Source organism: Nonomuraea sp. B208 (assembly GCF_057536035.1).
Genome location: NZ_BAAJOU010000035.1, coordinates 1 through 42,753 on the forward strand (window position 1 = coordinate 1; position 42,753 = coordinate 42,753).

Here is a 42,753-nt window from a genome sequence, read left to right on the forward strand (position 1 = left end):
CGGGGGCGCGGGGGCCGGGGGCGCGGAGATCAGGCCCGCGGAGGTCAGGCCGGGGGTCAGGCCCGCAGAAGTCAGGCCCGCGGAGGTCAGGCCGGAGGTCAGGTCCGCGGAGGTCAGGTCCGTGGGGGCCGGGTCCGTTGGGGGTGGGTCGTCGGGGGCGGGCTCGCCGCCGGGGTCCTGCCGGCCCGGACGCGGCGCTGGTGGGGTTTCGGACACGGGGAAAGTGTCGCGGCGGCGGCACGGAAGGGGGAATGGGGAGCCCTATGGGGAAAAATCCCCATTTGGAGAGCGGCATGGGAACCCCATGGGGGATCAGGGAAACCACGCGAGGGTGGGGAACCAGCCCTGGAAACGGTGTCGGGAGCTTCGCCGGTCAGGGAGGTTCCGCGCGGGCCTCAGTCGAGGAGGCGGGCGAGCTCCGTCCGTGACCGGGCGCCGACCTTGCGCATCGCCGCGCTCACATGCTTGTCCACCGTCTTCGGCGACAGGAACAGCTCCCTGGCGATCTCCTGGTTGGTCAGCCCCTCCGCCGCCAGCCGGGCCACCTGCTCCTGGCGGGCCGACAGCACGTGGTCGTCCCCGCCGCGCGCGGGCGCGACCGGCGACGGGCGGAGCCCCCACCGGCGGCCCAGCCCGGCCGCGCGGTCCAGGTCCCAGCGGGCGCCGAGCTCCCCGTACAGGGTGACGGCCCGGCCGAGCCGGGTGGCGGCGGCGGGGTCGTCCAGGGTGAACAGGCAGGCGGCGGCCTGCTCGTGGGCCTGCGCGGCCTCGTACCTGGCGGGGACCGCCTCGAAGGCGTCCGCCGCCGCGGCGAACTCGGCGGCTGCCTCCGCCTGCCGCTCGCCGGCGGCGGCGAGCAGGCCCCGGGCGTACGCGAGCGACGGCCCGGCCAGCGGGGCGTCGAGCCCGTCGAGGCGGGCGGCGTACGTGGCGACCGTGTCCGCGGCGTCCCCGGCCCGGCCCGCCGCGAGCAGCGCCTGGGTGAGCGCGGGCAGCGTGCGGACGGCCACCGGCCACAGGCGCGCCGCCTCCCAGTGGACGGCCGCCTCGGCCGCCACGGCGAGCGCCGCCTCCGGCTCGCCCCGGAGCGCGGCCAGGCGCAGCAGCACGGTCAGGGGCAGGACGAGATCGTCGACCTGCCCCCGCGTCTGGGCCATGGCGACCACGTCGAACAGGAACGGCGGCGCCGACTCCGGCCGCCCCTGGATCGCGGCCAGGCAGGCGCCCACCGCGTCCACGATGATCCGCTCGTGCGGCTCGTCGCCGAAGTGCTCGCGCAGCTCCTCCAGGCGCGCCGCGAGGCCGTCCCACGAGCCCTCGACGTAGTCGGCCACGGCGATGATCACCAGGGAGCGCAGTTCGAGCCGTCCCCGCAGGTCGGGTTCGGCGCCGTCCTCGATCGCGGTCGTCACCAGGCGGCGGCCGGCGCGGTGGTGGCCGGGGAACAGGCTGGCCCCGCCGATGGAGCGGTAGGCGTTCACCTCGCGGCGCAGCAGCCTGCGCCCGCCGGTCTCGCGCAGCAGGTCCTCGGCCAGCCCGGCCCAGCGGGGGTCGCCGATCACCACGAAGATCATCGCGATCTTGCCGAGGACCAGCATCCGCATGGCGGGGTCGGCCACGGCGGGCAGCGTCGCGAGCGCCCGCTCCAGCCAGGCCATGGCCTCGTCCTGCGGCACGGGGCTCGGCGGGCGGCCCACGCCGACCATGGCCCAGGCGGCGAGGCCGGGCTGGCCGGGCTCCCCCGGGCGGCCGGTCAGGTCCTCGGCGGCCGCGGCGAAGGCCTCGCCGATGCGGGCCTCGTCGGTCCGCGTACGTTCCAGGTGCAGCGCGAGCAGCAGGCGCAGCGTGCCGCGGAGCGGGCGGGGCACGTCCTGCTCCAGCGCGGCGGCGATGAGGCCGGCGACGGGCGGGGGGCGCAGCAGCTCCAGTGCGGCCCAGCCGAGCCTGACCGTCAGCTCCGCCCGGCGCGCCGCCGGCGGGTCGGTCTCGCTCAGCATGTCCGCCAGCAGCCGCGCGGCCTCGGCGTCGTCGCCCAGCCTGGACGCCTGCTCGGCGGCCTCGGCGGCGGTCTCGGCCCACTGCTCCGTACGTCCGGCGTGCCGCAGGTGGTGCGCCAGCCGTCCGAGCGGCACCGGCCGCAGCCCGCGTACGGCGTCGGCGGCCTCGGCGTGCAGCGCCCGGCGGCGGCCGGCCGGGATGGCCTCGTACACCGCCTGCGCCGCCAGCACGTGCCGGAACCCGACCAGGCCGCCGGCGTCCGTGAGCAGCCCGGAGCCGAGCACCTCGTCGATCGCCCCGGCCTCGCCGGTGGCCAGCAGGCCGATGGGCACCGGCGTCTGGAGCACGGCGACCCGCTCGGCCACCTCCTTGGCCCCGGCGGACAGCCGGGCGACGCGCTCCTGCACCGAGGCGCGTACGCCGCTCGGCACGTCCAGCTCCTCCAGGGCGCGGCGCGCCCAGCCGCCCTCCCACCTGATGAGCGTGCCCCGGGTGCGCAGCAGCGCCAGCAGCTCCTGGACGGCGAGCGGCAGCCCGGACGCCCGCGCGCACAGGTGCTCGGCGAACTCGGCCGTCACCTCCTCCGCCCCGAGGATGGCCGAGGCCATGACCCGGGTCTGGGCGGCGTCGAGCGGCGGCAGCACCAGGTGCTCGCGCCGGATCGCGTCGGGGAGGCGGGCGGTGATCCCCCGGACCGCGGCGGGCGCCTCCTCCCCCCGGTAGGTCAGGACGACCCGGAGCGTGCCGGGCGGCGTCCCCGGCAGCACGGACATCAGGTAGGTCAGGAACTCGACCGTCTGATCGTCCGCCCAGTGCAGGTCCTCCACGACCAGGACGGCCGGGCCGAGCGCGGTCAGCACCTCGGCGAGCCCGCGGAAGACCCGGTGCCGCTCGGCCGCGCGGTCGTCCAGCGGGGGCGGCGCGGGCGGCAGCGCCGCGGCCAGCTCGGGCAGCAGCTCGCGCAGGGCTCCGGCGACCGGCGACAGGGCGGACTCCCCGAGGTCGGCGGCCCGGCCGCGCAGCGCCTCCACCAGCGCGCCCAGCGGGAACGGCTCCCTGATCTGCAGGCAGGCGCCGCGCAGCACCCGCAGGCCGGTCACGGCGGGGCCGTCCAGCAGCTCGGCGACCAGCCTGGACTTCCCGATCCCGGCCTCGCCCTCGACCACGGCCAGGACGGGAGAGGCGACGGAGATCAGCTCGACGAGCCGGGCGAGCTCCTTCTCCCGCCCCACGAGTATCGGGGAGACCATCCGCCCAGCTTGCATCGGATCATTCAACTGCACCCGGAGTCATCGGGCAATGTCATCTCTCGTACTGGTCGTCCAGGTAAAGTCGCGCATGTGACGATCGGCAGCTCCTTGTGGTCATTCGCGCTCGTCGTCGGGTTGCTCACCCTCACGCCGGGGCTCGACACCGCCCTGATCCTGCGGACCGCGGCACTCGGACGCCGCCGGGGCGCGTGGGGCGTGGTCCTGGGGATCCAGGCGGGCACGCTGATGTGGGGCGCGCTCACCTCGCTGGGCGTGACGGCCGTGCTCACCGCCTCGCACCTCGCGTACGAGGCGCTGCGGTGGGCGGGGGCGGCGTACCTGGTGTGGATGGGCGCGCGGATGCTGATCGGCACCTTCCGTGGGGAGGCACCCGGCGACCAGGGCGAACCCGAGGCCACCGCCGTGCTGGACAGCATGAAGCGCGGCTTCCGGCAGGGCCTCACGACGAACCTGCTCAACCCGAAGGTGGGCGCGTTCTACGTCGCCGTGCTGCCGCAGTTCATCCCGGCGGGGGCCGCCCCGCTGGCGATGGGGGTGCTGCTCGCCTCGGTCCACGCCGCGCTCGGGCTGATCTGGTCGACGGTGCTGGTCGCCTTCGCCCGCGTCCTGCGCGAACGGCTGAGGACGACCCGCGCGAGGCGGCTCCTGGACCGGATCACCGGGACGGTGATCGCGGCCTTCGGCGTCCGGCTCGCGCTCGGCGACTGAGCCGCCCCGGGCAGGCTTACCAGCCGATCTCGTCGCAGCCGGTGTGGTCGTGCGGCTCCACCTGGAGGGTGGCGTGGGCCACGCCGTGACGCCGGCGGAGCAGGTCGCGGGCCTGGTCGAGCACCGCGTGGTGGTCGTCCTGGTCGGCCGTGACGAGGTGGGCGGTGGCGACGTTCATGCCGGAGGTGAGCGTCCACAGGTGCAGGTCGTGGACGTCGCGCACGCCCTCGATGGCCGCGAGGTCGGCGGCGACGGCGGCGGCGTCGAGCCCTTCCGGCACGTGCTGCCCGAGCACGGCGAAGACCTCCCGGCCGAGCGAGACGGCCCGTACGGCGACGAACACGCCGATGGCCAGGGCGATCAGCGTGTCCCAGAACACCTGCCCGGTCGCCGCGATGAGCCAGCCCGCGACGACGACGCCGACCGAGCCGGCCGTGTCGGCGACGACCTCCAGGTAGGCGCCCTTGACGTTGAGGCTCTCGCGCGCGCCGGCGCGCAGCAGGACCAGCGCGACCAGGTTGACCGCCAGGCCGATCGCGCCGACGACGAGCATCGGCCCGGCGGAGACCTCGGCGGGCCCGCCGATCCGGCCGATCGCCTCGGCGACCACGTAGACCGCGACGCCCAGCATGAGCACCACGGCCAGCAGCGAGGCGAACACCTCGGCCCGGTAGGAGCCGTAGCTGCGCCGGCCGGTGGTGTCGGGGCGGGTGGCGATCCGGGTGGCGACCAGCGCCGCGCCGAGCGTGACCACGTCGGCGGCCATGTGCCCGGCGTCCGACATGAGGGCCAGCGAGCCGGAGAGCAGCCCGTAGACCAGCTCGACCACGAAGAAGCAGCCGATCAGGGCGAACGCGAGCGCCAGCCGCCAGCGGTGCCGTCCGGCCGCGTGCCCGTGCCCGTGTCCCGCGCCCATCACCGGTCTCCGGAGCGTTCGGGGTGGATGGCGTCGGTGTGCTCGGTGTGGGCGAGCGCCAGGTCGAGCAGCATCCGTACGTGCGGGTCGGCCAGCCGGTAGTAGGCCATCCGGCCGGCCCGGCGGGCGGCGACGATGCGGTGCGCGCGCAGCAGCCGCAGGGCGTGGGAGACGGCGGACTCGCTCTGGCCGGTGACGGCGGCGAGGTCGCACACGCACAGCTCGCCCTCCAGGAGGGCGACGAGCAGCTTCAGCCGGTTCGTGTCCGACAGCAGGCCGAAGACGTCGGCCGTGTCGGCGAGGTCGTCGCCGGGCGGCATCCGCTCGCGCACGGCGGCGACCCGGTCGGCGTCCACGACCTTGAGTGCGCAGCCGTCCACGGCGGTCACGCTCACATCTGAAGAGTTGTTCATATGTCTATTGTGTCGCTGGGACAGAGGTTGTCAACAGACCCCAGAGACGGCCAACTTTCGTTTGACGGAACGATGGTCTAATGTTCGGAACGTGTCGCGAGCCACTCCTGACGATCCCGCCGCCGAGACCCGGCTCGTCGGGGCCGACCGCGTGCTCGCGGTGCTCGCCGAGCTGGCCCGTCACCCCGACGGCATCGGGCTGGAGGAGATGGCGCGGGCCGTGTCGAGCCCCAAGCCGACCGTGCACCGCGCGCTGGCGGCGCTGCGCAGGGCCGGGTTCGCTGCGCAGCACGGCCACGGCCGCTACGTGCTGGGCGACGAGTTCCTGCGGATGGCCTTCGCGCACCACGAGGAGCGTCCCGACCACGTCCGCGTCACGCCGATGCTGAAGGCGCTCTGCGACCGGCACGGCGAGACCGTCCACTACGCGGTGCTGGACGGGGCCTCGGTGGTCTACCGCTCCAAGCTGGATCCCCCGATGGGGGCGGTGCGGCTGACGTCCGTCGTGGGCGGGCGCAACCCGGCGCACTGCACCGCCGTCGGCAAGGTGCTGCTGGCCCACGCCTTACCCGACGAGGACGCGGTCCGCGCCTGGGTGGGCGGCCGGACGCTGGAACGCCGCACCGAGCGCTCCATCGGCACGGCCGGCGAGCTGCACGCCGAGCTGACCCGGGTCCGCGAGCAGGGCTACGCGGCCGACGACCAGGAGAACGAGCCGGGCGTCAACTGCGTCGCGGTCCCCGCCTACCTGACCTCGCCCACCTCGCCCAGCGGCGCGATCAGCGTCAGCGGCCTGGCCTACCGCACCCCGCTGCGCGCCCTGATCGACGACCTGCCCGCCATCCGCGCCATCGTCTCCGGAGAGGACCTCTCGTGAACGGCCACCGTGGAGAGCGGCGCCTGCCCACGCCCTACTGGAACCCTTTCTGAAAGAGATCCCCGTGCACCTCATGCGCATCGGCGCGCCCGGCGCCGAGAAGCCCGTCGTCCGCATCGACGAGCATCACTACATCGACGTCTCCGACGTCACCCCCGACTTCGACGAACGCTTCTTCGCCGCCGGCGGCGCCGCGCTGCTCGCCGACAAGGTCGCCACCGGCCGGCCGCAGGAGTTCGCGGGCGAACGGATCGGCGCGCCGATCGCCCGCCCGCACCAGATCCTGTGCATCGGGCTCAACTACAGCGACCACGCCGCCGAGACCGGCCAGGCCGTGCCCGACGAGCCGATCCTGTTCACCAAGTCGCCCAACACGCTGGTCGGGCCGTACGACGACGTCCGCATCCCGCGCGGCTCCACCAAGACCGACTGGGAGGTGGAGCTGGGCATCGTCATCGGCAGGCGCACCTCCTACCTCGACTCGGCCGAGGAGGCGAAGGACGCGATCGCCGGCTACTGCGTGGTCAACGACGTCAGCGAGCGGGCGTTCCAGATGGAGCGCGGCGGGCAGTGGAGCAAGGGCAAGTCAGCCGAGACCTTCAACCCGGCCGGCCCGTGGCTGGTCACCCCCGACGAGATCGCCGACGTCAGGAACCTCGGCATGTGGCTCGACGTCAACGGGGTGCGCCGGCAGACCGGCACCACCAAGAACATGATCTTCGACCCGTACGTCATCGTGCACCACCTGAGCCAGTTCATGGTGCTGGAGCCGGGCGACCTGATCAACACCGGCACCCCGCCGGGCGTCGGCATGGGCCACGACCCGCAGATCTGGCTCCAGCCCGGCGACGTGATGGAGCTCGGCATCGAAGGACTCGGCAGCCAGCGCCAGAACGTCGCCGGACCGCGCTAGCGCCCGGCCCCCGCACCATCGCAAGTCCCCAGTGAAGAGAGCACGACTGTGATTCACGCCCGACCGTCCCGTCTGACCGCCCCCGACCCCGCCGTCCTGTCCCGCGTGGAGGCGGCGGTGCCGGGCATCGCCAGGACCAGGGCGAGCGACCGGCTCGGCATGGCCCACGACGCCTCGCACTACCTGCTCACCCCGGAGGCGGTGCTGGTGCCGGAGAGCGCCGGGCAGGTGGCGGCGCTGCTGCGGACCGGGCTGCCGGTGACGTTCCGCTCCGGCGGCACCAGCCTCAGCGGTCAGGGCGTGAGCGAGCACCTGCTGGTGGACACGCGCCGGCACTTCAGGGACATCAAGGTGCTGGACGGCGGCGCGCGGGTGCGGGTGCAGCCGGGCGCGGTGCTGCGCCAGGTCAACGCCCGCCTCGCGCCCTACGGCCGCAAGCTCGGCCCCGACCCGGCGAGCGAGTCGGCGTGCACGATCGGCGGCGTGGTCGCCAACAACTCCAGCGGCATGACCTGCGGCACCCACGCGAACACGTACCGGACGCTGGAGTCGATGACGCTCGTGCTGGCGAGCGGCACGCTCGTCGACACCGGCGCGCCGGACGCCGACGAGCGGCTGCGCGCGCTCGAACCCGAGCTGGCCGAGGGCCTGCTGCGGCTGCGCGACCGGGTGCGGGGCAACCCCGACTCGGTGCGGCGGGTCGAGGCGCAGTTCTCGCTGAAGAACACCATGGGCTACGGCCTCAACAGCTTCCTCGACCACGACTCCCCCGCGCAGATCCTCGCCCACCTGGTCATCGGCAGCGAGGGCACGCTCGGCTTCGTCGCCGAGGCGGTGCTGCGCACCGTGCCCGCGCATCCGCTGGCCGCCACGGGGCTGCTCGTCTTCCCCTCCCTGGGGCGGGCGATGGCCGCCATGCCGGAGCTGGTGGCCGCGGAGCCGGCCGCGGTCGAGCTGCTGGACGCCGAGTCGCTGCGGGTCGCCCAGGCCGACCCGAAGGCCGACGACGTGCTGCGCTCGATGGAGGTCGCCGGGCACGCGGCGCTGCTGATCGAGTGGCAGGAGTCCGACGCCGACGTGCTGGCCGGGCGCGAGCGGGCGGCCGAGGAGGTGTTCGGCGCGCTGGAGCTGGCCGCGCCGGCCCGGCTGAGCCGCGACGCCGGCGGCCGGGCCGCGCTGTGGCACATCCGCAAGGGCCTGTACGCCGCCGTCGCCGGTGCCCGCCCCTCCGGCACCACGGCCCTGCTGGAGGACGTCGCCGTCCCGGTGCCCGCCCTGGCGGGCCTGTGCGAGGAGCTGAACGCGCTGTTCGCCAAGCACCGTTACGAGCGCAGCGTCGTCTTCGGCCACGCCAAGGACGGCAACCTGCACTTCATGCTGAACGAGCGCTTCGCCACCGACCTGGAGCGCTACGCCGACTTCACCGAGGACCTGGTGACCGCCGTGCTGGAGCGGGGCGGCACGCTGAAGGCCGAGCACGGCACCGGCCGGGTCATGGCGCCGTTCGTCCGCCGCCAGTACGGCGACGAGCTGTACGAGGTGATGCGCGAGGTCAAGCGCCTGTGCGATCCGGCGGGCACGCTCAACCCCGGCGTCGTGCTCACCGACGCCGACGACGCGCACCTGCGCGACCTCAAGAACGTGGTCACCGTCGAGCCCGAGGTCGACCGGTGCGTCGAGTGCGGCTACTGCGAGCCGGTCTGCCCCAGCCGCGACCTGACCACCACGCCCCGCCAGCGCATCGTGCTGCGCCGCGAGCTGGCCGCCGCCCGCGAGGCGGGCGACCGCGCGCTCGCCCGCGCGCTGGAGGCCGACTACGGCTACGACGCCGTGGACACCTGCGCCGTGGACGGCATGTGCGCGACCGCCTGCCCCGTCGGCATCAACACCGGCGACCTGACCAAGCGGCTGCGCGCCGAACGCCACGGCCGGGCGGCCCGCGCCGGCTGGAACGGAGCCGCCAGGCACTGGGACGGCGTCACCCGGGCGATGAACCTGGCCCTGGACACCGCGGCGGCGGTCCCGCCCGCGCTGGCCGAGGGCGCGAGCCGGGCGGCCCGCGCCGTCATGAGCGCCGAGGCGGTGCCCCAGTGGAGCCGTGACCTGCCCCGGGGCGGAAAGCCCCGCCTCCCGGTCCCGGCCGCCGCGCCCGACGCCGTCTACCTGCCGTCCTGCCTGAACACGATGTTCGCCCCCGCCGACGGCGGGCCCGGCGTGATGGCCGCGGTGCGGCGCCTGGCCGAGCGGGCCGGGGTCACGCTGCGCGTCCCCGAGGGCGTCGCCGGCCTGTGCTGCGGCACCCCCTGGTCGTCCAAGGGTTACACCGACGGACAGCGGACGATGGGCGAGCGCGTCCGCGAGGCGCTGCGGGAGGCCACGGACGGCGGGCGGCTCCCGGTGATCACCGACGCCGCCTCCTGCACCGAGGGCTTCCACCGCCTGGGCCTGGAGTCGGCGGGCGTGCGGGTCGTGGACGCGGTCGCGTACGCCGCCGAGCACCTGCTGCCCCGCCTGACCGTCACCCGCCGCCTGCCCTCGCTGGCGCTGCACCCCACCTGCTCCTCCACGCAGCTCGGCCTGGACGCGGCGATCAAGCAGATCGCCGAGGCCATCGCCGAGGAGGTCGTCGTCCCCCAGGGCTGGCAGTGCTGCGCCTTCGCCGGTGACCGCGGCCTGCTGCACCCGGAGCTGACCGCCTCCGCGACCCGGGCCGAGGCCGCCGCGGTGCGGGCCGGGAAGCACGCGGCCCACGCCTCGGTCAACCGTACGTGTGAGCTCGGCCTGACCCGCGCCACCGGGGAGCCCTACCACCACCTGCTCGAACTCCTCGACCGGTGCACGGGTTCCGCGTGACGCGCCGGCACGTCCCGTGCATGCAGGGAGGTCAGCCCGTGATGAGCGTGACGACGTCCGGGGCGTAGTCGTGGCGGACGCCGTCGGTCCCGTGGAAGACGATCCGCTGCGTGCTCCCCGTGCCGGCCAGCACCGGGAGCGGCACCGCCCACCGGTGGACGCCGTCCGAGACCAGCGGGCCGACGCCGGCCACCGCGCTCCACGACCAGTCGCCGGGCGCGCCGGTCTTCCGGTACAGCGTGTCGTTCTCGATCATGTACTCGGCGCCGACGGTGTGCACCGGCCAGCCCGTCCGGGGGTCCTCGTCGGTGTCGACGAAGACGTGGCGCTGCGCGTACGGCAGGGTGAAGCGGGCCTGGTAGATCGCGTCGGCCCCGATCACCGACGCCGTCGCGCCGCTGATCGGGCCGGAGCCGGCCGTCACCGACACCGCGCCCGACCGCGCCGAGACCCGGTCGGTCGTGTCGCGGGCCCGCACCGTGAAGGCGTAGGTGCCGCCGAGGGTCAGGCCGCCCACCGTGACGCCGGTCAGCGTGCCGGGCACGGCCAGCTCGCGCACGCCGTCCCGGTAGACGTCGTAGAACTGGACGCGGTCGCCGGGGTCGGCGTCGGTGGAGGCCGTCCAGCTCAGCCTGACGCTGGTCGGGCCGATGTCCGAGGCGACCGGGGTGCCGGGCGTCGTCGGGGCGTTCGCGCTGGCCGCGGCGGTGGTCACGGTCAGCGCCCGGCTCGCGTCGGAGGTCCTGCCCGCCTTGTCGCGCGCCCTGACGGTGAAGGTGTAGGAGGTGGCGGGCGCGAGCCCGGCCACGTCGTACGTGGTCGCCGCCGGCGCGAAGTCCGCCTGCGTGCCGATCTTCACGCCGCCCTGGTAGACGTCGTAGCCGACCGCGCCGGGGCAGAGGGCCGAGGTCCAGCTCAGGCGGACGCTCGTGGCCGTCACCTGGCTCGCCGCCGGCCTGGGGGGCGCCGCCGGGGCCGTGCCGCCGCTGCCCTTGGCCGCCGTGACCTGCTCCGCGTGGTACGGCGGCAGCCGGTCCCACGGGTTCGGCAGCACGTCGTCGGTCACGTACACGTAGCCCGCGTTGTTGGCCTTCGACAGGCTCATCACGGTGGCCAGCCCCGACGCGGGCACGTCGTAGACCAGGTGCCAGATGCGCCTCGGGTCGTGGCGGGCCTCCCACGCCGCCGGCAGGTACGACCCCTGCCGGTCGAGGTAGGAGCCGTAGGGGCCCTCGAAGGTGACGAGGATGTCTGCGGCGTCCGCGTAGCACGGGTTCGGGGAGACGCCCGGGTTGGCGATGGTGGTGGCGCCCGGGTGGTATTTCTTCACGTACGCGGTGGCCTCGCGGTAGAGGCTCACCCAGGCGTCGCCGACGCCCGCCGGGCCGCAGAGGCTCTGCGCCTGGTCGAAGAAGATGCCGTCGATCGAGGAGCCGTAGAACCGGTACCACTTGTTGACGTCGGACTGGATCTGCGCCCGCCAGTCGTCGGCCGAGACCGAGCCGAGCCGGGTGCCGAAGCCGGTGGTGCCGAAGTAGCCGGTGTCCACGTAGCCGATGACCTTGATGCCGGCGTCGTGCGCGGCCGCCAGCGCGTCGGCGTAGGCGGGTCTGGCCTCGTCGTCCGGGCCGTTGGCGACGTTGGCGACCAGGAGGCCGGGCTTGCCGGCCGCGGTGTTCATGAGGCTCCAGTCGGCGGCGGTGCCGCCGCTCGGCAGGAAGTAGGCGGGCACCGCGACGCGCTGGCCGAGCACGGCGTCCGCGGCCTGGGCGGGCGCGGCGGCGGTCAGCGGAAGGGCCAGGAGCACGGCTGCGAGCACCGTGCGCAGGCGGAGATCGTGCATGTGCGGCCTCTCTCGCTGGAAACAGGGCGTTCACGCCACCACGACCCTGCCACGGCCACTGCCGCTCCGCCACTTTAAGAGACTATTTCGTCACAGAAAGTGGCGCCGGCCGGACGGCTGTCAAGAGGTACGGGTCCGCCGGGGGCGGGGCGGCAGCCGCAGGGCCATGACGGCGATGTCGTCCAGACCGGTCGTCGGAAGCTCGTCCAGCAGGGCGTCACAGAAGTGGTCCACGGGCCGGGCGGCGAGCCGCTCGGCGGCCAGCCGGAGCCGTTCCAGGCCGCGGTCCAGGTGCTCGCCCGGCCGCTCCACCAGGCCGTCGGTGTAGAGGAGGAGCGTGCCGCCCGGCGGCAGCGGCTCCTCACCCGACGGTCGCTCCCCGCCGGGGGTGAGACCGAGCAGCGGACTCACGGCCTCCTCCAGGAAGCGGCCCCGGCCACCGGGCTCGACCAGCAGCGGCGGCGGGTGGCCGGCCACCGCGTAGTCCAGCCGGTAGCCGTCGCCCGCGGGCTCCACGCGGGCGCACACGCAGGTCGCGGTGATCTCGCCGGCCAGCGACTCCATCGCGGTGTCGAGCCGCGAGAGGACGTCCCCCGGCGGCTCGCGGCGGTCCATGGCGAGCGCCCGCAGCATGTTGCGGATCTGGCTCATGGAGACGGCGGCGTTCAGGTCGTGGCCGGCCACGTCGCCGATCACGAGCACCGGGACGCCGTCGGGCAGGACGAAGGAGTCGTACCAGTCGCCGCCGATCTCCGCGGCGGCCGGGCTCGCCCGGTAGCGGGCCACGATGCGCAGTCCGGGCAGGCGCGGCGGCTCGGCCAGCAGGCTGTACTGCAGGGCCAGCGCGACCTGCTGGGTCCGCTGGAACCGGATGGCCCGGCTCAGCGCGTCGTGGGTGTGGTCGAACATCAGGTCCAGCAGCCTGGCGTCCTCCTCTCCGATGGGCGGGCGGTCCCCGCAGGTCACGGCCACGACCACGGCGGGCACGGTCCCGTCGACCACGACGGGCAGGATCAGCGCGCCGTTGCCGCCGCTGTCCCTCACCCACGCCCGGGCCGCGTCGGGGACGACGCCCGGTGGCGGCGAGCCGGCCGGGAACGTCTTGCGCACGGGCCGGCGCCGCCGTACGGCCTTGACGAAGGCGTGCCGCCCCGCCAGCCGCTCCTCGACGTACGGCACCGGGATCTCCAGGCCCTCCCTGACGGCGGTGGCCAGTCTCCGGACGATGAGCGGCGCCTCGCCCTGGCGCCCGTCGGAGAGGTCGGTGACGAGGTAGACGCTGCAGCCGTCGGCCATCTCCGGCACGATCACCCCGGCCAGCGCGTTCAGCATCTCCTCCAGGCTGCGCAACTGCGCGGTCACCTCGGCGGCGCGGTCGAGCAGGCGCTGCGCCCGCTGCTCCCGCCACTGGTCCTCGATGTCGGTGCTCGACCCCACCCACTCGACCACCCGGCCGTCCTCGCAGATGGGCACGGCGCGGAGCTGGAAGTGCCGGTAGCCGCCGTGCGCGGTGCGCAGCCGGTAGACGTGCTCCCACGTCCTGCTGACGTCGTTGACGGCCCGCGCCCAGGACTTGATCGTGGCCCGGCGGTCGTCGGGATGGACCGCCCGCAGCCAGCCCTGGCCGCGGTACTCCTCCCACGTCTGGCCGGTCACCCGCTCCCAGTTCCGGCTCGGCTCGCTCACGAAGCCGTCGCGGCTGGTGACCCAGATGATCGGCGCGCTGATCTCCATGAGGCTCGCCAGCCGGCGCAGGAGGCGGCGGCGCTCCTCGGCGATGGCGGCGATCCGGTGGGCCCTGCCGACCTGGTCGGTCACGTCGATCACCATGGCCAGCACGCCGTGGTCGCCGGGGCCGAAGGAGATCCGCGACAGGCTGGCGGTGAAGAACCGCTCGGGCTCGGGGCGCTCGGCGGAGGGCAGCTCGGGCTCGGCCAGGATCATGATCGGCTCGCCTGTGGCGTGGACGTGGTCCATGCGCGGGCGGTAGTAGCGCCGGACGAACCTGTAGAACGACTCCTCCACCGACACCTTGCCCTTGGGGTCCCTGAACAGCGACCGGAACAGGGCGTTCGTGTAGACCAGCCGGTGTTCGGGGCCCCGCGTCACCACGACGCCGACCGGCGCGGGATCCAGCATCTCCAACGGCAGGCCGCTGTCCTCACGGCCCTCGTCCGCACCCATGGTGACCTCCCCCGATGGTCACGTGTACGGGTGCCCTACCCGGTGAGTGGCGCTCGATGCCGCCCGCCGGATGTGCAGGATGCACACCGTGCGTAGAGTGCATCCGGACATTAACCCTAAAAGGGGACAAATTTGCATTCCGCACCATCCTCGCGATCCGGCGGCATCGTCAGCGTGCTCGCCGTGGCCGGCATCGTCGGCTCCCTCATGCAGACGCTGGTGGTGCCGCTGGTCGGCGAGCTCCCCCCGCTCATGCGGAGCGTCTCCGCCTGGGTCCAGAACCTGGCCGGCCGGACGAACTGACGGGCCATCGGGGGTTAGTTCGTGGCACGAATTTCCCATACGCTGGGCGCGTGACAGGAGAAGAGGACGGGCGGATCGGCGTGGTGGCCGCGCTGGTGCGCGGCGCGTTCCTGGTGAACGCCGTCTACACCGAGTCCGCCAGGGAGTTCGGCATCACGGCGCAGCAGGGCCAGCTGTTGTGCGTGCTGATGCCGGGGCCGTACGGGATGGGCGAGCTGGGCGCGACGCTGGGGCTGGCGAAGTCCAGCCTGACCGGCCTGGTGGACCGCACCGAGCGCAACGGCCTGGTCCGGCGCGGGACGGACCCGCGCGACTCGCGGGCCGTGCGGATCGCGCTGACCAGGAAGGGCGCCGAGCTCGCCGAGCGGTTCTACGCCGAGACCTGCCGCCGCGTGGAGCGGCTGACGGCCGAGCTGTCCGAGGACGATCGCGACACGCTCGCCGCGCTGCTCGGCTCCGTCGTGACGGCCAACAAGGTGCCCGTGGTGTTCCAGGAACCGGCCCCCGGAATTGAAGTTCGCGCTACGAACTAATATGGTTCGTAGTACGAACTTACTTCCACGGAAGGCGTCATCATGTCCGCATCCGGCGTTGTCTTCGGTTTCGGCGCACACAGCGGCGTCGGCGAGGCAGGCGAGCTGTTGCGCCTGGCCGAGCAGGCCGACCGCGACGGGCTCGACCTGTTCTCCCTGTCGGACCACCCCTACCTAGGCGGTCGCCTGGACGCCTACGCCGCGCTCGGCGTCGTCCTCGGCCGCACCCGGCGTCTCTCCGGCCTGGTCAACGTCACCAACCTGCCGACCAGGCCCGCACCCATGCTGGCCAGGACCGTCACGTCCCTGTCCGCGCTGGCGGACGGCCGCGTCGTGCTCGGCATGGGCGCGGGCGGCCTGTGGGACCGGATCGCCGACATGGGCGTGCCCCGGCTGTCGGCCGGCGCGGCCGTGGAGGCGTTCGAGGAGGCGATCGTCCTGGTCAGGCTGCTGTCCGGCGGCGGCCCGCCGGTCACCTTCGAGGGCCGCCACTACCAGGTGCGCGGCATCGAGCCGGCCCCGGTGGCCGCTCCCCCGGTGTGGACCGGCTCCAACGGCCCGAAGTCGCTGGCTGCGACCGGCCGGGTGGCCGACGGCTGGATCCCCGGCCACGCCGCGGACTGGCTGAGCGAGCGCTACCGCACCTCACGGCCCGTCATCGACGAGGCCGCGGCGGCCGTCGGCCGCGACCCGGGCGAGATCCGCACCGTCTACAACCTGCCCGGCCGCATCACCGACCGGCCGCTCGCCGCCACCCGCGACCGCGACGGCCGCTGGCTCGGCGGCTCGCCCGCCCAGTGGATCGAGGAGCTGACCGGGGCCGTGCTCGACCACGGCGCGTCCGGCTTCATCCTCTTCTCGGCCGAGCAGGGCGTCGCCGACCAGGTCTCGCTCGGCCGCTGGGCCGGGGAGATCGCCCCCGCCGTACGCGAGGCGGTCGCCAAGGAGCGTGGCTGAGGGGGTGTTCACGAGCAGAAGTCGGTGATCGTGCCGGTGAGCACGGCGCTCAGGCTCAAGATCACCGATAGGGTGCGCCGGAAGCAAAGGAGCCGCTGACGTGTCACCCTCAACCCCGTTGGCCTGGGCGGCGGCCCTCACCGCCGCGGCCTACCCCACCTGGGACACCTGGTTCGACTGGTCCTCCGCGTTCACGGCGTCCAGCCTGTCCGAGAAGTACTACATGAAGGACGCCTACGGCGGCTTCACCGAGGGCGTCGTGGGCTGCGTACGCTTGTACGACTCGGTCGACCGCTCCCCGTTCCTGCCGTTGCGCGACGACCTCGCCACGCTCACCGAACTCGCCACGACCTGGGCCGTGCCGGTGCTGGTCGTGCTGGTCGCCCTCTTACGGCGGCACTCGGCGACGGCGGGACCGCGGGCCGCCTGGGCGCTGACGCTGATCGCGCTCGTCCGGCCGCTGTCGGCCGACTACCAGGGGGACGACATCTGCGATGGCTCGCTGTCCATGTTCACCCCGGACTGGTTCGAGGCCCTCTCCGGCGGCTGGGGGCTCTATGAGCTGTGCCTGCTGGCGGCTGCCCTGCTGGTGCTGCTCGCGTCCGGCTCTCCGGCGCCGCCGGTCTCCGGGCGGCGCGCGCTGAAGGCGATCATGGATGTCCTGGTCGTGTACGGGCTGGTGGCCCTCGTGCCGCTCGTCACCGAGAACGAATCCCTGCGTGCCGGTCTGCTGCACCAGCTCCAGTTCGACGACATCCGCGACCATCCCGCCCGGCTCCTGGTGCTCGTGCTGCCGGTCGGCTACCTCCTGTGGAGGCACGGGGACGTCTCGGGGAACATGGCGTCCTCTCACCTGGGGGTCAGGGCTCGGCGTGCGGGTTGGCGTCCGGGCCCTCGGTGCTGAGCAGCACGGCCACCGAGGCGGGGCCGAGGCCCAGCGCCGCCCGGTGCCCGGCCCCGTCCGCGCCGCCGAGCAGCGCGCGCAGCCCGGCGAGCGCGGCCGCTCCGCAGGGCCCGGAGCGTACGCCGAGCGCGGCGAGGTCGGCGGCGGCGCGGGCGCTGTCGGCGTCGCGGACGGCCACCGCGGCGTCCAGCCCGTCCCGCAGGAAGGGCCAGGCGATGCTGGAGGGGGTGCCGCAGTTCAGCCCGGCCATGGTGGTCTCGCCGGTGGCGACGCTGACGGGTGCGCCCCGGGTGAGGCTCGCGAGCACGCACGCCGCGGCCTCCGGCTCGACGGCCACCAGCGCCGGCGGGTTCCCGGAGCGGCGGCTGCGGTGGTGGGTGACGACGGACTGCGCCAGCGACCCCACGCCGACCGGCACGGACACCAGGTCGGGCCCGTCGATCCCGGCGGCGGCGAGCTGCTCGTCGATCTCGGCGCTCAGAGTGGAGTAGCCCTCGACGATCCAGCCGGGGACGCGCTCGTAGCCGGGCCAGGCGGTGTCCTGGACGAGGACCGCGTCCGGCGCGGACGCGGCCTCGGCGGCGCGGCGCACGGCCTCGTCGTAGGAGCCGGGGACCTCCGTCACCTCGGCCTCTTCGGCGGCGATGGCCGCGACGGCGCGCGGATGCACGCCGCGCGGGACGAGGACGCGGGCGCGCTGCCCGAGCAGGCGGGCCGTGCGGGCCACGGCCCTGCCGTGGTTGCCGTCGGTGGCGGTCACCAGGGTGACCGGGCCGTCGTCGTCGCGTTCGGCGAGCACCCGGTGCACGGCCCAGGACGCCCCGAGCGCCTTGAACGCGGGCAGTCCGAGCCGCCGCGACTCGTCCTTGACGAAGACCCTGCCGATCCCCAGCTCCGCCGCGAGCGGCGGCAGCTCGGTCAGCGGGGTGGATGCGTAGCCGGGCAGGGAGGCGTGGAAGCGGCGCACCTCGGCGGGCGCGGGGGCGCACCTCCAGGCGCGGGCGGCGGGCGGCGCGAACCAGGGACTGCGGAGGGAGGCGTTCTGCGGCACTTTCCCAGGGTGCACCGGTACGCGCCGGTCGTGCGTGGGGACGCGCGCTAAGATCGCCCCAGAAAGCGCTTTCCACCCCCGTCAGACAGCAAGGTGCGCCTCGATGACCCACCCCGTCGTGCCCGCCATCGTCAACCTCGACGTCCCCGGACCGGTGATCAGCCGGCACCTCTACGGCCACTTCGCCGAACACCTGGGCCGCTGCATCTACGGCGGCTTCTACGTGGGCGAGGACAGCGACCTGCCCAACGCCGGCGGCATCCGCCTCGACGTCGTGGCGGCGCTGCGCGCCCTCGACATCCCCAACCTGCGCTGGCCGGGCGGCTGCTTCGCCGACGAGTACCACTGGATGGACGGCGTCGGCCCGAAGGAGCGGCGCCCCTCGATGGTCAACACCCACTGGGGCAACGTCGAGGAGAACAACCACTTCGGCACGCACGAGTTCATGGAGCTGTGCGAGCTGCTCGGCGCGGAGCCGTACATCAGCGGCAACGTCGGCTCCGGCACGGTCAGGGAGATGAGCGACTGGGTGGAGTACCTCACCCGCGACGGCGACTCCCCCATGGTCCGGCTGCGCAAGGCCAACGGCCGCGAGCGGCCCTGGCGCGTGCGCTTCTGGGGGCTCGGCAACGAGGCATGGGGCTGCGGCGGCCACATGCGCGCCGAGCAGTACGCCGCCGAGGCCCGCCGCTTCGGCACCTACTGCCGCGACCACGACGGCAACACGCTCTACCGCATCGCCGCGGGCGCCAACGCCGCCGACTACGCCTGGACCGAGACCCTGATGAAGCAGCTCGGCGACCTGGGCTGCGCCTACCGGCCCGCGCCGTTCATGCAGGCGCTGTCGTTCCACTACTACACGATCCCGGGCACCTGGCAGGACAAGGGCGCGGCCACCGTCTTCGACACCGACGACCACTACCGCACGATGGTCCAGGCCGCCCGCGTGGACGAGCTGATCACCGGCCACTCCAACGTCATGGACTGCTACGACCCCGGCAGAAACGTCGGCCTGGTGCTCGACGAGTGGGGCACCTGGTGGAACGTCGAGCCGGGCACGAACCCCGGCTTCCTCTACCAGCAGAACACCCTGCGCGACGCGCTCGTGGCGAGCGTGCACTTCGACGTCTTCCACCGGCACGCCGGCCGCCTGGTCATGGCCAACATCGCCCAGACCGTCAACGTGCTCCAGGCCATGATCCTCACCGATCCGGACAGCGGGGCGCTCGTCCTGACGCCGACGTACCACGTCTTCGAGATGAACAAGGGCCACCAGGACGCCACCTCGCTGCGCGTGGACCTGCCCGCCGGCACGCCCGAGCGCGCGGTCGGCGACGCGCGGCTCGCCACGGTCTCGATGTCGGCCAGCCGCAAGGACGGCCGGGCGCTGTTCTCCCTGTCCAACCTGGACGCCGACGAGCCGGCCGAGGTCGAGCTGGACCTGCGCGGCGGCGCGCTGACGGAGGTGAGCGCCCGGATCCTCACCGCGGGCAGGCTCCAGGACCACAACACCCCGGACGCGCCCGAGGCCGTCGCGCCCCGTCCGCACGAGGTCACCGCCACGCGCGCCGGCCTGCGGGTCCACCTGCCCGCCCGCTCCTTCGTCACCGTGACGGGGCGCCTGGAACCGGACGCATGAGCTCAGCCGGCCGCCGCGGGCGACGGGTCGGGCCGGGCCGCCCCGGGCGCGTCGCGGCGCGGGCGGGGCAGCGCGAGCGTGACGAGGAGCCCGGCGATCATCGCCGCCGCCGTCAGCAGCACGACCAGGAACTCGCCGTCGGCCATGGCCGCGCGCAGGGCCTCTCCGGCCTTGCCCTCGGTGCCGAGATCGGCGATGAACGTGAAGACGGCCAGGCCGATCGCGTTGCCGATGTTGAGCGCGGTCGAGGCGATGCCGTTGGCCACGCCCTGCTCGTGGGCCGGGGTGCCGGTGGCGGCGGCGATCCACATGGCGGTCCAGACGATGCCCTGGCCGACGCCGGAGACGACGAGACCGGGGACGAGCAGGCCGTACCCGGCGCCGGCGTCGAAGCCGAGCGCGAGCACGGCGGTGCCGACGACGCCGACGGCGAAGCCGGTCAGCAGCGTGGCGCGGTTGCCGAACCGGGTGGCGAGGCGTTCGCCGGCCTGGGTGCCGGCGGCGATGGCGAGCGACGGGATGAGGAAGGCGAGCCCGGTCTGCAGGGCGCTGTAGCCGTGGACGCTCTGCATGAGCACGGTCAGGAAGTACGGCAGCACGCCGAAGGTGGCCATGTAGATGAAGGTCACCAGCATGCCGACGGTCAGGCTGCGGTTGCGGAACAGCCGGAAGGGCATGAGCGGGTCGGCGCTGCGGGCCTCGACCAGCGCGAAGATCACCAGCAGGACGGCGGCCAGCACGAACGCCCCGGCCACGAGCGGGCTGCCCCAGCCCATCTCGGGCCCTTCGACCAGCGCGAACACCAGCAACGTCGAGCCGCCCGTGACGGTGAGCGCGCCCGGCATGTCGAACCGGCGCCGCTCGCGCCCGGCCGGGTCGCGCGGAATGACGGCGAGGGCGGCGAGGGCGACGATCCCGGCGAGGGGGACGTTGACGAAGAACACGGCCGGCCAGCCGAAGTGCTCGGTGAGCAGGCCGCCGAGCAGCGCGCCGATCGTCAGGCCGCTCGCGCCCGCGCCGCCCCAGACGGCGAGCGCGCGGTTGCGCTGCGGGCCCTCGGCGAACAGGCTGTTCAGCAGCGCCAGCGTGGACGGCAGGAGCAGCGCGCCGCCGATGCCCTGGATCGCGCGGGCCACGATGATGACGGCCGGGGTCGTCGCCAGCCCGCCGGCCAGCGAGGAGACCGCGTACAGGGTCAGGGCGAGCACGAAGATGCGGCGGCGGCCGAGCAGGTCGGCCGCCCGGCCGCCGAACAGCAGGAAGCCGCCGGCGAAGACGACGTACGCGCTGACCACGAGTTGCTGGGTCTGGCCGGGGAAGCCCAGGTCGGCGCCGATCTGGGGAAGCGCGACGAACACGATGTTGAGGTCGAGCGCGTAGATGAGCTGGGCCAGGGCGAGGAGCGCCAGGGTCCAGCCGAGTCGCGGCACGGATGGTGTCGACATGGAACGCCCTTCACGGGGGAAGCAGGAAACGAATGTACGAGTACCTACGTACAGTCGAACTATGCCACACCGTTCGACGATCGCAGTACAGTGGGACCATGACCTTCCGCCACCCCGACCGCGACCAGATCCGGATCGAAGACGTGCTGTCGGCGCTGGGGAACTCCGTGCGCCTGGAGGTCGTGCGAGTGCTCGACGCCGGCGGCGAGCACAACTGCACCAGCGTCCTCCACCGGCTGGGCATCACCGCCAAGTCGACCATGACCCACCACTGGCGGGTGCTGCGCGACAGCGGCGTCATCTGGCAGCGGCCCTCCGGCCGGGAGAACCTGCTGGTCCTGCGGCGCGACGACCTGGACGCCCGCTACCCCGGGCTGCTCGACGCCATCCTGTCCGGCGCCCGCGCCGACGACGCCCTCGAGCAGCACGAGCGCGCCGCCGCACCCGCCTGACCCCGGGCCCACGGCGTCCAGGGCCTTGACTGCCGGTGATGTTCACGTTGACACTCGTGCACAATCCCCTTCGCTCGGCTGTTATCGCGAGCCCAGCCCAGCAGTGTTAGCGCTAACATCCGCCACCCCCCGACAGGAAGGGCCGTACCGCGATGTACCGCAGAAGAGCACTCATCCTGCTCGCCGCCTTATGCGCGGCGCTCGGCGTCGGCGTCTCCCCCGCCTCCGCCGCGAACACCGCCTACGTCTTCGCCTACTTCACCGAGTCCCCGAACATGAACGGCGCCAACTACGGCCTGCACCTCGCCGTGAGCCAGGACGGGCTCAACTGGACCCCGCTCAACCAGAACAACCCCGTGGTCACCCCGACCGCCGGCACCCTCGGCCTGCGCGACCCGTTCATCCTGCGCAAGCAGGACGGCACGTTCGTCGTCCTCGCCACCGACCTCAACGGCACCGATTTCGGGCAGAACAACCAGTATCTGCACGTGTGGGACTCCACCGACCTGACCTCCTTCACCGGCTACCGCCGGATCAGGATGCACAACCTGAACACCCACACCTGGGCCCCGACCGCCTTCTGGGACGCCTCCCGAGGCCAGTACGGCATCGTCTACTCGGCGAACAACGGCAGCACCGACGTCTTCATGGTCAACTACACGACCGACTTCCGCACCGTCACCGCCAACCAGGTCTACTTCAGCCCCGGCTTCCCCGTGCTGGACGGCGACATCGTCGTGGACGGCTCGACCTTCTACCTGTACTACAAGAACCTCTCCAACGGCCTGCTGTACGGCGCCCGCTCCAGCACCGGCGCCGCCAACAGCTACACCACGTACACGAGCGGCCTGCGCCAGGGCAACGCCATCGAGGCCCCGCTGCTCGTCAAGAACAACGACGGCAGCGGCTGGCGGCTGTGGGGCGACTCCTTCAGCCCGGTCAACAACGACTACTACGCCTGGTCCACCTCGAACGTCGGCGGCAACTCCTGGACCGCGCTGAACCAGCGCGCCTACACCCCGCCGCTGAACGCCAAGCACGGCTCCATCGCCGGGATCAGCGCCACCGAGTACAACGCCCTCGTCTCCCGCTGGGGGCTGCCGAGCTGGACGCGGCTGAAGTCGTCGAACTTCCCCGACCGCTACGTCCGCCACTACGACTACGCGGGACGGCTGGACGCCTATCCCTTCGACCCGTACCAGGACCAGCTCTGGCGGATGGTGCCCGGCCTGTCCGACTCGGCCGGGGTGTCGTTCGAGTCGGTCAACTATCCGGGTCGCTACCTGCGGCACTACGACTACGTGATCCGGCTGGACGCGAACGACGGCACCGCCGCCTTCCGCTCCGACGCCACCTTCTACCGGGTCGCGGGGCTCGCCGACTCGGCCTGGTCGTCGTTCCGCTCGGCCAACTACCCCGACCGCTACCTGCGGCACTTCAACTACCTGCTGCGCATCGACCCGGTCAGCACCGCGACGGACCGGGAGGACGCGACGTTCCGCGTCACTCCCTGATCCCCGCGCCGGTCAGGAGCCGGAGCGCAGCACCTCGGCGGCCTCCTGGTAGGCGGCGGCGGCCCGGTCGAAGTAGTCGTACAGGATCTCCAGCTGCTCCGGCGAGTAGCCGGCCAGGATCTCGCCGACCTTCCGCCGGGCGGGCGCCAGGACCTGGTCGAGCCCGGCGGGCCGGCCCGCCGGCTCGACGATCACCTTGCGGCGGTCGTCGGGGGCGGGGACGCGGCGGACGTAGCCGGCCTGCTCCAGCCGGTCGATGAGGCGCGTGGTCGGCCCGGTGGTCAGCCCGGTGCGGGCGCCCAGCTCGCCCGGGGTCATCGCGCCGGCCAGTTCGAGGACGTTGAGCGCGTACAGGTCGGTGGCGCCGAGGTCGCACGCCTTGGCGCCGGCCTGGCCGTGCAGCATCACCGCGCTGAGATAGCGCCGGTAGCGCCGGCTCGCCTCCGCCTGTGCACCTGTCGTTGACACCCGGTCCTCCACTCCCTATTCTCTTCCTCAGAGAAGATAAATCTTCAGAGAAGAAACTTCTCCTCTGCAGGCACTACGATAGGGGCTCACCATGACCGGCACCACCACTTCCCCCGACCTCGCCGCCGTCACCGCCGTACTGCGGCGCAGCCAGGACGCCTGGAACGCCGGCGACGGCGCGGCCTACGGCGCCTGCTTCACCGACGACGCCACCGACGTCACCTTCGCCGGCACCGTCTACCAGGGCGGCGCCGAGATCGGCCGGGCCCACCAGGCCCTGTTCGACAGCTTCCTCAAGGGCACCCGCCTGACCATCGAGATCGTCGACTTCCGTCAGTACGGCGACACCGCCGTCGTGGTCACCCGCGGCGAGGTCGCCAAGGGCACCCCGAAGAAGCTCGGCAAGCTCGCCACCTACACCCTCGTCCGCCAGGCCGGCGGCCAGTGGCGCATCGCCGCCGTCCAGAAGACCAAGCACAAGCCCCTCATGGAGGCCGTCTCCTTCGCCTTCCAGCCCGCCACCCGGCCCGCTTGACCTTCCCCTTGGGACAGACGGCAGCATCGTCGGCACCGGCCACGGCGGCCGGGGACGAGGAGGAGCGGTGCCGCTGCTGACCATCGGGGCCTTCGCCCGCGCCGCCCGGCTGTCGCCGAAGGCGCTGCGGCTGTACGACCGGCTCGGGCTGCTGCGACCGGCGGCGGTGGACGGCGAGTCCGGATACCGGTTCTACGACCCGGCGCAGCTGGAACGGGCCCGGCTGATCGCCTGGCTGCGCCGCCTGGGCATGCCGCTGGCACGCATCCGGCGCGTGTGCGACCTGCCCCCGCCCGCGGCGGCCGGCGAGATCGCCCGCTACTGGGAGCAGGTGCTGGCCGACACCGCCGCCCGCGGTGAACTGGCCACCTTCCTCGTCGACTACCTGTCGGGGAGGGGAAGCACGGTGGACGAGACGGCGAGCCTGCTCGGGCTCCGTTACGCCGCCCGTACCGAATCGGGACTGGTGCGTACGAGCAACGAGGACGCCGCCTACGCCGGCCCGCGGCTGCTGGCCGTGGCCGACGGGGTGCGGGGCCCCGGCGGGGACCTCGCGAGCGCGGCGGCCATCGACGCGCTGAAACCACTGGAGACCCTGGCCGTGCCGGCCGGCGACCTGCTCGGCGCGCTCTCGGACGCGGTCGGCGCGGCCGAGCGCGCCATCGGGGAGATCGCCGCCTCGGCGGAGACGGGCGAGGAGGCGGTCACCACCCTCACGGCGCTGTGGTGGGCGGGGTCCCGGCTGGCGCTGGTGCACATCGGCGACACCCGGGCGTACCTGGTGCGGGACGGCGAGCTGTTCCGGATCACCCATGACCACACCTACGTCCAGGCTCTGGTCGACGAGGGCCGGCTGACCGTGGAGGAGGCGGCCTCGCACCCGCAGCGCTCGCTGCTCGCGAGGGCGCTGACCGGCGCGGGCGGCGCCCTGCCCGAGCTGTCGCTGCACGGGGCCGCGGCCGGCGACCGTTACCTGCTGTGCTCCGACGGGTTGTCCGCTGTGGTGCCCGACCACTCGCTGCGCGAGGCGCTGACCGGGCCGGGCGGGCCGGAGGAGGCGCTCGACGAGCTCATCGCGCGGGCCTACGCCGCCGGCGCTCCCGACAACATCGCCTGCGTCGTCGCCGACGTGGTCGGCCTGGAGGCCCGGCAGGCGACGGCCGATGAGCACGAGGGCAGGTGACGGCCCCATGAACGCCCTGGTCGGAGGTCGAGCGGGCGGCCGGGCGGGCGATCGGACGGGAGGCCGGGCGGGAGCCCGGATCGGCGGGCGGACGGGAAACCAGGCGGGAGCGCGGGCGGGAGGCCGGGCGGGTGCGGGCGCTTGGTGCGTACACGGTTGATCGGCGGCCGCTTGCGGTCGTGGCCTATCGGCGGCTGTGGGCCGCCTCGGCGGTCTGCGCGGTGGGTGGCTCCTTCAGCGTGGTGGCGGTGCCGGCGCAGCTCTTCGCCGTCGCCGGCACGTCGGCGGCCGTGGGCGCGGCGGGGGCGGTGTCGTTCGGCGCACTGGTCGTGGCGGCGCTCTGGATCGGCGCCCTGGCCGACGTGGCGGACCGGCGCACGGTGCTGCTGGGCGCGCAAGTGGGCCTGGCGCTCACGTACGCGGCCCTGTGGGCGCACGCCGCGTTCGGCGGGCGCTCCGTCCCCCTCCTGCTGGCGCTGGTCGCCTGCCAGGGGCTGAGCCTCGGCGCGATCATGACCACGATGGGCGCGGTGGTGCCCAGGCTCGTGCCGGCCGAGTTGCTGGCGGCGGCGAGCAGCCTGACGTCCCTGACCCGCTACGCCGGGTCGATCCTGGGGCCGGTGCTGGCCGGTGTGCTCGTTCCGGTGACCGGGGTGGCGACGTTGTACCTGCTGGACGCCGTCGCGCTGCTGTCCGTGGTGTGGGCCGTGCTCCGGCTGCCGCCACTGCCTCCCAACCCCGACCCAGCCGGCCCTAGCCACCCAGCCGGCCCTACCGACCCGGCCGAGCCTGCCGCCCCTGCCGATCCGACCGCCCCTGCCGACTCGGCCGCCCCTGCCGGCTCGGCCGGTCCCGGGGCCGGCGGGCGACGGACGGCGGGCGGGCTCGTGCTCGCCGGGCTTCGCTACCTGGCGGGCAGCCGGCTGCTGGTGGCGGTGCTGGCGGTGGACCTGGCGGCGATGGTGCTCGGCATGCCGACGGCGCTGTTCCCCGAGCTGGCCCAGCACACCTTCGGCGGGCCGACGGGCGGCGGCCCGGAGCTGGGGCTGCTCTACGCCGCCTATCCGGCCGGGGTCCTCGCGGCCGGCCTGCTGTCGGGCACGTTCACCCGGGCCCGCCGCCACGGCGCTCTCATGGCGGCGGCCGCGGCGGCGTGGGCTCTCACCGTCGTGGCGCTCGGAGCGGCCCCGTGGCTGTGGCTCGCGCTGGCGGCGCTCGTCGCCGGCGGCGCGGTCAACTTCGTGCTGAGCACCTACCGCAACGCGATCACGCAGGCGCACGCCCGCGACGCGGTGCGCGGACGGATCCAGGGATCGCTCACCGTCGTCCTGTTCGGCGGCCCGCAGCTGGCGAACCTGCTGCACGGCGCGGCCGCCTCGGCGCTCGGCCCGCGTACCGCGATCGTCGCAGGCGGGCTGCTCACGGCGCTGACCGTGGCCGTGGTCGTCCGGGCGGTGCCGGAGCTGCGTCGTTACACCGTCACCGCGCCGGACGAGCATTGACCGGAAAACGGGGAAGGGGAAGCGCGACCGCGAGGAGACGGAGGAGCCCGACCGTGGCCGCGCACGAGGGAGTTCCGGACTACGGCCGGAGCTGGGCGGCGGTCGTGCTGAGCGAGCGCCTCGACGCGGCCACGGCGGCGGGGATCGAGCGGGAGCTGAAGCTCCTGCCCGGCGTCGGCCCCCGGCTGATCCTGGAGGCGAGCCGGCTGGAGGACCTCGACGACCACGGCTACGAGATGCTGGTGAGCCTGGCGGACGCGGTGCGCGAGCGGGGCGGGCGGATGGCGGTGGCCGGCGCGCGGGGCGGCACGCTGCGCGCGCTCACCAGGCCGGGGCTGCGCGGCCGGCTGGCGCTGTTCGCCACGGTGGCCGAGGCGGTGCTCGACCTGGACGACGGCTCCGCGCCCGGAGGGTCACCCGCATAGCCTGGGGCGCATGGTGAAATACGCGGTCGGGCTGCCGAACGTCGGCGAGTTCGGCGACCCTCAGGTGCTGACGGAGCTGGGCGTGGCGGCCGAGGAGCACGGCTGGGACGGGGTGTTCCTGTGGGACCACCTGCTCTACCACGATCGGGAGTGGCCGGTCGTGAACCCGACGGTGGTGCTGTCGGCGATCGCCGCGCGCACCCGGCGGGTCCGGATCGGCGTGCTGATGACGGCGCTGCCCCGGCGGCGGGTGCAGACGGTGGCGAAGGAGACCGCGACGCTGGACCTGCTGTCCGGTGGGCGGCTGGTCGTCGGCGCCGGCCTCGGCTCGATGGACGCCGAGTACGCGGAGTTCGGCGAGGACCCCGATTTGAAGGTGCGCGCCGCCCGGCTGGACGAGGGCCTGGCGGACCTGACCCGGCTCTGGGCGGAGCTGCCGCCGGCTCCGGTGCAGCGGCCGCGGATCCCCGTCTGGTGCCCGGGTCGGTGGCCGGTCCGTGCCGGGTTCCGGCGGGCGGTCCGGTGGGACGGGGCGATGCCGACCTTCCGTGACTACGGGCAGGAACGGGGGCCGGTGCCGGCCGCGGAGTTCGCCCGCGTGGTGGACTTCCTGGGCGAGCAGCGGGGCTCGCTGGACGGGTTCGACATCGCGCTGGAGGGCCGGGCCGCGGACGGGCTCGTGGAGGCGTACGCCGAGGCGGGCATGACGTGGTGGGTGGAGGCGATGGGCTGGTGGCGTGGCGGCGTCGCCGACGCCCGCGCCACCATCACCGCCGGCCCGCCCCACTGACCCACCCGCCCGCCCGCCCGCCCCGCTGACCCGCCCCGCAGACCCGCCCGCCAGGGCAGTCATCGCCGGCTCCCCCACTGACCCGCCCGCCCGGCAGGGCCCGTCATCCCCGGGCGGCGGGGGAGGCCGTCCTGGCGGTCAGGCGGGCCTCGATCTCGGCGGCCGTCAGCACCAGCGCGAAGCCCTTGCGCAGGACGGCGAGCTCCGGCTCCTGCCGGGTCTCGTCGTCGGTGGCCGTGACGTCCGCGCCGAACACGACCCGGTAGCCCCGCTCGTACGCCTGCCGCGCCGTCGTGCCGCAGCAGTAGTTGGTCAGCGTGCCGGTGACGATGACGGTGTCGCGGCCGAGGTTGCGCAGGATCGTGTCGAGCGGGGTGTCGTAGAAGGCGCCGTAGGACGGCTTGCGGATGAGCACCTCGCCGTCCCGGCGGCCCATGGCGTCCCAGACCGTCGCCGGGCCGGGCCTGCGCCAGCCGGTGTCGCCGTGCGGCAGGTACGCCAGCGCGCGGGGCCGGTCCAGGCCGAGGTGGGTGTCGTCGAAGATGGTCCAGATCACCGGCGCCCCCGCCTCCCTGCACCGGTCGGCGAGCCCGCGCAGCCGCGGGGCCATCCGGGTGGCGGCCGGCACCCAGTACGGGCTCCACCCCGGCCGGACGAACTCGTCCTGCATGTCGACGACCAGCAGCGCCGCCCGCTCGGCGCGCAGCTCGAACGTGGCCCGCCCGCGCTCGTAGGCGTCCCTGGCCCGCGCCGTCACCCACTCCTCGGTGTACTCCCCCATCACCCCTCCTACATCGATTCGAGGTATGTCGATTCGATGTGGCAGGATAACACCATGCTCGAACTGGCGATCCTGGGATTCCTGGCGGAAGGCCCGCTGCACGGCTACGAGCTGCGCCGCCGGGTCGCGGCCTTGTCCGGCCACGCCCGCCCGGTCAGCGACGGCAGCCTCTACCCGGCGATCAACCGGCTGGCGCGGGCCGGCCTCCTGGAGCGGCGCGCCGAGCCGGGCGCCTCCGCCGCGCAGCGCCAGACGCTCAGCCTGACCGGGGAGGGCCGCGCCGACCTGCTGCGGCGGCTGCGCGACCCGGCGGAGCACGACATCACCGACAGCACCAGGTTCTTCACGATCCTCGCGTTCCTGTCGCTGCTGCCGGACGTGGCCGACCAGCACGCCGTGCTGCGCCGGCGGCTGGAGTTCCTGGAGCGGCCCGCCGGCTTCTTCTACGACGGCGACCGGCCCCTCGCCGCCCGCGACCTGGCCGACCCGTACCGGCGCGGCATGCTCGTCGTCGCGCGCGCCACCAGCCGCGCCGAACGCGACTGGCTGCGCGAGACCCTGTCCGGCTGACGCCCCTTTTGGACGCGAGTGTCGCCCTCCGGATCTTTGATCTTCATGGTTCGGGCGCTAGTGTCGCGGTTGACAGAAATGTGTGGAGGGCGGTGAAGGCCGGGTGGCCGAGACGAGGGGCGTGTTACTGCCCGCCTATGTGGTGGCCGACGAGTCCGCCTCCATGGGGCCGCACCATCAGGCCCTGTCGGCGGGGCTCGCGTCCCTGTGCAACGGGCTGCGCGCGGAGCCGATGATCGCGGCGAAGGTGCGGCTGGCCATCCTCGGCTTCTCCGACGACGTGCAACTGCGCCAGGGCCTCAGCGACATGCGGACGGTCGAACGGCTGCCCGTGCTCGCCGTACGCGGGGCGACCAACTACGGCGCGGCCTTCGCCGACCTCGCGCGGCGCATCCCGCACGACATCCAGTGGCTCAAGAACGAGGGCTACAAGGTGCACCGCCCGGTGGCGTTCTTCCTGAGCGACGGCCAGCCCACCGACGGCCGGCACTGGCAGGAGCCGCACCGCAGGCTCGTCGACCGCGAGGCCACGCCGTTCGCGCCCAACATCATCGCCTGCGGCGTCGGCTCGGCGCGCGCCGACACGATGCTGCAGGTGGCCACCCGCAGGGAGTTCGCCTTCGTCGCGCTGCCCAGCGCCGACATCGGCACGGCGATCGCGGAGTTCTTCCACGCGCTGACGGCGAGCCTGGTCGCCTCCGGGCGGGCCCTGGCCGGCGGCGAGCCGCAGCTCGTGGTGACCCGGCCGGAGCAGTTCCGGCTGGCGATCGACGAGGTCTGACGGCAGCTCGGGTCACGGCACGAGTCAGGGAGGTCCGGTACGTGCACCGCCCACAGCGGCAGGCCGAGGGGACGCGGCCCTGGAACCGCGTCGTCATCGACGTGCCCGGCCCGCGCTTCGAGCCGACGCCCCCGCGTCTGTCGGGCGGCACCTGCCCCGACGCCGAGTGCGACGGCTGGTCCGCCCCCGGCCTGACGCTCAGGTCGGCCTCCGTACGCGGCGAGCGGCACCGCTACTACCGCCAGCCCCGGCAGGACGCCACCTGCGCCGTGCTGCACGAGGAGAGCGGCGTCGTGGTGTTCGCCGTCGCCGACGGGCTGTCCAGCGCGAGCGCCGCGACGATCGGCGCGGCCGAGGCCTGCCGGGCGGCGGTCTGGGCGCTGCACGCGCAGCTCGACGAGGGCGGCACCGGCTTCTCGCCCGACTTCCACGGCGTCGCCAGGCACGCCGCCGAGACGCTGCACCGGCAGGCCGCCGCCCTCCTGCGCCGTGAACCCGGCCCCGAGCAGGTCGAGGAGCTGGTCGCCACCACCCTCGTGGCGGGCGTGGCCCGGCCCGGTGGGCACGGCGCGGAGGTCTCCCTGTTCCGGATCGGCGACTCGGCCGCCTGGACGCTCGACCCGGCCCGCGCCCGCTACCGGCCCCTGTTCCCCGCCAAGGCGGACGGGGACCTGGTCCCCACGTCGGTGGCCGCTCTGCCCCGGGTGCCCGAGCCGCTGGAGCGCTGGTCGGGCCGGCTCGCGCCCGGCCAGGTGCTGCTGGTCGGCACCGACGGGTTCGGCGACCCGCTCGGCGACGGCGACGGGCAGGTGGGCGCGCTGTTCGCCGAGCACCTGGCCGTGCCGCCGCCCCCGCTGTGGCTGGCCCACCTGCTGGACTTCTCCCGGGAGACGTTCGACGACGACCGGACGCTGCTGGCACTCTGGCCGCGAAGCGAGGCCCCCCGATGAACCGGACCGACCGCGACACGCTCACCCTCGGCCGCCGCCTCGGCCAGGGCGGCCAGGGCACCGTGCACGAGGTGCTCAACCGCCGCATCAACGGCCAATGGGACGTCGCCTACAAGGAGTACGACCCCGGCGTCCTGGAGAGCCTCGACACCGCCGCGCTCGCCGCCATGACCGACCTCATCGGACGGCTGCCGGGATGGGACGCCGCCTGGCTGTGCGACAAGACGGCCTGGCCCGCCGAGCTCGTGGAGACCGGCGGCGCGGTCAGCGGGTTCCTCATGCGGGCGGTGCCCCAGAGGTACTTCTTCGACCTGCGGACCCTGTCGGGCAGCGAGCGGCGGCCGGCGACGCTGGAGTTCCTGCTCAACGCCGACGCGTACGTCGCCGGCATCGGCCTCAGGATCAGCGACCGGGACCGCCTGCTGCTCATGGCCGACCTGGCCGGCACGCTGGCCCGCCTGCACGCGATGGACATCGTCGTCGGCGACCTGTCGCCCAAGAACCTGCTGTTCTCCGCCGACGCGCCGCCGGAGTGCTTCCTCATCGACTGCGACGCGATGCGGCTGGCCGGCGCCGAGGCGATGCCGCAGGTGGAGACGCCCGACTGGCGGCTCCCCGAGGGCGAGGAGAAGGGCACGCCGGGCGGCGACGCGTACAAGCTCGCGCTGCTGGTGGTGCGGATGTTCGCCCGCGACCAGACCTCCGCCGATCCCGGCCGGCTGGCGGCGGTCAGCCCGGCGCTGGCCGATCTCGCCGCGGCGGGGCTCCAGGGGGATCCCGCGCTGCGGCCGGGGCCGGAGCAGTGGGCGGCGGCGTTACGGGAGGCGGCGGGGTCGGCCTCGGCCGTGCCCCCTCTTCCCCCGCCGCCCCCTCCCCCACCCCCGCCCGGTCCGCCGGGTCCGGTGCCGCCGCCTCCGCAGGGGCGTCCCGGGTTCGTCGTCACCATGCCGAAGATGATCGCGATCGGCGCGGGCGCGGCGGTGATCGGGCTGGCGCTCGTCCTGGTCGCCCTGCTGGCGGGAAGGTCCCTGCTCGTGACGCTGGAGGGTCCGGGGGACGCGGCGGGCGTGGACGTGACGTCCTCCGGCAGCCCGCCCGTGCTCGCGGAGCCGCCCACCTTCCCCTCCAGCCCTCCGCCCTCCCCCAGCCCCCCGTCCACGGAGGCGCCCACCCAGGAAGCCACCCGAGAGCCCACCGAGGAGCCGTTCCGCCTCGCCGACCTCGACCTCCAGAGCACCGACCCGACGCCCCTCACTCCGTCGGCGCTGCTGCCGCAGTCCTTCAGGACCGCCAAGGGCGTGCGCTACACCCTCCGGGCGGGCGGCGTGTCCAAGTGCCCGGACGCCTACCCCGACAGCAACGTCCGCTCCGCGCTGCGCAAGGCGAAGTGCACCAAGATGATCAAGGGTGCGTACGTCAACCCGGGCGCGCCGGCGAACAAGCGGATCATGGTGTCCGTGTGGGTGGTGCCGCTGAAGAGCGACGAGCGGGCCGCCACCGCGTACGGGCGGCTGGAGGACGCCTACGCCGACGACTGGGGCATCGTGTGCCCCAAGAAGGGCCCCGGCTCCGGCCTCTGCCACACCACCTACTGGAACAACGCCCAGACGTGGGGCTGGGTCGGCTACACCCACCGCTACCTGCTGCACACCATGGCCATCTACACCAACCGCGCGAACTCCACCAAGGTGCGCCCCTGGCTCAAGGACGCCTCCAAGGCGGCGTTCAACGCGGTCGGCCCCACGGTCTACCACGACACGGACTGACGTTCCCGCAGCTCAGCGGGTATGAGACCGGCCAGTGCCCTCCGCGTGGGCACGGACAGGAGCGTACCCATGAAGATCGTGGTCATCGGCGGCACCGGCCTGATCGGCTCGAAGGTGGTGGAAAGACTCACCCGGGAGGGGCACGAGGCGGTGGCCGCGTCGCCGAGAACCGGCGTCAACGCCCTGACCGGCGAGGGGCTGGAGCAGGCGCTGTCCGGCGCTCAGGTGGTGGTGGACGTCTCCAACTCGCCGTCGTTCGAGCGGGCGGAGGTCATGGAGTTCTTCGAGACCTCCACCCGCAACCTGCTCGCGGCCGAGGCGGCGGCGGGCGTGGGTCACCACGTCGCGCTGTCGGTGGTGGGCACCGAGCGGATGCCGGACAACGGCTACTTCGCGGCGAAGATCGCCCAGGAGCGGCTGATCGAGAAGTCGGGCATCCCGTACTCGCTGGTGCACGCGACGCAGTTCTTCGAGTTCGCGCGGGCCATCGCCGACGAGGCGACCGTGGACGGCGAGGTGCACGTCGCGCCGGTGCGCTTCCAGCCGATCGCGGCCGACGACGTGGCCGACGCGGTCGCCCGCGCCGCCGTGGACGCGCCGCTGAACGGCCGGGTCGAGGTGGGCGGGCCGGACCAGTACCGGATGGACGAGTTCTTCCGCGAGGCGCTGACCGCCTGGGGCGACCGGCGCCGGGTCGTCACCGACGAGCGGGCCCGCTACTTCGGCAGCGTGCCGGGCGAGCGCACGCTGGTGCCGGGCGGCGGCGCGCGCCTCGGCCGGCTCGGCTACCGCGACTGGCTCGCCCGAGAGCCCGCCGCGTGGCAGAAGGCGCTCACGGTGGTGCAGGAGGTGCAGCCGCCGTTCATCCCGGCGGGAGCGCACGCGATGACGGTCGTCGTCGAGCACCCGCCCGGCTCCCCCGGCACGCCGCCGCACCGCCACTCCGGCCCCGCCTTCGGCTACGTCATCGAGGGCGAGATGCGGTTCGAGCTGGAGGGTGATCCGGAGCGCGTCCTCCGGGCCGGCGAGGCGTTCTGGGAGCCGGGCGGCGACGTCATCCACTACCAGGACGGCAACGCCCGTGACGACGTCCCGGTCCGCTTCACCGTCACCATGCTGTGCGAGCCGGACCGGCCGATGCTCGTCCTGGTCGAGGAGGAGGAGCTGGCCCGGCGCCGGCACCTGCGCGCGCCCCGCCCGTCCTGAGCCCTTGCCATGATGGGAGGGTGACCGTACAGGACGAGACCGCATCCCTGGTGGCTCGGCTGGAGTCGCTGCGCGGCCCGCTGACCGGCTACTGCTACCGCCTGCTCGGCGCGTCCGGCGAGGTCGACGACGCCGTGCAGGAGACCATGCTGCGGGCGTTCCGCGCGATCGGCGGCTACGACCCCGGCCGGGCCGCCCTGTCCACGTGGGTGCACAGGATCGCCACGAACGTCTGCCTCGACATGCTGCGCGGCGCCGAGCGGCGGGCGCTGCCGTGGGACACGGGGCCGGCCGCGACCGGCGGCGACCTCGGCGCTCCCCTGCCGCCCGGCCGGTGGGTGGAGCCTCCGGCGGGCCTCGGACCGGCGGACGCGGACGATCCCGCGCACCTCGCGCTGCGGCACGAGACGCTGCGCCTGGCCTTCGTGGCCGCCCTGCAGTGGCTGCCGCCGCGTCAGCGGGCCGTGCTGGTGCTGCGGGACGTCCTCGGGTTCAGCGCGGCGGAGGCGGCCGAGGTCATGGAGACGTCGGTGGCGGCGGCCAACAGCGCGTTGCAGCGCGCGCGGGCGACGCTGGAGCAGCACAGGCCGCGCCAGGCCGACCCGCCGGAGCCGGCCGACCCGGCCCAGCGCGACCTGCTGCGCCGCTACGTGCGGGCCTTCGAGACGCACGACGTGCGCGGGCTGGTGGACGTGCTGGCCGACGACGCCCGGTCGGGGATGCCGCCGTTCCGGTGGTGGCTGGACGGGCCGGCGAGCATCGCGGCGGTGCTGTCGGTCGCGGCCGACGCCTGCGCCGGGGACCGGCTCGTCCCGGGCGGAGTGGCCGGCGGGTGCTGGACGCTCGGGCAGTACCGGCCGGACGCGGGCGGGGCGCTCAGGCCGTTCGCGCTGCTGGTGCTGGAGCTGCGCGGCGGGCGGATCGGCGACATCGTCACCTACCTCGGGTACGGCGACCGCTTCGCCGCGTACGGCCTGCCCGCCGTTCCGGAAGACCGATGAGTCCGACGGCCGGCGGTCGTACAAGAGGTGACACGTACGACCCGACCGGAAGGCCATGTCCATGTCACCGACCGACGCCGACCTGAGGCGGCACGTCCACGCCGAGCGCGAGCGGCTGGCCGGGCTGCTCGCCGAGCTCTCCCCGGAGGGCTGGGGCAGCCCGTCGCTGTGCTCGGGCTGGCGGGTGCGCGAGGTCGTCGCGCATCTCACCGCGCCGTTCCGCACCAGCCTGCCCCGGCTCGTGGCGGGCCTGGTCGCGGCCCGTTTCTCCGTCGACCGCTACGCCGACCGGGCCGCCCGCGGCGACACCGCCCGCCTGTCCGACGCCGACCTGCTGGCGTGCCTGCGCGCGAACATCACCCACCCGTGGCGGCCACCGGGCGGCGGGGACGGCGGGGCGCTGGCCCACGACACCATCCACGGCCTCGACATCACCGAGCCGCTGGGCCTGCCCGCGCCGCCCGTCGAGCGGATCGCCCTCGTGCTGGCCGGTACGAACCCCCGCAACCTGTCCTACTTCGGCGTCGACCTCACGGGCGTGCAGCTGCGCGGCGCCGACGCCGACGTACGGGTGGGCACGGGCGAGCCGGTCGAGCTGCCGGCCAAGGACATCCTGCTGACCATCACCGGCCGCCGCCCCCTGCCGTCCGTCACAACGTGACCGCCGCGGCCGTCCTGGCCTCGGCCAGGGCGGTCCGCTCCGCCTCCACCAGCCGCAGGCACGCGGCCGTCTCCTCCTCCACCCGCCGCTCGTCCCAGCCAAGCAGCCCGGCCATCAGCCGGGCGACCCGCGGCGCCGCCCGCTCGGCCAGCTCGCTCGACTCGATGAGCATCCGGGTACGCCGGGCGAGGACGTCCTCGGCGTGCACCGCGCCCTCGTGGGTGACGGCGTAGACGACCTCGGCCCGCAGCCACGGACCGGGCTCGATCAGCGGCTCGGCGAGCGAGCGGTCGCGGGCGAGGAGGTCGAGCACCTCCAGGGCGAGCGTGCCGTAGCGGCGGACGAGGTGGCGCACGGTCTCGGGTTCGAGGTCGTGGTCCTCGGCCAGCCGGCCGACGGACGCCTCCAGCGCGGGCAGCCCGTCCGCGCCGACCAGCGGCAGCCGGTCGGTGACCGAGGCGGGCACGTCGTAGCCTTCGAGCGCGACGTCGATCACGTCCCTGGCCATGATCCGGTACGTCGTGTACTTGCCGCCGGCGATCGCCGCCAGGCCGGGGACCGGCACGTCCACCACGTGCTCCCGCGACAGCCTCGCGGTGGGGGCGTTCTTCTCGGCGGCCACGAGCGGGCGCAGCCCGACGAAGAGGCCGACGACGTCGCTCCTGGTCAACGGCCTGACCAGCACCTCGTTGGCGTGGTGGAGGATGTAGTCGATGTCCTCGCCGGTGGCGGCGGGCTCGGCGCGCTCGCCGTCCCAGTCGGTGTCGGTGGTGCCGACGATCCAGCGGCGCCCGGTCCACGGGATGATGAACAGCACGCTCTTCTCCGTACGGATGATCAGGCCGGTCTGGGAGTCGATGGCCTCGCCGGGCACCATGATGTGCACGCCCTTCGACATCCTGACCTTGAAGGCGGGCTCGGCGCCGCCCGGGAGGCTGGTCACGGGGCCGGTCCACACGCCCGCGCACACCACCACGGCGTCGGCCGAGACGTCGATCTGCGCGCCGCTCTCCTCGTCGCGTACGCGGGCGCCGACCACGCGCTCGCCGAACTCGTCCCTGGTCAGCGCCACCACCGAGGTCCGGGTGGCGATGGCGGCGCCGTGCGCGGCCGCGGTGCGGGCCAGGGCGAGGGTGTGGCGGGCGTCGTCCACCTGCGCGTCGTAGTAGATGACGCCGCCGCTCAGCACGTCGGTCCGCAGGCCGGGCACCAGGCGGCGGGCCGCCTTCGGCGACAGGTTGCGGTGCCGGGGCATCGGGTGGCGCACGCCCTCCAGGGCGTCGTACAACGTCAGGCCGGCCGCCACGTACGGCTGCTCGATCATGCGGTGGCGCACGGGGTAGAGGAACGTGACCGGCCGCACCAGGTGCGGGGCCAGCCGCGCGACCAGCAGGTCGCGCTCCTTCAGCGCCTCGCGCACCAGCTTGAAGTCGAACTGCTCCAGGTAGCGCAGCCCGCCGTGGATCAGCTTGCTGGACCGGCTCGACGTGCCGGACGCGAGGTCGCGGCTCTCCACCAGGGCGACCCGCAGCCCGCGCGAGGCCGCGTCGAGGGCCGCGCCCGCCCCCGTCACCCCACCGCCCACCACCAGGACGTCGAAGGTCTGCGCCCGGAGCCGGTCGAGGCATTCCTGGCGGTCACGCGCGTCGAGCGCCCCGGTGATCCCCATCGCCTTGTCCTCACTTTCCGTAACTGATCACATTCGCACTGTATGCCTTCCCTGGAAGGGGGAAGGCTCACCTCAGCCGGAAAGGGAGCCGGGAAGGGGACCCAGGAAGGGGGCGGGGTGGCGCTGAGCAGCAGGAGGTTGGCCGGCGAGATGATCGCCGAGTTCGCCGGGACGATGGTGCTCATCGTGTTCGGCGTGGGCGTCGTCGCGCAGGTGGTCGCGGCCGAGCTCGGGGACCACGACAGCATCTCCTGGGCCTGGGGCATCGGCGTCGCGCTCGGCGTCTACGTCGCCGGCCGCACCACGGGCGCGCACCTCAACCCGGCGGTGACGCTGGGGTTCGCCCTCTTCCGCGGGTTCGAGTGGCACAAGGTGCTGCCGTACGTGGTGGCGCAGACCGCGGGCGCCTTCGCCGGCGCGCTGCTGATCCGCTGGAACTACACCGAGGTGCTCACCGCCGTCGACCCCGGGCACACGCTCAAGACGCAGCTGGTGTTCTCGACGCTGCCGGGCAACGGCACGCTGCCGGTCGGCCAATGGGGCGCGCTGCGCGACCAGATCATCGGCACCGCCGTGCTGCTCTTCGTCATCTTCGCGCTGTCCGACACCCGCAACATGGCGCCCGGCGCGAACATGGGGCCGTTCGTCATCGGCCTGCTCGTCGTCGGCATCGGCATGGCGCTCGGCGCCGACGCCGGCTACGCCATCAACCCGGCCCGCGACTTCGGGCCGCGCCTGGCGAGCTTCCTCACCGGCTACCGCGGCGCCTGGCGCGACCAGTACGGCGACCTCTACTTCTGGGTGCCCATCGTGGGTCCGCTGATCGGCGGGGCGCTCGGCGCGGGCCTCTACCAGGCGCTCATCGCCTGCCACCTCCCCCGCGACGAGGACCGCGACACCGTCAAGCCGTCCGACTGAGGGAGTACGACATGCCTGACTTCGTGGGCGCCGTGGACCAGGGCACGACGAGCACCCGCTTCATGATCTTCGACAGGGACGGCGCCGAGGTCGCCAAGTTCCAGTTCGAGCACGAGCAGATCATGCCCAGGGCGGGCTGGGTGGAGCACAACCCCATCGAGATCTGGACCAGGACCGCCGCCGTGATCCAGACGACGCTCCAGCGCTCCCGGCTGCAGGACAGCGACCTCGCGGCGATCGGCCTCACCAACCAGCGCGAGACCACCGTCGTGTGGGACCGGCGCACCGGGCGGCCGTACTACAACGCCATCGTCTGGCAGGACACCCGCACCGACGAGATCGCCGCCGCGCTGGACCGGGACGGCCGGGGCCAGGTCATCCGCGACCGTACGGGGCTGCGGCCGGAGGCGTACTTCTCGGGCGGCAAGATCCAGTGGATCCTGGAGAACGTCGACGGCGTGCGCGAGGCGGCCGAGCGCGGCGAGGCCGCCTTCGGCACCACCGACACCTGGACGCTGTGGAACCTGACCGGCGGGCGCAAGGGCGGCGTGCACATCACCGACGTGACCAACGCCAGCCGCACCATGCTGATGGACCTCGACACGCTCGACTGGGACGACGAGCTGCTGTCGTTCTTCGGCGTGCCGCGCGCGATGCTGCCGGAGATCCGCCCGTCGTCCGACCCCGCCGCCTACGGCACCTCCTACCGCTACGGCCCGGTCGGCGGCGAGGTGCCGATCACCGCGATCCTCGGCGACCAGCAGGCCGCCACGGTCGGCCAGGTCTGCTTCTCGCCCGGCGAGGCCAAGAACACCTACGGCACCGGCAACTTCCTGCTGCTCAACACCGGCACCGAGCGGGTGCGCTCGGAGAGCGGCCTGCTCACCACCGTCGCCTACAAGTTCGGCGACGAGCCGGCCGTCTTCGCGCTGGAGGGCTCCATCGCGGTCACCGGCTCGGCCGTGCAGTGGCTGCGCGACCAGCTGCACGTCATCAGCACGGCGGCGCAGAGCGAGACGCTGGCGCGGCAGGTGACCGACAACGGGGGCGTGTACTTCGTCCCGGCCTTCTCGGGGTTGTTCGCGCCGTACTGGCGGGCCGACGCGCGGGGCGCGATCGTCGGGCTGTCGCGCTTCAACACCGCCGCCCATCTCGCGCGGGCCACGCTGGAGGCCATCTGCTACCAGAGCCGCGACGTGGTCGAGGCCATGCAGCGCGACTCCGGGGTGGTGCTGGACGTGCTCCGCGTGGACGGCGGCGTGACCGCGAACGCCCTGTGCATGCAGCTCCAGTCCGACATCCTCGGGGTGCCGGTGAGCCGGCCGGTGGTGGCGGAGACGACCGCGCTCGGGGCGGCGTACGCGGCCGGGCTGGCGGTGGGCTACTGGCGCGACCAGGACGAGCTGCGCTCCCACTGGGCCGAGGACCGCCGGTGGGAGCCCACGTGGAGCGAGGAGCAGCGCGAGCGCGGGTACGCCGGCTGGAAGAAGGCCGTCTCCAAGTCCGTCGACTGGCTGTGACGGGCGGCCCGGCGAACCGGGGCGGGTCCTTCGTCATCGGCGGAGCCATTCGCCGTAGGTGGTGGCGGTGATGACGGCGCCTTCGCCGGCGACGAGGGCGCGGCCCTGGGCGGCGGCGTACAGCCCGGCGCCGTCGTCGGTCACCACCGTGCGGTGGTCGCCGCGGGCGGCGAGGGTGATCCGGCCCAGCTCGTCCAGCGGGATCACCTCGGGGCCCGCGAGGTCGACGGTGCCGCGCAGCGGCGTCCCCACGACGACGCCGGCGACCACCCGGGCGACCTCGTCCCCGGCCACCGGCTGCAGGAGGGTGGGAGGCAGGCGGACGGTGTCCTCGTCGGACGTCCAGGACACCACCGTGTCGATGAACTCGAAGAACTGCGTGGAGCGCACGATCGAGTAGGGCACCGGGCCCGCCTTGAGCAGGTCCTCCTGCAGCACCTTCGCGCGGTAGTAGGCCAGGCCGGGCACTTGGTCGGCGCCCACGATGGACAGGATGACCGCGTGCCCGACCCCGGCGGAATCAGCGGCGGCCAGCAGGTGGCCCATGGTGGCACGGAAGAAGGCGGGCGAGGTGTCGTCGAAGGCCGGCGGCTTGGTCAGGTCGACGACGACGTCCGCGCCCGCCAGCGCCTCCGGCAGGCCCTGCCCGGTGAGCAGGTCGACGCCGGTGGCGCGCGAGCGCGGCACCGCGTCATGACCGGCCGCGGTCAGCAGCCGGACCAGGCGGGACCCGATGAGACCGGTCCCTCCGACGACGACGATCCTCATGTGCGGCAGCCTTTCCTTGACAAACGGCCTCGACAGGCGTTCACCATGATCTCAACACGGCGGACGCATGACCGGGCGGCGTCACCTCCATGACGAAGGAGTCCCTGTGACAGCCACGAAACCCTCAGTCACCCTTCTCATTCTCTCGTTATGCCTGGCCCTCACGCCGGCCGCCCCCGCCGGGGCCGCGGTCAGCGGGCCGCCTGTCGTCGACGCCCCGGTGTTCAACGACCCGACCGTGGACTCGGGCGTCGCCCACAGCCCGAGCGAGCGGCAGTCGGCCGTCATGGACCAGCTCATCAGGCTCATCAAGGCGGTGCCCGCGGGCGGCGAGATCCGCTTCGCGATGCACCAGTTCGTCCCCGGCGACCGGTCGAGCGAGGTCGCCGCGGAGCTGGCCGCCGCGCACACCAGGGGCGTCGGCGTGCAGGTCGTGCTCGACAGCCAGGACGACGGCCGCAACGACGCCGTCTTCGCCCAGCTCGGCGCCGCCCTCGGCACCACCGAGACCGCCCGTTCGTGGGTCGTGCGCTGCGAGTACCCGGACGAGAGCGCCGACCGGGGCTGCATCGCCAGGGACTACCTGCACGCCAAGTTCGCCACCTTCTCCAGCGTGGTGGCCGGGGGTGTCACGTACCAGAAGGTCGTGTTCCAGACCTCGTCCAACCTGTCGGACTGGTACCTGTACAACTCCTACAACGACAGCTTCACGGTCAGCGACGCCGTGACCTACGACGGGTACGTCACGTACTTCAAGGACCTGCGGGCCCGGCGCATGCAGCCCGTGAATCCGGACTACTTCTGGACGACGCCGACCGGCACGGCGTACAAGGCCCACTTCTTCCCGCGCAGCTCGTCCAGCGGCGACCCGATCGCCAACGTGCTGAAGCTGGTCAAGTGCAGCTACAAGGACGCCGGGGGCGTCACCCGCCAGACCGACATCCGCCTGGCGCTGACCGCCTTCAACTACAACCGCAAGGCGATCGTGGACGAGCTGCTGCGGCTGCGCGGCGAGAACTGCTGGATCGACATCGTCTACTACGACGGCACCGGCGTCACCTCCTACATCAGGGACCGTCTCGCCGAGCGGGCGTCGAACGGCAAGTACCTCCAGGTCACGCCGTGCCGCTTCACGGTGGGCGACCGGTCGGTGGTGACGCACACCAAGATCATGATGATCGACGGGTTCTACGACGACGACATCACGCCGCGCGTCTACACCGGCAGCGCCAACTTCACGACCTTGGAGAACTCCGACGACTCCATGCTGCGGATCGCCGGCCGGGGCGTGCACGACCAGTACCTGTCGTGGTTCCACGGGCTGCGCCGCGCCTGCGGCGGGCCCTGATCCCTTGTGCTCACCTGGCGGGGACACCGGGGCGGTCGCGTGGGATGATGACGGCGCCATGTCGATCGCCGCACCAGCCACCGCCGGGCCTGTTTCCGGACCTGTTTCCGGGCCGGCCGGCTTCGCGTTGCGTGCGCTGCGGGCCGCCGTCTTCGCGGCGGTCTCGCTGCTGCTCGGCCTGGTGGCCCACCTGCTGGCAGGCGGCCCGGTGGCGGCGGGCTGGCTGCTGCCGGCCTGGGGCGTCGCGTTCGGTCCCGCGTACGTGCTGGCGGGGCGGGAACGGGCGCTGCCGGTCATCGTGACGACGCTGGCGGCCGCGCAGGTCGCGCTGCACCTGCTGTTCTCCTCGGCGCACGCGGTGGAGGCGGCGGTCGCCGGGCACCACCACGCCGCCCAGGGCGGGCTGGTGCCGGACGCCGGCATGCTGGTCATGCACGCCTGGGCGGTCCTGCTGACCTCGACGTGGCTGGCCCGGGGCGAGGCGGCGCTCTGGGCGGTGCTGCGCCGGCTGGCCGTCCGGCTGTTCGCCGCGGTCGTCGCCGTCGTCGTCCCGGCCGCCCGGCCGCTGATCGCCGCGCCGGTCCGGGAGCCGATGGTCCTGCGGCCGGTTCTGCTCGGGCATGAGATGGGCCGGCGCGGCCCGCCCTTCGGCCGCGCCGTCCCCGCGTCCGCCTGACCCGCTCCGCGGAGCGCGTCCGGCCGGTCTGTTCTCCTGTCACGCCCCTGGTCCAGGGGTGTCCTCGGCGTGCGCGCCCGCAGCGGCGGCCGCCGGGCCACATCATCGTTCCGGTTTGAGCCGGATGAAGGGCTTTGTCATGTTCTCGCGTATCACCGTCGCCGGTCTCGCCGTCGTCGTGCTCACCGCCTGCGGCGGCTCGCCGCAGCAGGCCGCGTCGGCCGTTCCCGCCGCCGCCGCCACTCCCCCGGCCGCGCAGGCCGGGCCCGCGCTCTCCATCACCGACCCCTGGGTCAAGACCGCGAAGAAGGGCATGAGCGCCGCCTTCGGCACCCTGGTCAACAACTCCGGCACGGACGTGGTCGTGGTGTCGGGCGCCACGCCGCTGTCGCCGGCGGTCGAGCTGCACGAGGTGGTGGAGTCGGCGGGCAAGTCGGTCATGCGGCCCAAGGAGGGCGGTT

General features: G+C 73.7%; 40 protein-coding genes. 28 read left to right on the forward strand and 12 right to left on the reverse strand.

What is annotated here, in order from left to right; all coding sequences use genetic code 11:
- Together AC27IY_RS48480 and AC27IY_RS48485 are read right to left on the reverse strand one after the other, a co-directional pair.
- Window positions 1-216, reverse strand: a 216-nt coding sequence (locus AC27IY_RS48480; RefSeq protein WP_487182048.1) for a hypothetical protein, incomplete at its 3' end; no start/stop codon positions are given.
- Between the two features lie 179 nt (window positions 217-395).
- Window positions 396-3,248, reverse strand: a complete 2,853-nt coding sequence (locus AC27IY_RS48485; RefSeq protein WP_487182049.1) for a helix-turn-helix transcriptional regulator — start codon at window positions 3,246-3,248, stop codon at window positions 396-398.
- Window positions 3,249-3,338: 90 nt separating this feature from the next.
- Here AC27IY_RS48485 and AC27IY_RS48490 point away from each other — a divergent pair, with 90 nt between their 5' ends.
- Complete coding sequence (locus AC27IY_RS48490; RefSeq protein WP_487182050.1) at window positions 3,339-3,977, forward strand: LysE family translocator; 639 nt, start codon at window positions 3,339-3,341, stop codon at window positions 3,975-3,977.
- Window positions 3,978-3,993: 16 nt separating this feature from the next.
- On the opposite strand, the gene AC27IY_RS48495 is transcribed toward AC27IY_RS48490, so the two are convergent.
- Together AC27IY_RS48495 and AC27IY_RS48500 are read right to left on the reverse strand one after the other, a co-directional pair.
- Window positions 3,994-4,893, reverse strand: a complete 900-nt coding sequence (locus AC27IY_RS48495) for a cation diffusion facilitator family transporter (RefSeq protein WP_423447895.1) — start codon at window positions 4,891-4,893, stop codon at window positions 3,994-3,996.
- Window positions 4,893-5,306, reverse strand: coding sequence for an ArsR/SmtB family transcription factor (locus AC27IY_RS48500; RefSeq protein WP_344205608.1), 414 nt, complete (start codon window positions 5,304-5,306; stop codon window positions 4,893-4,895). The genes AC27IY_RS48495 and AC27IY_RS48500 overlap by 1 nt, the downstream gene beginning before the upstream one ends.
- 91 nt (window positions 5,307-5,397) lie before the next feature.
- Between AC27IY_RS48500 and AC27IY_RS48505 the strand changes: the two genes are divergently transcribed.
- The 3 genes from AC27IY_RS48505 (at window position 5,398) to AC27IY_RS48515 (ending at window position 9,949) form a co-directional block, all read left to right on the forward strand.
- Window positions 5,398-6,183 (forward strand): IclR family transcriptional regulator, encoded by a 786-nt coding sequence (locus tag AC27IY_RS48505; protein ID WP_487182051.1) that lies wholly within the window; start codon window positions 5,398-5,400, stop codon window positions 6,181-6,183.
- Between the two features lie 64 nt (window positions 6,184-6,247).
- Window positions 6,248-7,096 (forward strand): fumarylacetoacetate hydrolase family protein, encoded by an 849-nt coding sequence (locus tag AC27IY_RS48510; protein ID WP_423472081.1) that lies wholly within the window; start codon window positions 6,248-6,250, stop codon window positions 7,094-7,096.
- Window positions 7,097-7,144: 48 nt separating this feature from the next.
- The gene (locus AC27IY_RS48515) at window positions 7,145-9,949 is read left to right on the forward strand and encodes an FAD-binding and (Fe-S)-binding domain-containing protein (protein WP_487182052.1); all 2,805 of its coding nucleotides are present in this window, start codon (window positions 7,145-7,147) and stop codon (window positions 9,947-9,949) included.
- 31 nt (window positions 9,950-9,980) lie between these two features.
- Here AC27IY_RS48515 and AC27IY_RS48520 read toward each other — a convergent pair whose 3' ends face one another.
- Complete coding sequence (locus AC27IY_RS48520; RefSeq protein WP_487182053.1) at window positions 9,981-11,792, reverse strand: spherulation-specific family 4 protein; 1,812 nt, start codon at window positions 11,790-11,792, stop codon at window positions 9,981-9,983.
- Between the two features lie 120 nt (window positions 11,793-11,912).
- Entirely contained in the window at window positions 11,913-13,976 is a 2,064-nt protein-coding gene (locus tag AC27IY_RS48525; RefSeq protein WP_423447903.1) for a SpoIIE family protein phosphatase, read from the reverse strand.
- 132 nt (window positions 13,977-14,108) lie between these two features.
- Between AC27IY_RS48525 and AC27IY_RS48530 the strand changes: the two genes are divergently transcribed.
- From AC27IY_RS48530 to AC27IY_RS48545, 4 genes are all read left to right on the forward strand, one after another.
- On the forward strand, window positions 14,109-14,279 hold the full coding sequence (locus tag AC27IY_RS48530) for a hypothetical protein (protein WP_487182054.1): 171 nt from the start codon (window positions 14,109-14,111) through the stop codon (window positions 14,277-14,279).
- Between the two features lie 50 nt (window positions 14,280-14,329).
- Window positions 14,330-14,812, forward strand: a complete 483-nt coding sequence (locus tag AC27IY_RS48535; RefSeq protein ID WP_487182055.1) for a MarR family winged helix-turn-helix transcriptional regulator — start codon at window positions 14,330-14,332, stop codon at window positions 14,810-14,812.
- Between the two features lie 42 nt (window positions 14,813-14,854).
- A complete protein-coding gene (locus tag AC27IY_RS48540; RefSeq protein WP_487182056.1) occupies window positions 14,855-15,769 on the forward strand; it encodes an LLM class flavin-dependent oxidoreductase in 915 nt (304 codons plus the stop codon).
- Between the two features lie 100 nt (window positions 15,770-15,869).
- Window positions 15,870-16,673, forward strand: coding sequence for a hypothetical protein (locus tag AC27IY_RS48545; RefSeq protein ID WP_487182057.1), 804 nt, complete (start codon window positions 15,870-15,872; stop codon window positions 16,671-16,673).
- On the opposite strand, the gene AC27IY_RS48550 is transcribed toward AC27IY_RS48545, so the two are convergent.
- Window positions 16,630-17,724: a diaminopropionate ammonia-lyase gene (locus AC27IY_RS48550; protein WP_487182058.1), complete on the reverse strand. Its 1,095-nt coding sequence runs from the start codon at window positions 17,722-17,724 to the stop codon at window positions 16,630-16,632. The two genes, AC27IY_RS48545 and AC27IY_RS48550, sit on opposite strands and share 44 nt — an antisense overlap.
- Before the next feature lie 103 nt (window positions 17,725-17,827).
- Between AC27IY_RS48550 and AC27IY_RS48555 the strand changes: the two genes are divergently transcribed.
- A complete protein-coding gene (locus tag AC27IY_RS48555; protein WP_423472093.1) occupies window positions 17,828-19,363 on the forward strand; it encodes an alpha-N-arabinofuranosidase in 1,536 nt (511 codons plus the stop codon).
- A 2-nt stretch (window positions 19,364-19,365) separates the two neighbouring features.
- Here AC27IY_RS48555 and AC27IY_RS48560 read toward each other — a convergent pair whose 3' ends face one another.
- Window positions 19,366-20,808, reverse strand: coding sequence for an MFS transporter (locus AC27IY_RS48560; RefSeq protein WP_487182059.1), 1,443 nt, complete (start codon window positions 20,806-20,808; stop codon window positions 19,366-19,368).
- A gap of 98 nt (window positions 20,809-20,906) precedes the next feature.
- Between AC27IY_RS48560 and AC27IY_RS48565 the strand changes: the two genes are divergently transcribed.
- Together AC27IY_RS48565 and AC27IY_RS48570 are read left to right on the forward strand one after the other, a co-directional pair.
- Window positions 20,907-21,260, forward strand: a complete 354-nt coding sequence (locus tag AC27IY_RS48565) for an ArsR/SmtB family transcription factor (protein WP_364445266.1) — start codon at window positions 20,907-20,909, stop codon at window positions 21,258-21,260.
- Window positions 21,261-21,412: 152 nt separating this feature from the next.
- Window positions 21,413-22,774 carry a glycoside hydrolase family 43 protein gene (locus AC27IY_RS48570; protein WP_487182060.1) on the forward strand — a complete coding sequence of 454 codons (1,362 nt, stop codon included), beginning with the start codon at window positions 21,413-21,415 and terminating at the stop codon, window positions 22,772-22,774.
- Window positions 22,775-22,786: 12 nt separating this feature from the next.
- On the opposite strand, the gene AC27IY_RS48575 is transcribed toward AC27IY_RS48570, so the two are convergent.
- Window positions 22,787-23,242, reverse strand: coding sequence for a MarR family winged helix-turn-helix transcriptional regulator (locus AC27IY_RS48575; RefSeq protein WP_344205586.1), 456 nt, complete (start codon window positions 23,240-23,242; stop codon window positions 22,787-22,789).
- A gap of 91 nt (window positions 23,243-23,333) precedes the next feature.
- On the opposite strand from AC27IY_RS48575, the gene AC27IY_RS48580 reads away from it, so the two are divergent.
- The 5 genes from AC27IY_RS48580 (at window position 23,334) to AC27IY_RS48600 (ending at window position 27,677) form a co-directional block, all read left to right on the forward strand.
- Window positions 23,334-23,777: a YybH family protein gene (locus AC27IY_RS48580; protein WP_344205585.1), complete on the forward strand. Its 444-nt coding sequence runs from the start codon at window positions 23,334-23,336 to the stop codon at window positions 23,775-23,777.
- Between the two features lie 67 nt (window positions 23,778-23,844).
- Window positions 23,845-24,960 carry a MerR family transcriptional regulator gene (locus AC27IY_RS48585; protein ID WP_487182061.1) on the forward strand — a complete coding sequence of 372 codons (1,116 nt, stop codon included), beginning with the start codon at window positions 23,845-23,847 and terminating at the stop codon, window positions 24,958-24,960.
- A 179-nt stretch (window positions 24,961-25,139) separates the two neighbouring features.
- On the forward strand, window positions 25,140-26,462 hold the full coding sequence (locus AC27IY_RS48590) for an MFS transporter (RefSeq protein WP_487182062.1): 1,323 nt from the start codon (window positions 25,140-25,142) through the stop codon (window positions 26,460-26,462).
- Window positions 26,463-26,515: 53 nt separating this feature from the next.
- Window positions 26,516-26,887, forward strand: a complete 372-nt coding sequence (locus AC27IY_RS48595; RefSeq protein WP_423472102.1) for an STAS domain-containing protein — start codon at window positions 26,516-26,518, stop codon at window positions 26,885-26,887.
- Window positions 26,888-26,897: 10 nt separating this feature from the next.
- A complete protein-coding gene (locus AC27IY_RS48600; RefSeq protein WP_423447923.1) occupies window positions 26,898-27,677 on the forward strand; it encodes an LLM class flavin-dependent oxidoreductase in 780 nt (259 codons plus the stop codon).
- A 103-nt stretch (window positions 27,678-27,780) separates the two neighbouring features.
- Here AC27IY_RS48600 and AC27IY_RS48605 read toward each other — a convergent pair whose 3' ends face one another.
- A complete protein-coding gene (locus AC27IY_RS48605; RefSeq protein ID WP_487182063.1) occupies window positions 27,781-28,458 on the reverse strand; it encodes a cysteine hydrolase family protein in 678 nt (225 codons plus the stop codon).
- A 54-nt stretch (window positions 28,459-28,512) separates the two neighbouring features.
- Here AC27IY_RS48605 and AC27IY_RS48610 point away from each other — a divergent pair, with 54 nt between their 5' ends.
- From AC27IY_RS48610 to AC27IY_RS48640, 7 genes are all read left to right on the forward strand, one after another.
- Window positions 28,513-29,028 carry a PadR family transcriptional regulator gene (locus AC27IY_RS48610; RefSeq protein ID WP_364445273.1) on the forward strand — a complete coding sequence of 172 codons (516 nt, stop codon included), beginning with the start codon at window positions 28,513-28,515 and terminating at the stop codon, window positions 29,026-29,028.
- A gap of 103 nt (window positions 29,029-29,131) precedes the next feature.
- The gene (locus AC27IY_RS48615) at window positions 29,132-29,809 is read left to right on the forward strand and encodes a vWA domain-containing protein (protein ID WP_344205576.1); all 678 of its coding nucleotides are present in this window, start codon (window positions 29,132-29,134) and stop codon (window positions 29,807-29,809) included.
- 41 nt (window positions 29,810-29,850) lie between these two features.
- Window positions 29,851-30,759, forward strand: a complete 909-nt coding sequence (locus AC27IY_RS48620; protein WP_371252025.1) for a protein phosphatase 2C domain-containing protein — start codon at window positions 29,851-29,853, stop codon at window positions 30,757-30,759.
- Window positions 30,756-32,525, forward strand: coding sequence for a hypothetical protein (locus AC27IY_RS48625; RefSeq protein WP_487182064.1), 1,770 nt, complete (start codon window positions 30,756-30,758; stop codon window positions 32,523-32,525). The genes AC27IY_RS48620 and AC27IY_RS48625 overlap by 4 nt, the downstream gene beginning before the upstream one ends.
- Window positions 32,526-32,594: 69 nt before the next feature.
- Window positions 32,595-33,731 (forward strand): cupin domain-containing protein, encoded by a 1,137-nt coding sequence (locus AC27IY_RS48630; protein ID WP_487182065.1) that lies wholly within the window; start codon window positions 32,595-32,597, stop codon window positions 33,729-33,731.
- A gap of 20 nt (window positions 33,732-33,751) precedes the next feature.
- The gene (locus AC27IY_RS48635) at window positions 33,752-34,732 is read left to right on the forward strand and encodes an RNA polymerase subunit sigma-70 (RefSeq protein WP_487182066.1); all 981 of its coding nucleotides are present in this window, start codon (window positions 33,752-33,754) and stop codon (window positions 34,730-34,732) included.
- Between the two features lie 61 nt (window positions 34,733-34,793).
- Window positions 34,794-35,393, forward strand: coding sequence for a maleylpyruvate isomerase family mycothiol-dependent enzyme (locus AC27IY_RS48640; protein ID WP_371252029.1), 600 nt, complete (start codon window positions 34,794-34,796; stop codon window positions 35,391-35,393).
- Here the strand turns inward: AC27IY_RS48640 and AC27IY_RS48645 are convergent.
- The gene (locus AC27IY_RS48645; protein WP_487182067.1) at window positions 35,383-37,062 is read right to left on the reverse strand and encodes a glycerol-3-phosphate dehydrogenase/oxidase; all 1,680 of its coding nucleotides are present in this window, start codon (window positions 37,060-37,062) and stop codon (window positions 35,383-35,385) included. The genes AC27IY_RS48640 and AC27IY_RS48645 overlap by 11 nt on opposite strands.
- 117 nt (window positions 37,063-37,179) lie before the next feature.
- Here AC27IY_RS48645 and AC27IY_RS48650 point away from each other — a divergent pair, with 117 nt between their 5' ends.
- The gene (locus AC27IY_RS48650; protein WP_487182068.1) at window positions 37,180-37,980 is read left to right on the forward strand and encodes an MIP/aquaporin family protein; all 801 of its coding nucleotides are present in this window, start codon (window positions 37,180-37,182) and stop codon (window positions 37,978-37,980) included.
- An 11-nt stretch (window positions 37,981-37,991) separates the two neighbouring features.
- A complete protein-coding gene (glpK, locus tag AC27IY_RS48655; RefSeq protein WP_423447937.1) occupies window positions 37,992-39,500 on the forward strand; it encodes a glycerol kinase GlpK in 1,509 nt (502 codons plus the stop codon).
- Window positions 39,501-39,533: 33 nt separating this feature from the next.
- On the opposite strand, the gene AC27IY_RS48660 is transcribed toward glpK, so the two are convergent.
- On the reverse strand, window positions 39,534-40,268 hold the full coding sequence (locus AC27IY_RS48660) for an SDR family oxidoreductase (protein ID WP_487182069.1): 735 nt from the start codon (window positions 40,266-40,268) through the stop codon (window positions 39,534-39,536).
- Window positions 40,269-40,374: 106 nt separating this feature from the next.
- Here AC27IY_RS48660 and AC27IY_RS48665 point away from each other — a divergent pair, with 106 nt between their 5' ends.
- The 3 genes from AC27IY_RS48665 to AC27IY_RS48675 form a co-directional block, all read left to right on the forward strand.
- Complete coding sequence (locus tag AC27IY_RS48665; RefSeq protein WP_487182070.1) at window positions 40,375-41,616, forward strand: phospholipase D-like domain-containing protein; 1,242 nt, start codon at window positions 40,375-40,377, stop codon at window positions 41,614-41,616.
- 58 nt (window positions 41,617-41,674) lie between these two features.
- Entirely contained in the window at window positions 41,675-42,292 is a 618-nt protein-coding gene (locus AC27IY_RS48670) for an MFS transporter (RefSeq protein WP_371252034.1), read from the forward strand.
- A gap of 139 nt (window positions 42,293-42,431) precedes the next feature.
- The coding region (locus AC27IY_RS48675) for a copper chaperone PCu(A)C domain-containing protein (protein WP_487182071.1) at window positions 42,432-42,753 on the forward strand (322 nt) is incomplete at its 3' end.

Excerpts from the sequence above, each read along its gene's own strand:
- AC27IY_RS48640 (WP_371252029.1), top strand. The coding sequence starts at position 34,794 with ATGTCACCGACCGACGCCGACCTGAGGCGGCACGTCCACGCCGAGCGC.
- AC27IY_RS48555 (WP_423472093.1), top strand. The coding sequence starts at position 17,828 with ATGACCCACCCCGTCGTGCCCGCCATCGTCAACCTCGACGTCCCCGGA.
- AC27IY_RS48525 (WP_423447903.1), bottom strand. The coding sequence starts at position 13,976 with ATGGGTGCGGACGAGGGCCGTGAGGACAGCGGCCTGCCGTTGGAGATG.
- AC27IY_RS48660 (WP_487182069.1), bottom strand. The coding sequence starts at position 40,268 with ATGAGGATCGTCGTCGTCGGAGGGACCGGTCTCATCGGGTCCCGCCTG.
- AC27IY_RS48630 (WP_487182065.1), top strand. The coding sequence starts at position 32,595 with ATGAAGATCGTGGTCATCGGCGGCACCGGCCTGATCGGCTCGAAGGTG.
- AC27IY_RS48645 (WP_487182067.1), bottom strand. The coding sequence starts at position 37,062 with ATGGGGATCACCGGGGCGCTCGACGCGCGTGACCGCCAGGAATGCCTC.
- AC27IY_RS48540 (WP_487182056.1), top strand. The coding sequence starts at position 14,855 with ATGTCCGCATCCGGCGTTGTCTTCGGTTTCGGCGCACACAGCGGCGTC.
- glpK (WP_423447937.1), top strand. The coding sequence starts at position 37,992 with ATGCCTGACTTCGTGGGCGCCGTGGACCAGGGCACGACGAGCACCCGC.
- AC27IY_RS48570 (WP_487182060.1), top strand. The coding sequence starts at position 21,413 with ATGTACCGCAGAAGAGCACTCATCCTGCTCGCCGCCTTATGCGCGGCG.
- AC27IY_RS48485 (WP_487182049.1), bottom strand. The coding sequence starts at position 3,248 with ATGGTCTCCCCGATACTCGTGGGGCGGGAGAAGGAGCTCGCCCGGCTC.
- AC27IY_RS48610 (WP_364445273.1), top strand. The coding sequence starts at position 28,513 with ATGCTCGAACTGGCGATCCTGGGATTCCTGGCGGAAGGCCCGCTGCAC.
- AC27IY_RS48495 (WP_423447895.1), bottom strand. The coding sequence starts at position 4,893 with ATGGGCGCGGGACACGGGCACGGGCACGCGGCCGGACGGCACCGCTGG.
- AC27IY_RS48670 (WP_371252034.1), top strand. The coding sequence starts at position 41,675 with ATGTCGATCGCCGCACCAGCCACCGCCGGGCCTGTTTCCGGACCTGTT.
- AC27IY_RS48600 (WP_423447923.1), top strand. The coding sequence starts at position 26,898 with ATGGTGAAATACGCGGTCGGGCTGCCGAACGTCGGCGAGTTCGGCGAC.
- AC27IY_RS48560 (WP_487182059.1), bottom strand. The coding sequence starts at position 20,808 with ATGTCGACACCATCCGTGCCGCGACTCGGCTGGACCCTGGCGCTCCTC.
- AC27IY_RS48625 (WP_487182064.1), top strand. The coding sequence starts at position 30,756 with ATGAACCGGACCGACCGCGACACGCTCACCCTCGGCCGCCGCCTCGGC.
- AC27IY_RS48580 (WP_344205585.1), top strand. The coding sequence starts at position 23,334 with ATGACCGGCACCACCACTTCCCCCGACCTCGCCGCCGTCACCGCCGTA.
- AC27IY_RS48565 (WP_364445266.1), top strand. The coding sequence starts at position 20,907 with ATGACCTTCCGCCACCCCGACCGCGACCAGATCCGGATCGAAGACGTG.
- AC27IY_RS48605 (WP_487182063.1), bottom strand. The coding sequence starts at position 28,458 with ATGGGGGAGTACACCGAGGAGTGGGTGACGGCGCGGGCCAGGGACGCC.
- AC27IY_RS48520 (WP_487182053.1), bottom strand. The coding sequence starts at position 11,792 with ATGCACGATCTCCGCCTGCGCACGGTGCTCGCAGCCGTGCTCCTGGCC.
- AC27IY_RS48500 (WP_344205608.1), bottom strand. The coding sequence starts at position 5,306 with ATGAACAACTCTTCAGATGTGAGCGTGACCGCCGTGGACGGCTGCGCA.